General features: G+C 56.9%; 57 protein-coding genes and 1 pseudogene (2 of these 58 only partly in view). 25 read left to right on the top strand and 33 right to left on the bottom strand.

Features of this window, described 5'->3' with window-relative positions:
- The 4 genes in view from gspE to PI91_RS26005 are tightly spaced (at most 14 nt apart) and all read right to left on the bottom strand, a layout consistent with a single transcriptional unit that may run on beyond the window.
- Positions 1–293, bottom strand: the start of a protein-coding gene (gene gspE, locus PI91_RS09870; protein WP_039266056.1) for a type II secretion system ATPase GspE. The gene continues 1,186 nt to the left of window position 1, outside the view; only the first 293 of its 1,479 coding nucleotides appear in the window; it begins with the start codon at positions 291–293; the stop codon falls past the left edge of the window.
- Between the two features lie 14 nt (positions 294–307).
- A complete protein-coding gene (gene gspD, locus PI91_RS09865; RefSeq protein ID WP_023343662.1) occupies positions 308–2,230 on the bottom strand; it encodes a type II secretion system secretin GspD in 1,923 nt (640 codons plus the stop codon).
- 13 nt (positions 2,231–2,243) lie between these two features.
- Positions 2,244–2,975 (bottom strand): type II secretion system protein GspC, encoded by a 732-nt coding sequence (gspC, locus tag PI91_RS09860; RefSeq protein ID WP_039266055.1) that lies wholly within the window; start codon positions 2,973–2,975, stop codon positions 2,244–2,246.
- Positions 2,926–3,291, bottom strand: a complete 366-nt coding sequence (locus tag PI91_RS26005) for a hypothetical protein (protein ID WP_157841586.1) — start codon at positions 3,289–3,291, stop codon at positions 2,926–2,928. Before PI91_RS26005 ends, gspC begins: the two co-directional genes overlap by 50 nt.
- Here PI91_RS26005 and PI91_RS09855 point away from each other — a divergent pair.
- Both PI91_RS09855 and PI91_RS09850 read left to right on the top strand, forming a co-directional pair.
- Positions 3,277–4,842 carry an ExeA family protein gene (locus tag PI91_RS09855; RefSeq protein WP_039266054.1) on the top strand — a complete coding sequence of 522 codons (1,566 nt, stop codon included), beginning with the start codon at positions 3,277–3,279 and terminating at the stop codon, positions 4,840–4,842. The two genes, PI91_RS26005 and PI91_RS09855, sit on opposite strands and share 15 nt — an antisense overlap.
- Entirely contained in the window at positions 4,842–5,474 is a 633-nt protein-coding gene (locus tag PI91_RS09850; protein WP_032674442.1) for a hypothetical protein, read from the top strand. Before PI91_RS09855 ends, PI91_RS09850 begins: the two co-directional genes overlap by 1 nt.
- Here the strand turns inward: PI91_RS09850 and PI91_RS09845 are convergent, their stop codons facing one another.
- The 3 genes from PI91_RS09845 to PI91_RS09835 form a co-directional block, all read right to left on the bottom strand.
- Complete coding sequence (locus PI91_RS09845) at positions 5,475–6,098, bottom strand: helix-turn-helix domain-containing protein (RefSeq protein ID WP_023292914.1); 624 nt, start codon at positions 6,096–6,098, stop codon at positions 5,475–5,477.
- Positions 6,099–6,373: 275 nt separating this feature from the next.
- Positions 6,374–7,204 carry an N-acetylmuramoyl-L-alanine amidase gene (locus tag PI91_RS09840; protein ID WP_008500027.1) on the bottom strand — a complete coding sequence of 277 codons (831 nt, stop codon included), beginning with the start codon at positions 7,202–7,204 and terminating at the stop codon, positions 6,374–6,376.
- Positions 7,201–7,524, bottom strand: a complete 324-nt coding sequence (locus tag PI91_RS09835; protein WP_008500028.1) for a heavy metal-binding domain-containing protein — start codon at positions 7,522–7,524, stop codon at positions 7,201–7,203. The genes PI91_RS09840 and PI91_RS09835 overlap by 4 nt, the downstream gene beginning before the upstream one ends.
- A 97-nt stretch (positions 7,525–7,621) precedes the next feature.
- On the opposite strand from PI91_RS09835, the gene PI91_RS09830 reads away from it, so the two are divergent.
- From PI91_RS09830 to artJ, 6 genes are all read left to right on the top strand, one after another.
- Entirely contained in the window at positions 7,622–8,140 is a 519-nt protein-coding gene (locus PI91_RS09830; protein ID WP_039266053.1) for a lipoprotein, read from the top strand.
- A gap of 226 nt (positions 8,141–8,366) precedes the next feature.
- Entirely contained in the window at positions 8,367–9,095 is a 729-nt protein-coding gene (gene artP / locus PI91_RS09825) for an arginine ABC transporter ATP-binding protein ArtP (protein ID WP_008500030.1), read from the top strand.
- A 19-nt stretch (positions 9,096–9,114) separates the two neighbouring features.
- Positions 9,115–9,846 (top strand): arginine ABC transporter substrate-binding protein ArtI, encoded by a 732-nt coding sequence (gene artI, locus PI91_RS09820; RefSeq protein ID WP_008500032.1) that lies wholly within the window; start codon positions 9,115–9,117, stop codon positions 9,844–9,846.
- Between the two features lie 6 nt (positions 9,847–9,852).
- Complete coding sequence (gene artQ, locus PI91_RS09815; protein WP_008500033.1) at positions 9,853–10,569, top strand: arginine ABC transporter permease ArtQ; 717 nt, start codon at positions 9,853–9,855, stop codon at positions 10,567–10,569.
- Positions 10,569–11,237 (top strand): arginine ABC transporter permease ArtM, encoded by a 669-nt coding sequence (artM, locus tag PI91_RS09810; RefSeq protein ID WP_023343658.1) that lies wholly within the window; start codon positions 10,569–10,571, stop codon positions 11,235–11,237. The genes artQ and artM overlap by 1 nt, the downstream gene beginning before the upstream one ends.
- 173 nt (positions 11,238–11,410) lie before the next feature.
- Positions 11,411–12,142 (top strand): arginine ABC transporter substrate-binding protein ArtJ, encoded by a 732-nt coding sequence (gene artJ, locus PI91_RS09805; protein WP_015571008.1) that lies wholly within the window; start codon positions 11,411–11,413, stop codon positions 12,140–12,142.
- A gap of 86 nt (positions 12,143–12,228) precedes the next feature.
- Here artJ and PI91_RS09800 read toward each other — a convergent pair whose 3' ends face one another.
- From PI91_RS09800 to nfsA, 11 genes are all read right to left on the bottom strand, one after another.
- Positions 12,229–13,698: an ATP-binding protein gene (locus PI91_RS09800; protein WP_039266052.1), complete on the bottom strand. Its 1,470-nt coding sequence runs from the start codon at positions 13,696–13,698 to the stop codon at positions 12,229–12,231.
- On the bottom strand, positions 13,682–14,389 hold the full coding sequence (locus tag PI91_RS09795; RefSeq protein WP_021240925.1) for a response regulator transcription factor: 708 nt from the start codon (positions 14,387–14,389) through the stop codon (positions 13,682–13,684). Before PI91_RS09795 ends, PI91_RS09800 begins: the two co-directional genes overlap by 17 nt.
- A gap of 72 nt (positions 14,390–14,461) precedes the next feature.
- Positions 14,462–15,589, bottom strand: coding sequence for a 23S rRNA (uracil(747)-C(5))-methyltransferase RlmC (gene rlmC, locus PI91_RS09785; RefSeq protein ID WP_039266051.1), 1,128 nt, complete (start codon positions 15,587–15,589; stop codon positions 14,462–14,464).
- A gap of 40 nt (positions 15,590–15,629) precedes the next feature.
- Positions 15,630–16,103, bottom strand: a complete 474-nt coding sequence (locus tag PI91_RS09780) for a YbjO family protein (RefSeq protein WP_039266050.1) — start codon at positions 16,101–16,103, stop codon at positions 15,630–15,632.
- Positions 16,104–16,168: 65 nt separating this feature from the next.
- Positions 16,169–17,014 carry a putrescine ABC transporter permease PotI gene (gene potI, locus PI91_RS09775; protein WP_008503447.1) on the bottom strand — a complete coding sequence of 282 codons (846 nt, stop codon included), beginning with the start codon at positions 17,012–17,014 and terminating at the stop codon, positions 16,169–16,171.
- Entirely contained in the window at positions 17,011–17,964 is a 954-nt protein-coding gene (gene potH / locus PI91_RS09770; protein WP_021240928.1) for a putrescine ABC transporter permease PotH, read from the bottom strand. The genes potI and potH overlap by 4 nt, the downstream gene beginning before the upstream one ends.
- Before the next feature lie 10 nt (positions 17,965–17,974).
- Positions 17,975–19,108: a putrescine ABC transporter ATP-binding subunit PotG gene (gene potG, locus PI91_RS09765; RefSeq protein ID WP_021240929.1), complete on the bottom strand. Its 1,134-nt coding sequence runs from the start codon at positions 19,106–19,108 to the stop codon at positions 17,975–17,977.
- A gap of 98 nt (positions 19,109–19,206) precedes the next feature.
- Complete coding sequence (gene potF, locus PI91_RS09760; protein ID WP_008503444.1) at positions 19,207–20,319, bottom strand: spermidine/putrescine ABC transporter substrate-binding protein PotF; 1,113 nt, start codon at positions 20,317–20,319, stop codon at positions 19,207–19,209.
- Positions 20,320–20,670: 351 nt separating this feature from the next.
- Positions 20,671–21,147: a YbjN domain-containing protein gene (locus PI91_RS09755; protein WP_003858385.1), complete on the bottom strand. Its 477-nt coding sequence runs from the start codon at positions 21,145–21,147 to the stop codon at positions 20,671–20,673.
- A 63-nt stretch (positions 21,148–21,210) separates the two neighbouring features.
- Positions 21,211–22,113, bottom strand: a complete 903-nt coding sequence (gene rimK, locus PI91_RS09750) for a 30S ribosomal protein S6--L-glutamate ligase (RefSeq protein ID WP_021240931.1) — start codon at positions 22,111–22,113, stop codon at positions 21,211–21,213.
- 69 nt (positions 22,114–22,182) lie between these two features.
- Positions 22,183–22,905 carry a nitroreductase NfsA gene (gene nfsA / locus PI91_RS09745; RefSeq protein WP_008503442.1) on the bottom strand — a complete coding sequence of 241 codons (723 nt, stop codon included), beginning with the start codon at positions 22,903–22,905 and terminating at the stop codon, positions 22,183–22,185.
- A gap of 185 nt (positions 22,906–23,090) precedes the next feature.
- Here nfsA and PI91_RS09740 point away from each other — a divergent pair, with 185 nt between their 5' ends.
- Positions 23,091–23,360: a GrxA family glutaredoxin gene (locus tag PI91_RS09740; RefSeq protein ID WP_006809455.1), complete on the top strand. Its 270-nt coding sequence runs from the start codon at positions 23,091–23,093 to the stop codon at positions 23,358–23,360.
- A 35-nt stretch (positions 23,361–23,395) separates the two neighbouring features.
- Here the strand turns inward: PI91_RS09740 and PI91_RS09735 are convergent, their stop codons facing one another.
- Positions 23,396–23,764 carry an inner membrane protein YbjM gene (locus PI91_RS09735; protein ID WP_023326986.1) on the bottom strand — a complete coding sequence of 123 codons (369 nt, stop codon included), beginning with the start codon at positions 23,762–23,764 and terminating at the stop codon, positions 23,396–23,398.
- A 279-nt stretch (positions 23,765–24,043) separates the two neighbouring features.
- Here PI91_RS09735 and PI91_RS09730 point away from each other — a divergent pair, with 279 nt between their 5' ends.
- Positions 24,044–25,729, top strand: a complete 1,686-nt coding sequence (locus PI91_RS09730) for an aspartate:alanine antiporter (protein WP_008503440.1) — start codon at positions 24,044–24,046, stop codon at positions 25,727–25,729.
- A 335-nt stretch (positions 25,730–26,064) separates the two neighbouring features.
- Entirely contained in the window at positions 26,065–26,673 is a 609-nt protein-coding gene (locus tag PI91_RS26410; protein WP_063615847.1) for a GIY-YIG nuclease family protein, read from the top strand.
- Here the strand turns inward: PI91_RS26410 and PI91_RS26405 are convergent.
- Positions 26,673–26,886, bottom strand: a pseudogene (locus PI91_RS26405) (phage late control D family protein); the annotation flags it as partial. The gene PI91_RS26410 and the pseudogene PI91_RS26405 overlap by 1 nt on opposite strands.
- Positions 26,887–27,064: 178 nt before the next feature.
- On the bottom strand, positions 27,065–28,804 hold the full coding sequence (locus PI91_RS09715; protein WP_071580345.1) for a DUF262 domain-containing protein: 1,740 nt from the start codon (positions 28,802–28,804) through the stop codon (positions 27,065–27,067).
- A gap of 741 nt (positions 28,805–29,545) precedes the next feature.
- On the opposite strand from PI91_RS09715, the gene PI91_RS09710 reads away from it, so the two are divergent.
- The 3 genes from PI91_RS09710 to arsC are packed head-to-tail and all read left to right on the top strand — an operon-like array spanning position 29,546 to position 31,640.
- Positions 29,546–29,866, top strand: a complete 321-nt coding sequence (locus PI91_RS09710) for a metalloregulator ArsR/SmtB family transcription factor (protein ID WP_008503437.1) — start codon at positions 29,546–29,548, stop codon at positions 29,864–29,866.
- Positions 29,867–29,906: 40 nt separating this feature from the next.
- Positions 29,907–31,196: an arsenic transporter gene (locus tag PI91_RS09705; RefSeq protein WP_039266046.1), complete on the top strand. Its 1,290-nt coding sequence runs from the start codon at positions 29,907–29,909 to the stop codon at positions 31,194–31,196.
- Between the two features lie 12 nt (positions 31,197–31,208).
- Positions 31,209–31,640, top strand: coding sequence for a glutaredoxin-dependent arsenate reductase (gene arsC, locus PI91_RS09700; protein ID WP_023326983.1), 432 nt, complete (start codon positions 31,209–31,211; stop codon positions 31,638–31,640).
- A gap of 69 nt (positions 31,641–31,709) precedes the next feature.
- On the opposite strand, the gene PI91_RS09695 is transcribed toward arsC, so the two are convergent.
- Both PI91_RS09695 and PI91_RS09690 read right to left on the bottom strand, forming a co-directional pair.
- Positions 31,710–33,167 (bottom strand): GGDEF domain-containing protein, encoded by a 1,458-nt coding sequence (locus tag PI91_RS09695; RefSeq protein WP_232764396.1) that lies wholly within the window; start codon positions 33,165–33,167, stop codon positions 31,710–31,712.
- A 164-nt stretch (positions 33,168–33,331) separates the two neighbouring features.
- A complete protein-coding gene (locus tag PI91_RS09690; protein WP_039266044.1) occupies positions 33,332–33,895 on the bottom strand; it encodes a TetR/AcrR family transcriptional regulator in 564 nt (187 codons plus the stop codon).
- Positions 33,896–33,976: 81 nt separating this feature from the next.
- Between PI91_RS09690 and PI91_RS09685 the strand changes: the two genes are divergently transcribed.
- Together PI91_RS09685 and PI91_RS09680 are read left to right on the top strand one after the other, a co-directional pair.
- On the top strand, positions 33,977–35,191 hold the full coding sequence (locus PI91_RS09685; protein ID WP_039266042.1) for an MFS transporter: 1,215 nt from the start codon (positions 33,977–33,979) through the stop codon (positions 35,189–35,191).
- On the top strand, positions 35,181–35,993 hold the full coding sequence (locus PI91_RS09680; RefSeq protein WP_021240941.1) for a Cof-type HAD-IIB family hydrolase: 813 nt from the start codon (positions 35,181–35,183) through the stop codon (positions 35,991–35,993). Before PI91_RS09685 ends, PI91_RS09680 begins: the two co-directional genes overlap by 11 nt.
- 58 nt (positions 35,994–36,051) lie before the next feature.
- Here the strand turns inward: PI91_RS09680 and PI91_RS09675 are convergent, their stop codons facing one another.
- Positions 36,052–37,284, bottom strand: coding sequence for an MFS transporter (locus tag PI91_RS09675; RefSeq protein ID WP_021240942.1), 1,233 nt, complete (start codon positions 37,282–37,284; stop codon positions 36,052–36,054).
- Between the two features lie 168 nt (positions 37,285–37,452).
- Here PI91_RS09675 and PI91_RS09670 point away from each other — a divergent pair, with 168 nt between their 5' ends.
- The 3 genes from PI91_RS09670 (at position 37,453) to deoR (ending at position 39,623) form a co-directional block, all read left to right on the top strand.
- Positions 37,453–38,181: a phosphatase PAP2 family protein gene (locus PI91_RS09670; protein ID WP_023326979.1), complete on the top strand. Its 729-nt coding sequence runs from the start codon at positions 37,453–37,455 to the stop codon at positions 38,179–38,181.
- A gap of 7 nt (positions 38,182–38,188) precedes the next feature.
- Entirely contained in the window at positions 38,189–38,797 is a 609-nt protein-coding gene (gene ybjG, locus PI91_RS09665) for an undecaprenyl-diphosphate phosphatase (protein ID WP_021240944.1), read from the top strand.
- Positions 38,798–38,864: 67 nt separating this feature from the next.
- Positions 38,865–39,623 carry a DNA-binding transcriptional repressor DeoR gene (deoR, locus tag PI91_RS09660; RefSeq protein ID WP_023292922.1) on the top strand — a complete coding sequence of 253 codons (759 nt, stop codon included), beginning with the start codon at positions 38,865–38,867 and terminating at the stop codon, positions 39,621–39,623.
- 86 nt (positions 39,624–39,709) lie between these two features.
- On the opposite strand, the gene dacC is transcribed toward deoR, so the two are convergent.
- Positions 39,710–40,915 (bottom strand): serine-type D-Ala-D-Ala carboxypeptidase, encoded by a 1,206-nt coding sequence (dacC, locus tag PI91_RS09655; protein WP_008501207.1) that lies wholly within the window; start codon positions 40,913–40,915, stop codon positions 39,710–39,712.
- 241 nt (positions 40,916–41,156) lie between these two features.
- Between dacC and PI91_RS09650 the strand changes: the two genes are divergently transcribed.
- Positions 41,157–41,783 (top strand): glutathione S-transferase family protein, encoded by a 627-nt coding sequence (locus PI91_RS09650; RefSeq protein WP_008501206.1) that lies wholly within the window; start codon positions 41,157–41,159, stop codon positions 41,781–41,783.
- Here PI91_RS09650 and PI91_RS09645 read toward each other — a convergent pair whose 3' ends face one another.
- Together PI91_RS09645 and bssR are read right to left on the bottom strand one after the other, a co-directional pair.
- Entirely contained in the window at positions 41,784–42,902 is a 1,119-nt protein-coding gene (locus tag PI91_RS09645) for a PQQ-dependent sugar dehydrogenase (RefSeq protein WP_039266041.1), read from the bottom strand.
- A gap of 106 nt (positions 42,903–43,008) precedes the next feature.
- Positions 43,009–43,392: a biofilm formation regulator BssR gene (gene bssR / locus PI91_RS09640; protein ID WP_021240947.1), complete on the bottom strand. Its 384-nt coding sequence runs from the start codon at positions 43,390–43,392 to the stop codon at positions 43,009–43,011.
- A 216-nt stretch (positions 43,393–43,608) separates the two neighbouring features.
- On the opposite strand from bssR, the gene rimO reads away from it, so the two are divergent.
- Entirely contained in the window at positions 43,609–44,934 is a 1,326-nt protein-coding gene (gene rimO, locus PI91_RS09635) for a 30S ribosomal protein S12 methylthiotransferase RimO (protein WP_008501203.1), read from the top strand.
- Positions 44,935–44,998: 64 nt separating this feature from the next.
- Here rimO and gsiD read toward each other — a convergent pair whose 3' ends face one another.
- Genes gsiD through iaaA form a run of 5 tightly spaced genes read right to left on the bottom strand, consistent with a single transcriptional unit; the run spans position 44,999 to position 51,221 of the window.
- Positions 44,999–45,910 (bottom strand): glutathione ABC transporter permease GsiD, encoded by a 912-nt coding sequence (gsiD, locus tag PI91_RS09630; RefSeq protein WP_023292926.1) that lies wholly within the window; start codon positions 45,908–45,910, stop codon positions 44,999–45,001.
- Position 45,911: 1 nt separating this feature from the next.
- Positions 45,912–46,832: a glutathione ABC transporter permease GsiC gene (gene gsiC, locus PI91_RS09625; protein WP_039266038.1), complete on the bottom strand. Its 921-nt coding sequence runs from the start codon at positions 46,830–46,832 to the stop codon at positions 45,912–45,914.
- A 5-nt stretch (positions 46,833–46,837) separates the two neighbouring features.
- On the bottom strand, positions 46,838–48,376 hold the full coding sequence (gene gsiB, locus PI91_RS09620) for a glutathione ABC transporter substrate-binding protein GsiB (protein ID WP_023292928.1): 1,539 nt from the start codon (positions 48,374–48,376) through the stop codon (positions 46,838–46,840).
- 23 nt (positions 48,377–48,399) lie between these two features.
- The gene (gene gsiA / locus PI91_RS09615) at positions 48,400–50,271 is read right to left on the bottom strand and encodes a glutathione ABC transporter ATP-binding protein GsiA (RefSeq protein ID WP_039266037.1); all 1,872 of its coding nucleotides are present in this window, start codon (positions 50,269–50,271) and stop codon (positions 48,400–48,402) included.
- An 11-nt stretch (positions 50,272–50,282) separates the two neighbouring features.
- A complete protein-coding gene (gene iaaA, locus PI91_RS09610) occupies positions 50,283–51,221 on the bottom strand; it encodes a beta-aspartyl-peptidase (protein WP_025912889.1) in 939 nt (312 codons plus the stop codon).
- Positions 51,222–51,408: 187 nt separating this feature from the next.
- Here iaaA and moeA point away from each other — a divergent pair, with 187 nt between their 5' ends.
- Positions 51,409–52,641: a molybdopterin molybdotransferase MoeA gene (gene moeA, locus PI91_RS09605; RefSeq protein ID WP_039266035.1), complete on the top strand. Its 1,233-nt coding sequence runs from the start codon at positions 51,409–51,411 to the stop codon at positions 52,639–52,641.
- Between the two features lies 1 nt (position 52,642).
- On the top strand, positions 52,643–53,395 hold the full coding sequence (moeB, locus tag PI91_RS09600; protein WP_023343645.1) for a molybdopterin-synthase adenylyltransferase MoeB: 753 nt from the start codon (positions 52,643–52,645) through the stop codon (positions 53,393–53,395).
- Between the two features lie 85 nt (positions 53,396–53,480).
- Here moeB and fsa read toward each other — a convergent pair whose 3' ends face one another.
- Entirely contained in the window at positions 53,481–54,143 is a 663-nt protein-coding gene (fsa, locus tag PI91_RS09595) for a fructose-6-phosphate aldolase (RefSeq protein WP_008501195.1), read from the bottom strand.
- A 129-nt stretch (positions 54,144–54,272) separates the two neighbouring features.
- Between fsa and PI91_RS09590 the strand changes: the two genes are divergently transcribed.
- Together PI91_RS09590 and PI91_RS09585 are read left to right on the top strand one after the other, a co-directional pair.
- Positions 54,273–55,172, top strand: a complete 900-nt coding sequence (locus tag PI91_RS09590; RefSeq protein ID WP_039266034.1) for a glycyl-radical enzyme activating protein — start codon at positions 54,273–54,275, stop codon at positions 55,170–55,172.
- A 4-nt stretch (positions 55,173–55,176) separates the two neighbouring features.
- Positions 55,177–56,706: the 5' portion of a formate C-acetyltransferase/glycerol dehydratase family glycyl radical enzyme gene (locus PI91_RS09585; RefSeq protein ID WP_039266032.1), read on the top strand. 903 nt of this gene lie beyond the right edge of the window; the window shows 1,530 of its 2,433 coding nt (coding positions 1–1,530); the start codon lies at positions 55,177–55,179; the stop codon falls past the right edge of the window.

The raw sequence follows: 56,706 nt of genomic DNA, 5'->3' as shown, positions 1-56,706 counted from the left end.
TCTTCGTTATCCGGGATCTCCTCGGTTAACGCCATCAGGTCGATATCCGCATCCATGTCGTCCACCAGCTGCTGTGAAACGCCGCTGCTCTGCTGCCAGATTTTGGCCAGCATCTCGTCAAACGCTTCCGGCGTCACAGTAACCGGGACGAACGCGCGGCCCAACACCCGGCGCACTTCCAGCAGTGCTAACGCCGGGGTGTCCTCACGGATATAGACGTCATTGTTGTAAAGCAGAACGCCGTTATCTTTTGCGTAGCTACTGCTACACAGTGTTTTACTCAGTTCGTCCACGTTGCCCCTCCGCCTTACTCTTTAAACGGATTGCGTGTCGCGCGGGTTTTCACCGGTGCGGCGTGAGGGCTTGCTGAAGGAAACGCGGGCAGGACGGCATTGTCGCTCGGCTCAACAATACCGAGCTTTTTCTCTTCCACGCGCTGCATCTGGCGCACCCGGATCTGGTCATATTTCTCTTTCGAGGCCGCGCTGTAGTTGTCGTCGTCACGCAGAACGGTGGTATGAATGAACACCATCAGGTTGCGCTTGGAGGTATCCTGGGAGGTGTAGCGGAACAGCTGACCGACCAGCGGGATATCGCCGAGCAGCGGCACTTTGGACACGGACTGTTTGGTCACATTTTCCATCAGACCGCCAAGCACCACCGTCTGGCCACTGTGGACCATCACTTCGTTATTGATCGTGCGCGTATTGAAGGTTGGGCCGAGGCTGGAGTCTTCCGTCGCGCTGTTGTCGACGCTGGAGACTTCCTGCTCAATCTTCAGATGGATCATGTCGCCATCGTTAATCTGCGGCACAATTTTCAGCTTGGTACCGACCGTCTTACGCTCAACGGAGTTAAAGACGTTGTCGCCACTGGTGGTTTGCGAACCGGAAAGTACCGGCACATCCTGGCCCACGTTGAACGACGCTTCTTTGTTATCCAGCGTGACCACGCTTGGCGTGGAGAGGATGTCATTTTTGCCGTCGGTGGAAAGCGCAGTCACCAGCGCACCAAAATCACCGTTAAAGAAGCCGGTCGCCAGGCCAGTGAAGCTCGCCCCTTTCATAGTGCCATTTTTAATCTGGCTGATTGGCAGGCCGGTGGAGCCGAACTGCACGCCGCCGTGCTTGCTGGTCCACTGCACGCCGAGATCCAGGCCGTTCCCGTCCTGCACTTCCGCGATGATGGCTTCCACCAGCACCTGCGGACGACGGATGTCGAGCTTGTCGATCACCTTCTCAAGGGAGTTCATCACGTTAGGCTGGGCGGTAATCACCAGCGAGTTGGTTGCTTCGTCGGCGGTAATGTTCAGATCGCTGGACGCTGGCGCGGTTTTCGACTTCGGCGCGCCGGCCTTGTCCTTCAGCTGCTCGCCGATGCCGGTGAGTACCGGCACCACCTTGGTGGCGCTGGCATACTTGAGATAGAAGACGCGGGTATTCCCCTCGTTGTTCTGCTCGCGATCCAGCTGATGGATCAGGGAGCGGGTCCGCGCGCGCGCATCTTCCGAACCGCTGATCACCAGGCTGTTGGTTTCGTCATCGGCCACCACTTTGGTCGCCAGCTGCGGCGCGTTCTGCCCTTTCTGCTCTTCGTTGTTGAGGTTATTCAACATCTCCGAGAGCTCTTTGGCGGACGCAAAGCGCAGCGGCACGATTTCACGACGCTGAATACCGTCTTTGTCCACGCGCTGGACCAGATCCACCAGGCGGTTCACCACCGAGGCTTTACCGGTAAGCAGCAGGACGTTGGACGGCTCAAAGTGGACCACGTTACCGATGCCGGTGGCATCGTTGAGCTGACGCAGCAGCGGCGCCAGCTCGCGAACAGGCACGTTTTCCATGCGCACAACGCGGGTGATGATCTCGTCGCCTTTGCCCGGATTTTTACCGTCGGCCAGCGGCGCACCGGCGGTGCGGGCAATGCTCGAGCGCACCACTTTAACCATGCCGTTATCCATCGGGATCACCGACAGGCCGTACAGGTCCAGCACGCTCAGGAAAAACTGGTAATATTCGTCTTCCGTCAACACGTTATAGGTTCTGACCGACACCGTGCCCTGAACGGACGGGTCGACCAGAATGGTTTTGTTCAGATTGCGGCCTACCGTATCAATAAATTCGCGGATATCGGTGTTTTTAAAGCTGGCGCTAAAGTTAGCTGCGAGCAGCGAACTGGAATATAACGACAATGCGGTCAGCGCCACGCACGCCCAAGGAAATTTCTTCATGTCTGTACACTTGTTAATTGTTTAGAACATTGACCCGAATATTTTCAAGGTGAGCGTGACGTCTGACGACGACCTCCGCTTCTTTCATTTTCGACCAGTTGGCAATAATATCTTTTGCCTTTTTTGCATCGGTCATATCGACAGAATTGACTTTTACCGCCACATCACCTTTTTCCAGACCGGCATGACTGTAGAAGTCAGAGGCATTCCTTGGATTAATGTTGTAGCCTTCCAGCTGGCCCTTTTCGATAAGTGGCTTTAACACCAGATAATCATCCAGATGCACGCTTTCAGCACCAGCATCTTTCGTCGATTGGGTTATCGGGCCGCTGTCAACGCCGCCCTTAAAATAGTCAGGTTTATTTAACGCCAGTACCTGCGTAGCACCTTCGTAATTAACCACCACATTGTCTTTGTTTATTTCCTGAATAAAGGCATCGTTAAAACCGGTCAGCGCTTCGCCTTCGCGATAGCTCTTTTGACCACCCGGCGTTTTGATCACGGCGAAGGACAACCAGGCATCGTCGCTGCGGACGATCCCCTCAATTTCGGCAGCGAGCGGGGCTTTTCCGGCTGCTGGCAGGTTGTCCTGACGCACGGCGGCGGTGAAAAGTGAAAATGTCTTTTCTTCCTGACGTTTTCTTTGCGGTTTCGCCGCTGCGTTCGCGAGTTTATTCGTCACTTTTTTATAATCTTTAAAAATGACGTAGCCTTGCTGACCGCAAAAAATCAGCAATACAAACATAATACAGGGCGTTATCCACCGTGAAAAAAGTGAGAGCCTCATTATTCATCTGGCCTTTAGCAAAGCGGAAATAAGCAGCGTCATGCTGCGCCAATATGTGACATAAATAGTAATTAGCGGCCTGACAATCGACCACCTGCTTCGCCGTTAACTTTGATAAAGAAAAAGATTGACCGCCAAAAAAACCAGTGTTAGAAGAAGCCGACAGGTTATTTTTACCCTGCCCGTAAATTGACCATGACGCACCCTTGCCGTACTTTTCTGGACCATTGCTATTCATGCCCAGAGACGGTAAGTCGTTATGTATCAGAGTCATTTTAAATTTAATCACCCGCCTTTTCGAAAAATTACCCGCGCCTCGGGCGATTTCTTCGTGCCGTATCACCAGGATATTTTCAACCTGCTGAAAGAGAAAACCCAACAGGCGGGGATTATTGGGCTCTTTGCAGACGATGCCCCGCTGCTGGGCCAGTTCAGCGACGCCCTGAAATCCGCAACCCCTGACGTTATTGCCATCAACGCGTTTCCAAAACTGAGTGCCAGTAGCCTGCTGTATAAACTCAACCCGGGAACGAAAGAGAGCAAAAACCGGCTTCAGGCGGTGGATGCCATCCTGCACCAGTGGCAGGGGGGAAAAAGCAGGACGAAAGTGCTGGTGATTAGCCATACCGATGCCATGAAAGAGACCTGTCGGGAGGTGCTGGCTCTGCTGCTGACGCGCGCGCAGGAGCTGGAGTTTCGTCTGTCCGTCGTACTGATGGGTGCAGCGGATCGGGAAGCCGTTCTGATGCAGCAGTCTGAACTGCGTGAATATGCGCATACCTGCCACACTCTGCGACCCCTTACCTGCCGCGAGTTTCTCAGCTACGTTCAGGCGCAGTGTGAAACGCACGGGTGTGAGCACTCGCCGTTGACCCCGGCGCGCGTACGTAAAATGCATGCGCTGACCAAAGGGAATATCAGCAAGCTGAACGAGCTGGCGCACCTGTCGATGCTCGCCGCCTGGGCCGAACGCGCAGAACAGGTTAGCCCGCGTCATCTGCGCCTGGCGGCCGGCGAGATCCTGCCTGCGAAAAAACACGGTATGCGCCTGGCTACCGTGGGGCTGTTCGCCTCCGTGCTGTTCGCTGCCTGCGGCTGGTATTTGACCTCCTCGATCGGAGCAAGACTTCCGATTCAACTGCCGGTGCCCGCGAGCTGGAAACAGCAGACGCCCATCGAGCAGGCGCCGGTGGTGCCGGCTATCGACAACGAGGTGGTTAATCAGCCGGATGCGATGCATCAGCTCTATCTGATGTGGGGGTATGACGCCTCGGCGGACGATGCCCTGTGCCAGAACGCCGCGAAGGTGAACCTGATGTGTAAGCAGGGAAATGCCTCACCGGACGCGCTGGCCCAGGAAGGGTATCCGTGGGTGAGTGAACTGAAAACCGGCAACCACCTTAACTATGCCGTGGTCGCCCGCGTCGGGGATAACTCACTCGACCTGCTGATGAATAACCGCACCTGGCAGGTAAGCCGTCACTGGTTTAACCAGCATGCCACCGGCAATTATACCCAGCTCCACCGCCTGACGCCGGAAGGCAAAGACGCCATCAGCGCCACCAGCGATGCGAAGGACATGGGGTGGCTGGATCAGCAGCTGAGCCAGGCCCTTGCCGAGCCGGAAACCCACGCTCAAACCTGGACGACGGAGATGATGAAACGCACCCGCGAGTTCCAGCAAAAAATGCATCTGCGCGTCGACGGTATCCCGGGTGAAGAGACGCTGATGCAGTTGATGCGCGACACTAACACCACGCCGAGCGTGCTGCTTCAGCCCCCCCATGCCGCACCGGACGCGAAAACGCAGGAGAAGCATTCCTAATGTCTACCATCTGTCTTGCGGCTCAGCGCAGCTACGTTTCCGGGGAGGCGGTCTGGTTTTCGTACCGCATTCCCCGCCTGAGAAAAATCGCTTCTAACGCCTTTTTAGGAATAGTAAGCCTCTGCGTCATGCTGATGGCGGGGCTGTACGCCCACGTATACTGGCAACTGCGCCACCCTGCGCCGGAGCCGGTAAAAAAAGTGAACGTGGCGAAGCCCGAGACGCAGCTTACCGATATGCACTACGTGTACGTGAGCAAGCCGTTCCCGCATCCGCACCCGAAACCCGTCCCGGTGCAGGCCGACGTCCCTGCCATGCAGGATCTGCCAATTAACAGCGACGACGCCGACTGGCAGCAGATGCCTGACGGCACGGTGCCGCACGATACCTCGCGGGATACCCTCCCCGGAACGGAAGCGCACGACGATGCCGTCTCCCCCCGCACGGAGGGTGACGACGCATCATTAACCGAACTGTTTAAGCAGGCGTTAAAAGAACAAGAGCAGGATTATTCGCAAGGGAAAATACCCGCACCGCCGGTTGACGAAACGCAGGATAATACTCAGGCGGACGCATTACATAAAGAAAGTTCCCGGTCTCCATTAAGTAAAAAAGGAGACCGGCTGGAATAGTTAATATTTTTCAGGCAGGTTGGTGATATTAAGGAGTCGACCCTTTTCCACCACAATGTATTGACCTTTTTTCAGATCGGAGAGGATTTTTATAATCGTACTGCGTGCCAGGCTGGTGTATTCCTGAATATAATCATAAACATTAATATCGCGTTGATGATGTACAATCAGTTCATTAATTTCCAGCAAAAATTCGCGCACGACAGAATAGGCGCTGCGGGCAACCAGCACGTCATCGCGCTTGCTCAGGAGACAGATATACCAGGCCAGCACCTTGGTGAGTTCAGGCCACAAGCCTTTCTCGGTCATCAGTTGAGAGAAAACGCTTTTCGGAATCGAGCGCACCACGGTATTCGAGCGGACCAGGCCATACATATGGGACGAATGATAAAAAATGGAAGAGAGTCCAAAAATGCACTGCCCCTGCAGGGTGAACAAGCAGAGCTCGTCGGATTCGCGGCGGAATTCCACTTCACCGCTGACGATAATATGAATAAATTCATTATCGACGGTGGAAATTTTTTGCCATTTCTTTAACGATTTTTCTTCAAATCCTTCCGTTGCGGAAATGATTTTTTCTATTTCATGATGAGGACGTAATTTTCTGCCGTAAATGCTTAACATTGTTATACCCGAATTAAGATGTAAATTTTAGATAAAAAATGGCCACGGTGGAACCACCGAAACTATTCGTATAATCCTGATAAAAAACTTCAAGGAGAAGTGATAATAAAAATCACTGTGCAGGTGTTATTTTTTATAAATACTTAGCAAGCTATACGTCTATCTTAAATGAGGGTACTTTTAAGTCAATTAACTAAAAATGAATTGAGAATGTACTTAAGATTAATCTCAAGAAAACTAAGGTAATACGGCCTGGTCAGGGGCAGCCCTGAGGACTACCCTTGCCCGTACTTCTCTAAAAGCGCCTCGGCGATGGCCAGGGTTTCTACATCAGCCACGCCGTTCCACAGCGCGGGGCGGAAGTGCATTTGAAACGCACTGATCACCCTCTTCTGCTGCTGTTCCGTGGCGTTGTCCGGCACCTCGTAGCCATAGCGTTTCAGCACATCAAGCAGCGCACCGCGCTCGACCTCCTGATAGCGCGGCCGCCCGTTAAGATAGAACGCCACGCGCGCGGGATCGGGCCAGGCTCCTATCCCCTGCTGCGCCAGCTGCTGCCACGGAAACAGCGGGCCGGGATCGTCTTTACGCTGCGGAGCAATGTCGGCATGGGCAACCACGTTCTGCGGCTGAATGTCATAGCGGGCAATAATGTCCCTGGCAAGCGGGATCAGCGCTGCAATCTGCGCAGGCGCAAACGGGGTAAAGGTTTTCACGCCGCCACGCGTTTGCCAGCCGCGGTTCTCGAGCTCAATCCCCACGGACGTATCATTTATCCGGTTGGTACCGCGCCAGAAGCTAATGCCCGCATGCCAGGCCAGCTCGCTCTCGGGAACCAGCTGCCAGATGCGCGGCTTGCCGTCCGGCGCCGGGGGGTTGGCGGGGATCAAATAGTGAGAGCTAACGTTTTTATCCGTCAGCGTGGCAAGCGAGCTGTCAAAATCATCCGCGGTGTAGTGGATCACCAGCACCTTGATGCGCGGGTAAGCCGCCTGCGCCTGATGACGTGTATCCAGCTCGTAGGCACCTTTATCGATAATCCCCTTTTCCGTAACGCATCCTGCCAGCAGCAGCGCCAGCAGGAGCGTGGCAAACGCACGCCTCATCGCAGGGTTTTCACCGCCGTACCGCTTACGCTCACCATCAGCATGCTGCCGTCTTTCCCGACCGTTTCGTAGTCAATATCGATTCCCACGACCGCATCCGCGCCGAGGGCTTCCGCCTGCTCGCCGAGCTCTTTAAAGGCGATTTCGCGTGCTTTGCGCAGCTCTTTTTCGTATGCGCCAGAGCGGCCACCCACGATATCGCGGATACCGGCAAAAAAGTCACGGAAGATATTGGCGCCGAGAATCGCTTCGCCGGTGACCACGCCGCAGTACTCGGTTATTGTCTGTCCTTCCAGGGTTGGCGTTGTTGAAAACTGCATGGTTTCTCTCCTTCTTTAGCGTTCAATGCCTTAGGCACAGCATTATCGGTTCGTTACGCTATGATTGAAAGGATAGTTAATAAATAAGGAAATCAACATGCGCTATTCAGCTTTAACACTTTTAGTGCCCTGCGCGCTGGTGCTCAGCGCCTGTACCACCACGGTCACGCCAGCCTTTAAGGATATCGGTACCCGCAGCGGCCCCTGCATTGAGGGCGGCCCGGACACCGTGGCGCAGCAGTTCTATGATTACCGCATTCAGCACCGCAGCAACGACCTCACCGGCCTGCGCCCGTATCTGAGCGATGGTCTGGCAAAACTGCTTAACGATGCCTCCCGCGATCCGCAGCACAACGCGCTGCTGAAATCCGACCCGTTCTCCAGCCGCACCACGCTGCCGGACAGCGCAGAAGTGGCCAGCGCGTCAACCATCCCGAACACGGATGCCCGTAATATTCCGCTGCGCGTGAAGCTGACGCAGGGCAGCCAAACCTGGCAGGACGAAGTGCTGATGATCCGTGAAGGCCAGTGCTGGGCGGTGGACGACGTACGCTACGTGGGCGGCAGCGTGCATGCCCCGGCCGGCACGCTGCGCCAGTCGATTGAGAACCGCTAATTCATCAGTGATAAAAATGTTACCCCCGTAAAATGTCCGGCATTTCTCGCGGAATGCCGACATTTATACTCGCCGCCTTTGCCCTTCGCTATTTTGTGCTATGTTTAAGAGGAAATACGGGTTATATTTAACTTTTAACGCAGAAATATTGCATAACTATTCTGTCAACGGTACTATCTGCGGCCTCAATTGCTATAGATTGCCTGGATGAGTAAAGACTGCCCCGATGAGTATTAAACTAAACGGCATTAACTGCTTCTACGGCGCACACCAGGCGCTGTTTGACATCACGCTGAACTGCCCGGAAGGCGAAACGCTGGTTTTGCTTGGCCCAAGCGGTGCAGGCAAAAGTTCCCTTCTGCGCGTCCTTAATCTGCTTGAAATGCCTCGTTCAGGTACGCTGGCAATTGCCGGTAACCATTTTGATTTCGCAAAGACGCCGTCTGATAAAGCGATTCGCGAGCTGCGTCAAAACGTCGGCATGGTCTTCCAGCAATACAATCTCTGGCCGCACCTGACGGTGCTGCAAAACCTGATTGAAGCCCCGTGCCGCGTGCTGGGGTTAAGCAAAGATCAGGCCATCGCGCGTGCCGAAAAGCTGCTGGAGCGTCTGCGCCTCAAGCCCTACAGCGACCGCTACCCGCTGCACCTGTCCGGTGGTCAGCAGCAGCGCGTGGCCATTGCCCGTGCGCTGATGATGGAACCTGCGGTACTGCTGTTTGATGAACCCACCGCCGCGCTGGACCCGGAAATCACCGCCCAGATCGTCAGCATTATTCGCGAGCTGGCGGAAACCAACATTACGCAGGTTATCGTTACCCACGAAGTGGAAGTGGCGCGTAAAACCGCCAGCCGTGTGGTGTACATGGAAAACGGGTATATCGTTGAGCAAGGTGATGCGAGCTGCTTCGCTAACCCGCAAACCGATGCCTTCAAAAACTATTTATCTCATTGATTGTGTCAGGGGAAATATAATGAAAAAAGTATTACTTGCCGTGCTGCTTGCTGGCGTTACCCTTTCCGCTACCGCAGCTCAGACCATTCGTTTCGCCACGGAAGCCTCTTACCCTCCGTTTGAATCCATTGATGCGAACAACAAAATTGTTGGCTTCGACGTGGACCTGGCTAACGCCCTGTGTAAAGAGATCGATGCGACCTGCACCTTCAGCAACCAGGCGTTCGACAGCCTGATCCCAAGCCTGAAGTTCCGCCGTATTGACGCCGTAATGGCCGGTATGGACATCACCCCGGAGCGTGAAAAGCAGGTGCTGTTCACCACCCCTTACTACGATAACTCTGCCCTGTTCATTGGTCAGAAAGGCAAATTCACCTCTGTCGATCAGCTGAAAGGCAAAAAAGTGGGCGTGCAGAACGGTACCACGCACCAGAAATTCATCATGGATAAGCATCCGGAAATCACCACCGTGCCATATGACAGCTACCAGAACGCGAAGCTGGATCTGCAGAATGGCCGTATCGACGGCGTATTTGGCGATACCGCTGTCGTGACCGAGTGGCTGAAAGCCAACGATAAACTGGCGCCAGTGGGCGACAAAGTGACCGATAAGGATTACTTCGGTACCGGTCTGGGGATTGCCGTTCGTCAGGGCAACACTGAGCTGCAGCAGAAATTCAACGCTGCGCTGGAAAAAGTGAAGAAAGACGGCACCTACGAAACCATCTATAAAAAATGGTTCCAGAAGTAATTCCTGATGAATGAAATTTTTCCTTTAGCAAGCGCCGCCGGGATGACCGTCGGCCTTGCCGTTTGCGCACTGATTATCGGCCTGGTGCTGGCGATGTTCTTTGCGGTGTGGGAATCCGCGAAATGGTTCCCCGTCGCCTGGACAGGCTCCGCGCTGGTCACCGTGCTGCGTGGGCTACCGGAAATTCTGGTGGTCCTGTTCATCTATTTCGGTTCCTCGCAGCTGCTGCTCACGCTGTCGGACGGCTTCACGATTAATCTCGGCTTTGCGCAGATCCCGGTGCAGATGCAGATCGACAACTTCGACGTCAGCCCGTTCCTGTGCGGCGTCATTGCGCTCTCCCTCCTCTACTCCGCGTACGCGTCGCAAACCCTGCGCGGTGCGCTGAAGGCCGTGCCGCAGGGACAGTGGGAGTCGGGTCAGGCGTTAGGGTTGTCAAAATCCGCCATCTTCTTCCGTCTGGTGATGCCGCAGATGTGGCGTCATGCCCTGCCGGGCCTCGGCAACCAGTGGCTGGTGCTGCTGAAAGATACCGCGCTGGTGAGCCTGATAAGCGTTAACGATCTGATGCTGCAAACCAAAAGCATCGCCACCCGTACCCAGGAGCCGTTTACCTGGTACATTGTGGCGGCGGCAATCTACCTGGTGATCACGTTGCTCAGTCAGTACATCCTCAAGCGTATTGACCTGCGAGCGACGCGCTTTGAACGGAGACCAGGCTGATGCTTGAATACTTTCCCGAGTTGATGAAAGGGCTGCACACCAGCCTGACGCTGACCGTGGCGTCCATTATCGTGGCGCTGATCCTGGCGCTCATCTTCACCATCATCCTGACGCTGAAAACGCCGGTGCTGGTGTGGATTGTGCGCGGGTACATCACCCTGTTTACCGGTACGCCGCTGCTGGTGCAGATCTTCCTGATTTACTACGGCCCGGGCCAGTTCCCGTCGCTGCAGGCGTATCCGGTTATCTGGCATCTGCTCTCTGAGCCATGGTTGTGTGCCCTGATTGCCCTTTCGCTGAACAGCGCGGCCTATACCACCCAGCTGTTCTTTGGTGCGATCCGCGCCATTCCTGAAGGCCAGTGGCAGTCCTGCGGGGCGCTGGGCATGAGCAAGAAGGACACGCTGGCGATCCTGCTGCCGTACGCCTTTAAGCGCGCGCTCTCCTCCTACTCCAACGAAGTGGTGCTGGTGTTCAAGAGTACCTCTCTGGCCTATACCATCACCCTGATGGAAGTGATGGGCCACGGGCAGCTGCTGTACGGGCGCACCTATGACGTGATGGTGTTCGGTGCGGCGGGCGTGGTCTATCTGGTGGTGAACGGTCTGCTAACGCTGATGATGCGCCTTATTGAGCGTAAAGCGCTGGCGTTTGAGCGCAGGAATTAACCGCGCAAGTGCATAAAACGGTATTCATGGAGCGGGTAACCTGATGGGTTATCCGCTTTTTTTTGTGATTAACATAATACTTAATCATTTTTATTGCATATAAATTCATTAACTGGCATTGTACATCCAGGCCGCAGACACGGCGCATCAATAAGACAGACGGGAGCATTACAATGAAAAAGTTAGTTCTGGCCGCATTACTTGCCACCTTCGCCGCTGGCGCATCCGCTGCGGATAAAATCAATTTCGGCGTGTCCGCCACCTATCCGCCGTTTGAGTCGCTGGATGCCAGCAACCAGATCGTCGGTTTTGATATCGATCTGGCGAAAGCGCTGTGCAAACAGATGCAGGCCGACTGCACCTTTACTAACCATGCTTTTGACAGCCTGATCCCGTCGCTGAAGTTCAAAAAATACGACGCGGTGATCTCCGGGATGGACATCACGCCTGAGCGCAGCAAGCAGGTCGCGTTCACCGACCCGTACTACGCCAACTCGGCGGTGGTGATTGCGAAGAAAGGGGCGTACAAATCCTTCGACGAGCTGAAAGGCAAACGCATCGGGATGGAAAACGGCACCACGCACCAGAAATACCTGCAGGACAAACATCCTGAAGTGAAGACCGTGGCCTATGACAGCTACCAGAATGCGATTATCGACCTGAAAAATGGCCGTATCGACGGCGTCTTCGGCGATACCGCCGTGGTGAACGAATGGCTGAAAACCAACCCGCAGCTGGGCACCGCAACGGAAAAAGTGACCGACCCGCAGTACTTCGGCACGGGCCTCGGCATCGCGGTACGTCCGGATAACAAAGCCCTGCTGGAAAAACTGAACGGCGCGCTGAAAGCGATTAAAGCAGACGGTACGTACCAGAAAATTAGCGAGCAGTGGTTCCCGCAGTAATGTCTTTTGCCGGGTGGCGGCTTCGCCTTACCCGGCCTACGGGGGGAGTTGTAGGCCGGGTAAGCGCAGCGCCACCCGGCACTCTCTCACAGCGGCACAAAGAACCTGAACCGTGCCCCTCTCGCCGACTCCATCAGCCTGATCCCGCCGCCGTGCAGCTCCAGCATCCGTTTCACGATTAACAGCCCTAACCCGCCGCGATTCTCTCTTGACGCTTGGGTGTTGAGCGCCGACGGCCGCTGGAACAGATCGTCGCGCAGCGAGGCATCCACGCCCGTTCCGCTGTCGGACACTTCGACCTGCAGCTGTTCATTTTCCTGCCACACCGCCAGGCGAATTTCTCCGCCGCCAGGCGTATGGCGCATCGCGTTATCCAGCAGGTTGGTCACCACGCGTTCAATCATCGACACATCGGCGTTTACCATCGGCAGCGGCCCCGGCACGTCAATATGCAGATTGACCTCTCGCGTGCGGGCCGTGAGCTCAAACTTCTGCGCCACGTCGGAAATCAGCTCCGCCATTGCGAACCGCTCGCGCTGGGGTTTGATGCCGCCGTGCTCAAGGCGCGCCAGCTCAAACAGCTGCTGAGAAAGATGACGGACTTTTTGCCCCTGACGCAGGGCGGTGGCGAGATACTGCTGGTGCTCCTGCGGCGTCAGGGTGGCGGATTTGAGCGACAGGGTTTCGAGATAGCCCAGCAGCGAGGTGAGCGGCGTGCGGAGGTCGTGCGAAATATTGGCGATAAACTCCCGGCGCTGGCGATCGCTGTCGGCCAGCCGATCCCACTGCTGGGTGATTTTGCGCGCCAGCTCGATAAAGCTGTTGCGCAGGATCGCCACTTCATCTTTTGCCGCCGCGTCCGGCGTCTGTGCCGCCAGCAGCCTGATTGCGCTCATGCTGTCCTGCTCCAGCCCGGCGACCTCCACCGTCAGCTGGTTAACCGGGCGCGTGACCCAGTACCAGACCAACAGCCCTGCCAGCAGCCCAAACAGCGCGACCCACAGCAGCGACCACAGGACGGTACTCCACAGCGCCTTGTGCCAGGCCATTTCCGCCAGGGCGTTTGACTCCTCGCCCTGCAAAATGATGTACAGGTAGCCCTTAAGCTCGCCGTCCTGCCGTAGCGGCGTGGCGCTAAAGACTTTTTGATTTTGACTCCGCGGATCGTCGCCCAGTACCGGCATGGCCGTGCCGCTCAGGAAGCTCTGCACCGGCGCCAGGTCGATTTTTTGCCGCTGAATATGGCCCGGCGGGGCAGCGTCGGCGAGGATATCGCCGTCCGGGGAGACAACGTAGAGCTCAACGCTCGGATTAAAGGTCATCAGCCGGCCAAACAGCGGTTTCAGCGCGCTGCGGTCGACCCTGCCCTGCGCGTCCAGAATCGGTTCGCGCTGGACGATCTGCTGCGCCAGCCCGCCCGATAACCGCTGCACCATCGCATTACCGTACTGCATGCTGCTGTAGAGCTGTACCGCGCAGGCGACGGCGGCGCAGAGCATCATCAGCAGGATGAAGAGCAGCGTCAGGCGCTGGCTCAGGCTAAAGCGACGCATCATGCTGCGGCTCCGCAAATTTGTAGCCCTTGCCCCAGACGGTGCGAATGATCTCCGGCTCGGCGGCGTCCTTCTCTATCTTGATGCGCAGGCGGTTGATATGGGTGTTGACGGTGTGTTCGTAGCCTTCGTGCTGGTAGCCCCAGACCTGCTCCAGCAGCGCCAGACGGGAGAACACCTCGCCGGGATGACGGGCAAAGAAGTAGAGCAGCTCGAACTCGCGCGGGGTGAGATCCACCACCTGGCCGTGAAGCAGCACGCTGCGCGCCAGCGGATCGATGGTCAGCCCGTGCGCCTGAATGTGTCCGTCGGTTTGCGCCTGCCCCATCGCCTGCTGGCGACGAAACAGCGCTTTGATCCGCGCAATCAGCTCCTGCACGGAGAACGGTTTTGCCAGATAGTCATCGGCGCCGGTTTCCAGCCCGGTAATGCGGTCGGTTTCGCTGCTGCGGGCGCTGATGATGATCACCGGCAGGTAGCGCGTCATCTGACGGATGCGGCGGCAAATCTCCAGACCGTCAACGTTGGGCAGCATCAGGTCGAGGATCACCGCATCCCACGTCTGGGCGTCAAGACGCTGTAAGGCGTTGCCCCCGTCGGGCTCGTGGGTGATGGCGTAGCCTTCGTCTTCTAAATTGAGTCGCAGAAGCGCCGCGATATCGTGGTCGTCTTCTACCAGCAGGATCTGCTTCATGGGTAAGCCTATATTCATGTCTTATGACGTAAGCTTACCTGATTTCGCCGGGATGAAGAGTTCACATTTTGTTTAAGATTTTACGAGCAACGTCAACACTTCATAATGCGCGGTGTGCGGGAACATATCGAAAAGCTGAACGCGTTCAATGCGATAGCCCGGCAGTTGAGCGATGTCTTTCGCCATGGTCTGCGCGTTGCAGCTGGAATAGATGATGTATTCCGGCGCCATCTGGCTCAGGTAGTCGCACAGCGCATTCCCGATGCCGCGGCGCGGCGGGTTAACCAGCACCAGTTCCGGCACGTTGCCCTGGCCGGTGGCGAACTGCGTGGAGTCGAGCGCCTGGAAGCGCAGATTCGTTAACCCCAGCTCAGAGGCAGACTGCTTCGCGCAGGCAATCGCTTCGGCAGAGATCTCAATCCCGGTGAGCTGCATCTCCGGCGTGGCGCAGTGCAGGCCAAACCCGCCCACGCCGCAGAACAGATCCCACATATGGTGAACGTTCAACGCACGCACCCAGTCGCGGGCGGTGGCGTACAGGCTGCTTGCCACGGTCGGGTTGGTCTGGAAGAAGCTTTGCGGGCGGATCCACAGCGGCACGCCGTTGAAGCGCTCCGCCAGCGCGTGCTGGTCGGTGAAGAAAATCTCTTTCTCCCCTTCCATGATGGCCATATGCACCGGCTGAATGTTCGCCGTAATGACCTTCAGCTGCGGAAGCTGCGCCTGCAGCCAAGGCAGGGCCGCGCGCAGCTGCTCAAGCTTAGTTTCAGAGCGCAGCACGAAGCGCAGCATCATGCCGCCGTCGATCTGGCTTTCGGTCAGCAGAAGGTATTTCAGCTCGCCGCGCTTGCGGGCCACGTTATAGGGCGTTAACCCCGCCCGGGCAATAAACGGCTTAAGCGCGGCAAAGACCGGTGCAAAGGAGTCGGGATACAGCGGGCAGTCGGTTAAGTCTTCCGGCGTGCCGTCGCGGTGCAGCATTCCCAGCAGCGGTTTTTCTACGCTGCCGCTGACCACCATTTTGGCTTTGTTGCGAAAACCCTGTTCCGGGCCGCTGACGGGTGCGCACCACTCGCCCACCGCGTGTGCTGCCAGCAGCTGTTGCAGGTCGGCCATTTTGGCGGTGAGTTGTTGAGAGACCGGCTGTTCTATCCACTGACAGGAGCGGCAGCGTCCGGCGTCATAGAGTGCGCACTGCATATCAAAACCTTAAGAATCACGAGGGCTGCGATTATACACATTATTGCAGGCGGAAGAACCGCCGACTGGAGGCCGGAACGAAGAGGAGACAGAGCACCAGCATATCCGGCAGCTTTTGCATAAACAGCGCGTGGAAGATTTCGCGTTTGGATCCGCCGGCAATGCTGAACAGTTCCGGGTAGCCGTATCCCAGCGAAGCCGCCCACAGATAGCTCGCCGCGGTAATCTGCGTCAGCAGATAGACCCAGCGCGCCCAGTTGCGCCCTTTGACCAGCGAAAACGCGCAGTAAATCTCGATAAACACCAGCACCAGGCTGCTCAAAAAGACCAGCGTCAGATTCCACGTCTGCACGCTGCGGTGAATGAATTCACCGATGCCGCGCACGCCCAGGGTGTTTAAAATCATCAGCACGTCCAGGCAGCGGATCATAATAATGGCGAGCGCCGCCACCTGAACCAGTGCAGGTACGTTAGGACGCGCGTGCGTAATACGTGATTTTTTTAATAATCCCAATGTTTTACTTCCCTGAAAAACAGTGCCGCGTCATGCGCGGCACATCACTGGAAATTTTAAATCCTTCAGCCGCGTCTTGCACGCTGGATATCGCGCACGCGCTGTTTTTCCGCGCGCGCCATCAAATACCAGGCGATAAATCCGACAATTCCGACCACGCCGAGGATGATAGAGGCCAGGGCGTTGATCTCCGGGTTGACCCCCATGCGCACGCTGGAGAAGACCAGCATCGGCAGCGTCGTCGCGCCCGGGCCGGAAACAAAGCTGGCGATCACCAGATCGTCGAGCGACAGGGTAAACGCCAGCAGCCAGCCAGAGATCACCGCCGGCATAATCATCGGCAGCGTGATGATGAAAAAGACCTTCAGCGGCGTCGCGCCGAGATCCATCGCCGCCTCTTCAATGGAGCGATCCAGCTCGCGCAGGCGCGAGGCGATCACCACCGCGACATAGGCGGTACAGAAGGTGACGTGCGCCAGCCAGATGGTGAGCATCCCGCGATCCGCCGGCCAGCCGATGGCATGCGCCAGGGCCACGAACAGCAGCAGCAGCGCGAGACCGGTGATCACGTCCGGCATAACCAGCGGGGCGGTGATCATAAAGGCGAAGCCGTTCGAACCGCGAAAACGCCCGAAGCGCACCATCACCAGCGCGGCGATCGTGCCCAGCACGGACGCCATGGTCGCCGCCAGCGCCGCAATGGTCAGGCTCAGCCCCACCGCGCTCATCATCGCATCATCGTGGAACAGCTCGCTGTACCAGCGCGTCGACCAGCCTGCCCAGACCGTCACCAGTTTGGAGCTGTTAAACGAGTAGATCACCAGCATCAGCATCGGCGCATACAGGAAGGTAAAGCCGATGACCAGGATCGCAATTCGCCACGGGGAGCGCACTACCGGTAAGTTGTTCATCCGCGATCTCCCATCTGTTTCTGCTGATGCTTGTGGAACCACATGATCGGCACGATCAGCAGCAGCAGCATGACAATCGCCACCGCCGACGCCACCGGCCAGTCGCGGTTATTGAAGAACTCCTGCCACAGCACGCGGCCAATCATGATGCTGTCTGGCCCGCCGAGCAGTTCCGGGATCACAAACTCCCCCACCGCCGGGATAAAGACCAGCATCGACCCGGCGATAATGCCGCCTTTGGTCAGCGGGACAATGACGCTGAAGAAAGTTTTTAACGGACGGGCACCGAGATCGAGCGACGCTTCTACCAGCGAGTAGTCAATACGCGTCAGCGCCGTGTAGATCGGCAGCACCATAAACGGCAGATAGGCGTACACAATGCCAATATAGACCGCGAGGTTGGTGTGCAGGATCGTCAGTGGCTGATCGATAACGCCTAACCACATCAGAAAATTGTTCAGCACGCCGTTGTTTTTCAGGATGCCCATCCAGGCGTAAACGCGGATCAGGAACGAGGTCCACGACGGCAGGATCACCAGCAGCAGCAGAATGTTTCGCGTCGACGGCTTGCTGTGCGCCACCGCCCACGCCAGCGGATAGCCCATCACCAGACAGCAGAGCGTCGAGATCGCCGCCACCTGCAGCGACTGCAGATAGGCTTCGAAATAGAGCGGATCGTCGGTGAGCTGCAGGAAGTTACCCAGGTTTAAGGTCAGCGTCAGCTGCCCGTCGGCCCAGTCCAGCAGGTTGGTGTAAGGCGGGATCGCCCGCGCCATTTCCGCCAGGCTTATCTTGAAAACAATCAGGAACGGCAGCAGGAACAGCAGGATCAGCCACACGTACGGCATGGCGATCACCAGCTTGCGGCCGTGCTTCATCTGCATGCGCGTCAGCCAGTGGGCAAAGCCGCCCGGCTTTTCGACGCGGGCTGGAGGTTCAAGTGTACTCATTGGCCGCTCCTTATACCGTCAGCACAACGCAACTGTCTGCATCCCAACACAGGCGCACTTCGTCGCCCCAGGTCGGCTGCCCCTTGCGGTAGCGATGTTCGTTCTGTAACTGCGCGCTGAGCATCTGCCCGCTTTTCAGGCGCACGTGGTAGATGGAGAGATCGCCCAGATAGGCAATGTGCACCACTTCGCCCACGGCAAAGTTATAGCCATCGGCAGGCGGATCCTCACAAAGCATGATCTTCTCCGGACGCAGCGCGACGTAAACCGGCACGTTATCCACCACCGAGTTATCCGGATCGACCTTAAGCGGATGCTGCAGCCCCGGCGATTCGATGACCAGGCCATCTTCCTGACGATCTTTCAGCAGCCCTTCGAAGACGTTAACCGAGCCGATGAACTCCGCGCTGTAGCGGGTGGTCGGATGCTCATAAATCTCTTCCGGCTCGCCAATCTGCACGAACTTCCCGCGGTTCATGATGGCGATACGTCCGGCCATGGTCATGGCCTCTTCCTGGTCGTGGGTGACCATCACGCAGGTCACGCCCACGCGCTCGAGGATATCGACCACTTCAAGCTGCATACGGTCGCGCAGCTTTTTATCCAGCGCGCCCATCGGCTCATCAAGCAGCAGCAGTTTCGGGCGTTTTGCCAGGCTGCGGGCCAGGGCCACGCGCTGGCGCTGGCCGCCGGAGAGCTGGTGCGGCTTACGCTTGGCGAACTCCTGCATGTGCACCAGGCTCAGCATCTCGGCCACGCGCGCGGTAATTTCAGCCTTCGGCAGCTTGTCCTGCTTCAGGCCAAAGGCGATGTTCTGCTCCACCGTCATATGCGGGAACAGCGCGTAGGACTGGAACATCATGTTGATCGGGCGCTGATACGGCGGCACGCTGGAGAGATCCACGCCGTCGAGCACGATCTGCCCGGCGGTGGGCTGTTCAAAACCGGCCAGCATACGCAGCAGGGTCGATTTACCACAGCCAGAGGCCCCCAGAAGGGCAAAAATTTCGCCTTTATAGATCGTCAGGCTGACGTCGTCCACGGCATGCTGGCCATCGAAAGATTTGGTGAGGTTACGAATTTCAAGCAGCGGGGTCAGCGCTTTACGGACTTTCGCCTGCGGGCGGGGGATCGCGTCATTCACGGGGTGTTCTCCGGTAGAGATCAAATCATGGTGCAGGCGCACCAGAACGGTGCACCTGTTGCCGGGGGCGCTTCGCTTGCCCGGCCTGTGACAAAGGGTTATTTACCGCTTTTCACCTTGGTCCACGCGCGGGTACGCACGCGGTCAATTTTTGGATCCTGGACTTTCAGGGTGAAGAGCTTGGCGAACACATCCGCTGGCGGATAGATAGCCGGGTTATTACGGATCTCTTCGCTCACCAACGGCACGGAGGCCTTGTTACCGTTCGCGTAGTAAACGTGGTCGCTGATGTGGGCGATAACCTCAGGACGCATCAGGTAGTTGAGGAACTGATACGCTTCGTCTTTGTTTTTGGCGTCAGCCGGCATCGCGAAGACGTCGAAGAAGGCCAGCGCCCCCTCTTTCGGAATGAAGTAGGAGACGTTCACGCCGTTTTTCGCCTCTTTCGCGCGGTTTGCCGCCTGCCATACGTCCCCTGCCCAGCCGATCGCGACGCAGATGTCGCCGTTCGCCAGGTCGTTAATGTACTGGGACGAGTGGAAGTAACGAATGTTTGGACGCAGCTTCAGCAGCAGATCGGTCGCCGGGCCGGTGTAATCATCGGCCTTATTGCTGTTCGGATCTTTGCCCAGGTAGTTCAGCACGGTCGCGAAAATCTCTTCCGGGGCATCGAGGAAGGAGACGCCGCAGCTTTTCAGCTTCTCAAGGTTTTCCGGCTTCAGCACCACGTCCCAGCTGTCCAGCTTCACGTCCGGGCCCAGCGCGGCTTTGACTTTATCCACGTTGTAGCCGATACCGGTGGTCGCCCACAGGTAAGGCATCGCGTATTTGTTGTCCGGGTCGTGCTTAGCCACCAGCTTCAGCACTTCCGGATCGAGATTTTTCCAGTTCGGTAATTTGCTCTTATCCAGCGGCTGGAAGACGCCTGCCGTCAGCTGGCGCTCCAGGAAGCTTGCGGAAGGCACCACGAGGTCAAACCCGGTGCTGCCCGCCATCAGCTTTCCTTCCAGCACTTCATTGGAATCGAACACGTCGTAGACGACTTTAATGCCGGTCTCTTTTTCAAAATTTGCCACCGTGTCCGGCGCAATATAGTCAGACCAGTTATAAACGTGCAGCGTTTTTTGTTCCGCAGCGAGCGTGCCGGCAGAGACGGCCATCAGAGCACCCGCAACCAGACCCGATAACCATTTTTTATTCAAGGCGATCATAGTGTTATTCCTTCTGAAAGCTCGTTAACAAACGAACTAAAACTGTGCAATCAGGATATATGCAAAAATCATGCATAGTTTGTCGCTCTGCTCAAAATAAAAAGAAACCTCTTTACCCGGCAGCTTCCGCTCGCTTTTTTAAGCATCGCAAGAATAACTGTAGCCCGTGTCCCCGGCTATAGCCCAGACGAAAAAACGCCTTTTATCAATTTTTTATGCAGGTTAAGTCTACGTGATAAGCCGAAACGGCCTTCAGGGAGGTGAATAATTCTTTAAAGAAAGGTTAAAAGCAGCAGAAAAAATGGCCTTCTGCAGCCGCTATGGCAGCGACTGCGCAAAAGTCAGACAGGCTTAGTGAAGAAAATTGGGAGATGCATCATTATTCTCTGCATCATCTTCCGCGCTATACAGCAGATGGTGTGCATTGGCTTCCATCATAACCATGGAAATTTGCTCTTCGCTCAAGCGCATAAACCAGGCGAACTGCTTGAACGACAGCCCTGCCCCGGAGAATAAAGACTGGCAAACGACCAGTTTTGGCAGATTATCATCCTGTATGTCGAGAAATGCCTTCACCGTCAAAGAACTGGCATTGATTGCCGACAGGTCGGAAGCCAGCGCCAGCAGCGCGGAGGGCTTCACTTCAGCCAGCGCGGAGAAAAGGATCACGTCGTTAATCAGATCGATTTTGGCATCGAAAATGCCGTCGAAATTCTGCATATGAGGCAGATGCAGCGCCTGGCAGGAATCACATTCGAAGAACGTAATTCCGGCATCATCAAGCCATTGACGTAACGTATCCAGTGTAGGTACGACCTGTAAATCCATCGCGATGCAGCCTCTTTAATAAAAACTTCGCATAGGGTACTTAAAAAGCGCGCGGTAATCCATTTAACCACCCGTTTTCAGACAGTAGCCCGGCGTCGCATGACGCTCGATCCATAAGATCATTTTACCCGCAATATCGACCCCTGTGGTTTTTTCCACACCTTCCAGCCCCGGCGAGGCGTTCACCTCCATGACCAGCGGCCCGCGCGTCGCGCGCAGAAGATCTACACCCGCCACGTCCAGCCCCAGGGTTTGCGCCGCTTTCACGGCAATTTCCCGTTCGCGATCGCTGATATCGGCGATTCTGGCAATGCCGCCGCGGTGAAGATTAGAGCGGAAATCGCCCTCTTTGGCCTGCCGCTCGATCGCCGCCACGACCTCGTTACCCACCACAAAACAGCGAATATCGCGCCCTTTCGCCTCTTCGATATACTCCTGCACCAGAATGTGGGCATTGAGGCCCCGGAAGGCATCAATCACGCTCTCCGCCGCCTGACGGGTCTCCGCCAGCACCACGCCAATGCCCTGCGTGCCTTCCACCAGCTTGATCACCAAAGGCGCGCCGCCCACCATGTCGATCAGATCGCTGGTGTCGTCCGGGGAATGGGCAATCCCGGTGACGGGAAGATCGATCCCCTGACGGGCAAGAAGCTGCAGCGAGCGCAGCTTGTCGCGGGCGCGGGAAATGGCGACGGATTCGTTGAGCGGGTAGCTGCCCAGCATCTCGAACTGGCGCAGCGCGGCGGTGCCGTAGTAGGTAATCTGGGAGCCGATGCGGGGGATCACCGCATCAAAGTGCGGCAGCTTGCGGCCTTTGTAGTGAATCGACGAGGCGGCCGGATCGATGTTCATATAGCAGGACATCGGGTCGAGGATTTCAACCTGATGCCCGCGTTTCGCCGCCGCTTCTCGCAGGCGCTTACATGAATAGAGCGTTCCATCCCGGGACAATATGGCAATTTTCACCCTGCACCTCTCTGAAGACATGGAAAAAGCCTGCGTATCATATACGCAGGCAGGCGCAGGATAAATGGACTATCGCGTCGCCCAGCCCTGTTTGTGCAGGTAATCAAGAATAAACGGGCGATTTTCTTTAATGATGGTGCGGCGAATATGGTCAGTCCAGGTGTCGCGGCGGTTATTGCTGCCGCGCGTCATGTAGTAATTCGCCAGCTCTTCATCGTAGTGATTCAGAACATCCTGATCGACCGGCTGGTAGTGGTTTTCATGCACCAGCATCGCCGCAGGAATGCGCGGCTTGAGATCCGGGTTGTCCGCCGGCCAGCCAAGGCACAGGCCAAACAGCGGCAGCACGTGTTTTGGCAGCTTCAGCAGGTCGGTCACGCTTTGAATGTTGTTACGCAGGCCGCCAATGTAGACGCCGCCTAACCCCAGCGACTCCGCCGCCGTAAAGGCGTTTTGCGCCATCAGCGCGGTATCCACCACGCCCAGCAGCAGCTGTTCGGCCAGGCCCAGCTCGGCCTCAGGGCAGATCTGCAGGTGGCGGTTAAAGTCGGCGCAGAATACCCAGAACTCGGCTGCCTGAGCCACATGCTTCTGCCCGCCGGTCAGCGTCACCAGCTGTTCACGCATCGCCGGGTCGGTAATGCGGATAATGGAGCTGCACTGCAGGAAGCTGGAGCTGGAGGTCGCCCTTGCGCTGTTAATAATCGCTTCGCGCTGCGCATCGGTAATCGGCTCATCGGTGAAGTGGCGAATGGAACGATGGGAAAGGAGCAGGTCTATGGTTGGCGTCATCTTGTCTCTCTTTGTCTTGCTTAAACCGTATGGCAGCCAGTATAGGCAATGATATGCGCGGTGTAATTGGCGAAACATAGCTCATAGATATTATAACGACAGGCGAAACCTTCTTTAATGACGACAGGTTATGGGGCACTATACGTGTCATTCGCCGTCAGGCTTGTTTTTTTGAGGAGAGAGAAATGTTTGCAGTTATTTTTGGTCGTCCAGGGTGCCCTTACTGTGTGCGCGCGAAAGAGCTGGCTGAGAAACTGACCGAAGAGCGCGATGACTTCAACTTCCGCTATGTGGACATCCACGCGGAAGGCATCACCAAAGCCGATCTGGAAAAAACTGTCGGTAAGCCGGTTGAAACCGTACCGCAGATCTTCCTCGATCAGAAACACATTGGCGGCTGCACCGACTTTGAAGCTTACGCCAAAGAGCACCTGGGCCTGTTTGCTGCCCAGTAATGAAATGAAAGGACGCCCTCACCGAGAGGGCGTTTTTATTTGTGGTGTCGTCGGTTATGAAACAGACTGCGCACAAATAAGTAGCAGAGCGCGCCAAGAGCGCACCAGAAAACAGCGCTCATCAACCACGCCAGCTCCTGCCAGAAACTCCGCGTAGAGATATACAGCAAGCGCATCATCAGCAAACAGAGCGGCGCGGCCAGCATGGCGCCCAGCAGCGGCTTCACCACCTCCCCTTTACGGGAGAGAAAACTGGCAGCTGCCCCCGGCAGGGTAAAAAAGAGCAACCCGAGCTCCGGATGACCCGACGCCCTGAATGCCCCTTTCACGTTAAAAGCAAGCGACATGCATACGACCGTGAACAGCAAAAAGCAGCTGATCACCCCCGCCCAGTTTCGTTTCATATTCAACCTATCCTCCTGACTTATCTCTATCAAATACACTTTCGTCGGGTAGACGCCCAGTCAGATAAAGCAATGCGGCAATCCTTGCCAAAGTACGCACAGGGTGATGCGATAATCAGTAGCTGTCAGTAGCTAATGCGATTAAACTACACGCCAGCTAATGTTTTAGGGAATAAAGCAGGAAACAGGGAGCGTTAACGCTTTTCCCTGACCCAAAAAACAGTAGCCCAAAAAGTCCTTTCATTCAACAACTTACTGGTAAACAAGAAGTTAGCCTCCGTGAATATAAACGTCGCAGACTTGTTAAATGGGAATTACATCCTGTTATTATTTGTGGTACTGGCGCTGGGTCTTTGCCTGGGTAAATTGCGCCTGGGTTCGGTTCAACTCGGTAATTCCATTGGCGTTTTAGTCGTCTCCTTATTATTAGGCCAGCAGCACTTCAGCATTAACACGGACGCGCTCAACTTAGGTTTTATGCTGTTTATTTTTTGTGTTGGCGTGGAAGCGGGACCTAACTTTTTTTCCATTTTCTTCCGCGACGGCAAAAATTATCTGATGCTGGCGCTGGTGATGGTCGGCAGCGCGCTGCTGATCGCGTTAGGGCTGGGTAAACTGTTTGGCTGGGATATCGGGCTAACGGCCGGTATGCTGGCAGGCTCGATGACCTCCACTCCGGTGCTGGTGGGTGCCGGTGATACCCTGCGCCACTCCGGGATGGCCGGGGAACAGCTCTCCACCGCCCTCGACCACCTGAGCCTGGGCTATGCCCTGACCTATCTGATTGGTCTGGTGAGCCTGATCGTTGGCGCACGCTACCTCCCAAAACTGCAGCATCAGGATCTGCAGACCAGCGCCCAGCAAATCGCCCGCGAGCGCGGTCTCGATACCGATTCCAAACGTAAAGTCTATCTCCCGGTGATCCGCGCCTACCGCGTCGGGCCGGAGCTGGTGGCATGGGCAGACGGTAAAAACCTGCGCGAGCTGGGGATTTACCGCCAGACGGGCTGCTACATCGAACGTATCCGCCGCAACGGTATTCTGGCGAACCCGGACGGCGACGCGGTGCTGCAGATGGGCGACGACATTGCGCTGGTGGGTTACCCGGACGCCCACGCCCGTCTCGACCCGAGCTTCCGTAACGGCAAAGAGGTGTTCGACCGCGACCTGCTCGACATGCGCATCGTCACCGAAGAGATCGTGGTGAAAAACCATAACGCCGTGGGCCGCCGCCTGGCGCAGCTGAAGCTGACCGACCACGGCTGCTTCCTCAACCGCGTGATCCGCAGCCAGATTGAGATGCCAATCGACGACAACGTGGTGCTCAACAAAGGCGACGTTCTGCAGGTCAGCGGCGACGCGCGACGCGTAAAAACCGTGGCCGACCGCATCGGTTTTATCTCCATTCACAGCCAGGTCACCGACCTGCTGGCCTTCTGCGCCTTCTTTATCGTTGGCCTGATGATCGGGATGATCACCTTCCAGTTCAGCAACTTTAGCTTCGGCATCGGTAACGCCGCCGGGCTGCTGTTCGCCGGGATCATGCTGGGCTTCCTGCGAGCGAACCACCCTACCTTCGGCTACATTCCGCAGGGCGCGCTGAACATGGTGAAAGAGTTCGGTCTGATGGTCTTTATGGCGGGCGTGGGCTTAAGCGCGGGCAGCGGCATTGGCCACAGCCTGGGTGCCGTTGGCTGGCAGATGTTGGTTTCCGGACTAATCGTCAGCCTGGTGCCGGTGGTGATCTGCTTCCTGTTCGGCGCCTACGTGCTGCGCATGAACCGCGCCCTGCTCTTCGGGGCGATGATGGGAGCGCGTACCTGTGCCCCAGCGATGGAAATCATCAGCGACACCGCGCGCAGCAACATTCCGGCGCTGGGCTATGCGGGCACCTATGCTATCGCTAACGTACTGCTCACGCTGGCGGGTACGCTGATCATCATCATCTGGCCGGGGCTCGGATAACTCCTAAGAATGCGCGTGGCGGAAAATATTTTCGTTACGCGCAGAACTTTTTTAGCAGGGGGTAGTCATAACTAGTGCCACTGCTTTTCTTTGATGTCCCCAATTTGTGGAGCCCATCAACCCCGCCGTTTTGGTTCAAGGTTGATGGGTTTTTTGTTGCCTGAAATTCCCTCACTCACAGAATCAATCGCTTACAGCCACGCTTTCTGATGTTGGGCGTCAGCTCCGGACAAAAAAACACTATCTCCTTACTTTTTCCTTCCAGGCTTCATAAAACTATCGCTCCCTGACAGCAAAAGAATAAAATCAGGGAAAACGTCAGCAAGGAAAGCCGCATGTTCGATTTTTATCCCGAGAAAACCTACAGCAGAACGGAAGTGATGAGCAGGCCAACACCAGTTCCTGCAGTAAACGGTGTCTACTTCTGGTGGTTTAAGGAAATCCCTCCAGGCGTGCCGACCGAGGGCTGCATTACCTCAGACGGCTACACGCTGCTATACGTTGGTATTTCACCCGACCAGAGGGGGAAACCTAACAGCCGTTCGAACTTAAGGAAACGAATCAAAACGCATTACAGCGGCAATGCGGCTGGATCAACACTCAGGCGCACGCTGGGTGTGTTATTGAGTGGTTTAAGTGGCTTTCCCCTGCGGCGCGTAGGTTCAGGATCCAGAATGACATTTACTCACCCTGGCGAGCAGTGGCTTGACGCCTGGATGGAAGAGAATGCCAAAGTTCACTGGCATCCTGTCGAAGCGCCCTGGGAACTTGAAGACACGCTGATCGCATCGACTCCCCTACCATTAAATATTCAGGGTAATCTTCACACCTTTAAATCCAAACTTTCGGAAATGCGTAGTCAAGCTGCTGCGGAGGCAAGAATGATGGAAATTGCTGATGAACGGTGTTTTAAAAGGCGTTTAGCAGCTCAGTGCTCAATCTAGTCTATGGTAAATCCCTCTTTGGGAACAGCTACTGACCTTTCCAGCCCAGCGTTTGTTGAATCCCCGACGCGGCAGCACAATCATCACGTCCGTTTCGTCCAGCTCCAAAACGAGCTGGTCCGCTTCAAAATCCCGGTTTTCTGTCAGCGTCAGACTCATCCGTTGCCCGTACATCACCATCGTCACATCTTTGCCTTCGGTGGTTATGCGGATGCAATGCTAGGGTGTTGTGGGAAGGAGAAAATGTGTTTGTAAGAAATGAATTAAATCCACTACAAGTAACTATCGAGCCAAATAATATTTGGTTCGATGAGGAAGTAATTAAATTTAGGAGTTACTCAATTGATTAATCCCTCTCCAAGCAAACCTGTTAACCTGGAGAGGGTGTAATTTAGTGATTCCAAAGACTAGTATATGCCTCTCCAGCGAGTCTATCCGTTCTATTTATGATATTATCGGAGTTCCACTCCCCACCATAAATAGTCTGTAGCTCATGAACAAATTCCTCTGTAAGGATAAACTCAGACTGCTCATAGATAGAAATCTTGCGTTCCAACGGCTTATCGCCAGCTTGCTCATTTAGTTCTTTAGATAACGGGATAAGGTTACCAATCATACCAATTTCCTTCCCCCCACCATTACTCTGGGGCAAAACATGCTCTAAGGTTATTGAATGCGGCCTATATTCATTACCAGCATGCCGAGACATTTCAAACTTACTCAAAATATATTGAATGAGTTTCTTTTGCTTATTTTTTTCATCAGTAAATGTCAGATCTCTGAAGTTTTCAGTGAAGACTGTCAACTCTGGCTTACGATTACTTAGTAGTGTGCATAATTGCTCAATAACCTCACCATTTGTGACTTTCGTCGATTGGGGAGCATTTATTGCTCTCGCAGCCTTCGAATAAGCACCTTCGATCCCTGATGGGCGTAAAGAGCAAACAGCATTAAAAACAAAATGGAAGTTTTCAATTGTATGCAAAGCTCTAAGCAAATCACGTTGCCTGAGTTTACCCGCACGTTTCGCTTTCATTAATGCCAATAAAAAAGGCTTGCACTGAGTAACACTAAAAAGTCGTAATGCGTTTAGTGACTGATAAAGAGGTTTATCTTCCTGCTGCGGAAAATCGCTATCAAGCGGTGAGGATATTAATACATATAATCTTGCATCATCTTTTAGCTCTTGAATAAATGCAGCTGGGTCTATATCTCCTTTTCGCCACTTTGTTATAAATGATTTATATAGATTCTCATTGCTGACATATGCATATTTAGAAACCCACCAATGCCTCATAAAACTTTCAATGGTACCCACACCATTCCTATCTGTTAGAATAGTACGAATCGATTTCCAATTATCTTTTGCATCATCATTTGGATGTTCATCAGTCAAAGCTTTAAACAATTTATTCTTAATCAAATCAACAAAACTTAAATTCATACCTCGAGCATTAAGCGTTTCAAATATAGTATACGCCTCATCTTCCTCATTTACTGTAATAAAAATAATCTTTAAATATCTTAAGATTTGATCACGAACACACTTCAAAATAACTGCATAGCTTTCATCGTTAGTTAGATCGGTGGAAAAGTATCTACCCAGCCTTTCCCTTGACGCAAGACTTGATATTTCTTTATAGGCAGCTAAAAGATTCCTTTCTTCTTGTGATTGAGGCTGTTCCTCTGCTTTATCGATATGTTGAATATTTTTCTGAAAGAAAGGCTTTGGTGTTTCATTAATTAACTTAAAAAATTTCCTCCCTTCATCATCTCTACCTTCGATGTAATTCTCAAATAATGCTTCCGCCAACCCACGCTGATCAATACTTATGAAACACTCACATAAAACTGATAAGAATATTGTTAAGGTCGTCAATCTTTGTTGACCGTCGACTATTTGCATCTCCCGACCAGTTTCATCGCCAACAAGAACTAGCGAACCTATAAAATATTCATTATTAACGTATGCGTTCTTAGTATTAGGCTTTATATTAGATATAACGTCATACCAGAGCTCATTTATTTGCTCCCGAGCCCATGAATATTCTCTCTGAAATCTTGGGACAACATATTTTCTGTTTACGGACAATAATTCTGAAATAGTTCGTGTATAAGCATGTAGTTCCATTTTGCACCTATCGCTCTGAATATGTGAGGATACATTACATCAATCTAATGAAGTGTAAAGCGTGAACGCTCGCTCGTCCCCCTCCACACTTGGCCGCTTCATGTTGTGGTTTTCATGCAGGTTTATAATGGGCCGGAAAGAGCGCCAGTCCTGACGGTCGCAACCAATCGAGATCCTTTTTGGATCATGTTAATCTACGCACCACAGACATGCACTGCTTTCTTAAACCGCGGGATGCCATATGGAAGAGAGTTTCCCATGGAGCAAAGTCACTGATGCGCACACTCATCGTGCCTTACTCCATATTTATTCAGCTTAGTAATAAGGTCCCTAGTCAGATCTCACATCCACAAAAGCGCAATTTCCTTCTCGTCATCGATACAATCTGAACTAGAGACCAGCTGGGCCATAAGTTCTATCCACTACAAAGTAAGTAACTCCATAAACAAATCGTTCACAATTCCCTACCAATGCTACTGTTCATATGCAAAGTTAACCATATGTTTTTAAAAATTAAATAGTTTTCTACTCAGCTAACACAACGATTAATAGCTATGCCATCTCCCTGCACCACTGACACCAAATTTCATACTTTTCCAGACGCTAGTTTTCTAGGTTATACGCAACCCGGCTCCAAACGGCGAACTTCCATCATTCAGCATCAGATCTACTTCCGCTTCTATCTTGCAATCAAAACATATATGATTAAACACATATAAAATCACACCTGCAGGAACCCCCATGCTCCACCCACTCCACCTCTTCAAAACCCTCTCCGACGAAACGCGGCTCGCCATCGTCATGCTGCTCCGCGAAGCGGGCGAGCTGTGCGTCTGCGATCTCTGCGCCGCCACCGCCGAATCTCAGCCGAAGGTTTCCCGCCATATGGCGCTGCTGCGCGAGTCCGGGCTGGTGATCGACCGTCGCGAGGGTAAGTGGGTCCATTACCGTCTCTCTCCCAACATGCCTGCATGGGCGGCAGCCGTTATCGACACCAGCTGGAACTGCCTGCGGGAAGAGACGCGTATGAAGCTGAAAAACCGGCTTCCGGGTTCGTGCTAATCAAAACACATTCACAAAAACAGATATAACGGAGTAAGCGATGTTTCTGGCAGGGGCAATTTTTCTGTTTACGCTGGTGCTGGTCATCTGGCAGCCCAAAGGACTGAGTATCGGCTGGAGCGCGACTATTGGCGCCGTGCTGGCGCTGGCCAGCGGCGTAATTCACATTAACGATATTCCGGTAGTCTGGAATATCGTCTGGAACGCCACGGCAACGTTTATCGCCGTTATCATTATTAGTCTGCTGCTGGATGAGTCCGGCTTTTTCGAGTGGGCAGCGCTGCACGTCGCTCGCTGGGGGAAAGGTCGAGGGCGATTGCTGTTTACCTGGATTATCCTGCTGGGCGCAGCCGTCGCAGCGCTGTTTGCTAATGACGGCGCGGCGCTGATCCTCACGCCTATCGTCATCGCCATGCTGCTGGCGCTGGGGTTCAGCAAACAGGCCACGCTGGCGTTTGTGATGGCGGCAGGTTTTATCGCCGATACCGCCAGCCTGCCGCTGATTGTCTCCAACCTGGTCAACATCGTCTCGGCAGACTTCTTCGCGCTGGGGTTCAGCGAGTACGCTTCGGTGATGATCCCGGTGGATATCGCCGCGATTGCCGCAACGCTGGTGATGCTGCACCTGTTCTTTCGCAAGGAAATTCCTCCAGAATATGACCTGGCGAAACTCCAGGAGCCTGCGCGGGCCATTCACGACCTCCCGACGTTCAGAACGGGCTGGATCGTCCTCCTCCTTCTGCTCGTCGGTTTCTTCGTGCTTGAACCTCTCGGCATTCCGGTCAGCGCCATTGCGACCGTCGGCGCGCTGATTTTATTCGCTGTCGCAAAACGCGGACATGCGATAAATACCGGAAAAGTGCTGCGCGGCGCGCCGTGGCAGATCGTCATCTTCTCGCTGGGGATGTATCTGGTGGTGTATGGCCTGCGCAATGCCGGGCTGACGGATTATCTCACCGGCGTGCTGAATAGCCTGGCCGGACACGGACTGTGGGCCACCACGCTGGGAACCGGGTTCATCACCGCGTTTCTGTCATCCATAATGAACAATATGCCCACGGTGCTGATTGGCGCGCTCTCCATTGACGGCAGCACGGCAACAGGATTGATAAAGGACGCGATGATTTACGCCAACGTGATTGGCTGCGATCTGGGGCCAAAAATCACGCCTATTGGTAGTCTCGCCACCCTGCTCTGGCTTCACGTGCTGGCGCAGAAAAACATGACGATTACCTGGGGCGGCTATTTCCGGACGGGCATCATCATGACGCTGCCGGTCCTGTTTGTGACGCTCGCCGCCCTGGCGCTACGTCTCTCCTTCACACTGTAATGAGCCACTGATATGAGCCACATCACCATTTACCACAACCCCGCCTGCGGCACCTCGCGCAACACGCTGGAGATGATCCGCAACAGCGGCGCGGAGCCAGAGATTATTCTCTATCTGGAAACCCCGCCGTCGCGCGATACGCTGACCGCCCTGATTGCCGATATGGGCATTTCGGTGCGCGATTTGCTGCGTAAAAACGTAGAGCCCTATGAACGGCTCGGCCTGGCCGAAGACAGCTTCACCGACGACCAGCTTATCGATTTTATGCTGCAACACCCGATCCTGATTAACCGTCCGATCGTGGTGACGCCGCTGGGCACCCGCCTGTGCCGCCCGTCTGAAGTCGTCCTCGACATTCTGCCGGACGCGCAGAAAGGGGCGTTTACGAAAGAAGATGGCGAAGCGGTGGTGGACGCCAGCGGGAAGAATATCCTGAAAAAATAATCCATCGTCAGGTGGACGACAGGGCCAGCGCCCGGCGGGCCCTGAACGCCTGGAGAAAACAACCGCCCGCTAGCTCGCCACGCAGACCCGGTTGCGCCCCTCACGTTTTGCACGATAAAGCTCACGATCGGCTCGCGCCAGGGCTGACTGCACGCCATGTTCAATCTCCAGTTCATCCGGCGTCATGCATACGAGCCCCATGCTGGCGGTGAAGCGGATCGTCTGCCCATTGAAGTCGACGTTCTGGCTGGCAAGGCTCATCCGTACGCGCTCGGCGATCTCAGCGGCCGTCTCCATAGAGGTCTGCGGCATTGCCACGACAAACTCTTCCCCGCCGAAGCGGGCGACAATGTCGCTTCCTCTCACCAGTGCCGGAAGCGCGTTGCCAATATGCTTCAGCACCGCATCGCCGCCGTCATGGCCCCAGGTGTCGTTAATACGCTTGAAGAAATCCAGATCCATGCTCATCAGGCACAGGGGTTGCTGATGCCGACGGGCAAGATTGCAGGCCCGCAAAGACCACTCATCAAACTGGCGACGGTTTGCCAGCCCGGTGAGCGGATCGAGCCGCGCCTCCTGCTGGAAACGCGCCCGCTGCAGGGCGTTGACGTGGATGTAATGCATCAGAAACCACTGCGTAATGGAGATAACCAGAATCGCCAGCGCCGTCCACAGAGCCTGATAATACCAGCCGTGCAGCACGTCTTTTCTGGCCAGCCCGACGGCCAGCACCCATTTGCGTTCGTTGAGGTTAAGAAATACTCCCATACGTTCAACGCCATCAATCGGAGAGGTATATCGTTGGACCTGTGCGGTATCGCTTGCGTATTCCAGCAGCTTCGCGAGGCGCGGGTCGGAGGTGTTCAATTGCGAACCGTCATTCGCCCCCATACGGGCAAGCTGCACCGCATTGTCACGATCAAGGACCGCCATCGCCCCACCCTGACCTAAATCGAAGCCCTGCGCTTCCATTTTGCGAAACATATCGTTCATGGTGTTACCATTGAAGAAACCCAACGCACCACCAAGAAAGCGACCATGTGCGTCGCGCACTGCACGGAACATCACGAAGCCCAACATGTTTTTATCCGTGCCGTTGCTCTGCCAGTAAAACAAACTTTCGGTAACTTCATCCCGGCGAAAATCGGTAAACAGAGGGTGCTGCCGAAAGCTGGCCTGCGCAAGCGTAGAGGCGTCCAGAGCGCGCTCAAAAGGAAATAGCGCGCGGCTGCTGAGAAAATCACCGTCTTCATCAAAGACGACAACGCCATCCAGCCAGGCGCGCTTGAGCTCCCCTTGCAGGAATGGCTGCGCGTTTTCAGGCGTGACCGTATGGTTGAGCAGAAAGGCATTTCCGATAAAGCGCATCTGGTAGCGCATCGCGTTAAGGCTGGTATCAAACTGCTGGGACTGGAGTATGGCCGTATTGCGAAGGATACGTGCAGCGTTATCCTCCACATAGCCGCGCTGGTAGAGCAGATGCCCAATCAGCAGACTTGCCTGAACCAAAATCAACAGTACTAACAACGCTCTCTTTTTTGCCAGACTGACCTGCACGAACCAGGTACTTACTTTTTCACCCAACGCCAACCTCAACCACTGAACAGTAAATAACCACCGCGGTGGATAGTCACGTGTTAGGACCGGATTGTCAATATGGAGAAAAATCGTAATACATTGAAAAATATGAACTAATTTTCTTTATTTAACGGTGTAATACCCGCAATCCTCCCCACCATCGCCCGAATCTCCTCCCGGCTTAACGGCGCCCGGTCGGTGACATAGTGCAGCGTCATCCCTTCGATAAACGCGTCCAGCGCGCGGGTGGTGACCGGGTCGAACCACTGCTCCAGCGTGGTCTGGCTCATCTTCATCCAGTCCTGCATCACCGTTTTCAGCGCCGCACTGCGGTGCATAAAGGCGTAAAGCTGATACATCTGCGCCATGTTGTGCGGCGTGGTCACCTGCGAACTGTGGATCAGGGTGGTGATGGATTCGCACGCCATTTCCGGCCCGGTGACGCCCGCGAAGAAATCCCGGTACTGCTGCGACATCTGGCGGGTAAACCACGTGAAGGCCTCCTCCAGCAGCGGCTCCATGCCGTCGAAATAGTAGGTCATCGACCCCAGCGGCACGCCCGCGCAGGTGGCGATTTTACGGTGCGTGACGGCGTGAATACCGTGTTCAGCAATGGTGTCGAGCGTCGCCTGCAGGATCTTCTCCCGGCGATGCGGATCGTTGGGTGGTCTGCTCATCAATTCCTCACCTGGTTTGTGTACAAATGTACACAAACTTGCTAGTGTTGTCGCTATTGTTGTACTTCTGGTGCTACCCCAATGACGCTGACCTCTCCCCGCAAAGCCCTGCAGCTCCGCATGTGGGCGCTGTTTATGTTCTTCTTCATTCCCGGTCTGCTGATGGCCTCCTGGGCCACGCGCACCCCCGCCATTCGCGACATTTTGTCCGTCTCTACCGCAGAAATGGGCATCGTGCTGTTCGGCCTGTCGATAGGCTCCATGAGCGGCATTCTCTGCTCCGCATGGCTGGTGAAGCGCTTCGGTACGCGGGCGGTGATCCGCACCACCATGTGCTTCGCGGTGTTCGGGATGATGGTGCTGAGCGCGGCGCTGTGGTTTGCCTCACCGGTGCTGTTTGCGCTGGGGTTGACGGTGTTTGGCGGCAGCTTCGGCTCGGCGGAAGTGGCGATAAATGTGGAAGGGGCAGCGGTCGAGCGCGAGATGAACAAAACCGTGCTGCCAATGATGCACGGCTTCTATAGCCTCGGCACGCTGGCCGGTGCGGGCGTGGGGATGGCGCTGACGGCCACTGGCGTGAGCGCGAATCTGCATATTCTGCTGGCGGCGCTGGTGTGCATCATTCCCATTCTGACCGGCATCCGGGCCATCCCGGACGGCACCGGTAAAAACTCCGCGGACGAACAGCATTCTGCCGAAAAAGGGCTGCCCTTCTACCGCGATTTCCAGCTGATGCTGATCGGCGTGGTGGTGCTGGCGATGGCGTTCGCGGAGGGGTCCGCCAACGACTGGCTGCCCCTGCTGATGGTGGACGGTCACGGCTTTAGCCCGACCTCCGGCTCGCTGATTTACGCCGGGTTTACGCTGGGGATGACCGTCGGGCGCTTCACCGGCGGCTGGTTTATCGACCGCTACAGCCGCGTGGCGGTAGTGCGCGCCAGCGCCCTGCTCGGCGGGCTGGGTATCGCGATGATCATCTTTGTGGACGTGGACTGGATTGCCGGCGTCTCGGTGATCCTCTGGGGGCTGGGTGCATCCCTCGGCTTCCCGCTGACCATCTCTGCCGCCAGCGATACCGGCCCGGATGCCCCGACGCGCGTCAGCGTGGTGGCAACCACGGGCTATCTCGCCTTCCTGGTCGGGCCGCCGCTGCTCGGCTTCCTCGGGGAGCACTACGGGCTGCGCAGCGCCATGCTGGTGGTGTTAGGGTTGGTCATCATCGCGGCGCTGGTGGCGCGCGCGGTGGCAAAGCCGGAAACGAATCAAACGACACTGGAGAAGGGATATGAGCGTTAAACTGATCGCCGTCGACATGGATGGCACATTCCTGAGCGATGCCAAGACCTACAATCGCCCGCGCTTTCTGGCGCAGTACGCGCGCATGAAGGCGCAAGGCATTCGTTTCGTGGTCGCCAGCGGCAACCAGTACTACCAGCTCATCTCCTTTTTCCCGGAGATTGCGCATGAAATTTCATTCGTCGCCGAAAACGGCGGCTGGGTCGTGAGCGAAGGTGAAGACGTCTTTAACGGTGAACTGTCGAAAGCCCATTTCGAGACCGTCGCAAGCGTCTTAAACGACGTGCCGGGCATTGAGATTATCGCCTGCGGAAAGAGCAGCGCCTACACTCTCAAGTGCTATGACGAGGGCTTTAAGGCCATCGCGGCGAAGTACTATCACCGTCTGGAAATGGTCAGCGATTTCGACAACCTGAACGATATTTTCTTCAAATTCGGACTCAACGTGTCCGATGATGAAATTCCGCGTATTCAGGCGCTGCTGCATGAAAAGCTCAGCGACATCATGGTGCCCGTCACCACCGGTCACGGCAGTATCGACCTCATTATCCCCGGCGTGCATAAAGCCAACGGCCTGCGGATCCTGCAACAGCGCTGGGGCATAGAGAACAGCGACGTGGTGGCCTTCGGCGACAGCGGCAACGACGTGGAGATGCTGCGCCAGTCCGGGTTCAGCTTTGCGATGGCGAATGCCAGACCGCATATCAAAGCGGCGGCGCGCTTTGAAGCGCCGCACAATAACGAGGAAGGCGTGCTGGATGTGATTGAGAAGGTGTTGAATGGGGAGGCACCGTTTAATTGACCGCGTGCGGTCTGGTGCCCTCACCCTAGCCCTCTCCCACAGGGAGAGGGCATAAGAATTAAGGTTGCAGAGCGTTTCCGACGCGCTTGTCTTTCAGGAATACCACCATCAGGCCAACCCACAGCACGCCATTGGCGAGGTTAAACAGGCTGAACAGCCCGTTACCGCCCATCGCGTAGGCATGCTTGCTCACCTCGATACCGACGGTAAAAATCAGCATCTGTAGCATCCCCATCGCCGCGGAGACCGTGCCCTTACTCATCTCGCTGGCAAACAGCGTCAGGCGCACCAGCCCGGCGTTCGCCACGCCAATCCCGAAGGCGTAGATACTCAGCCCCGCCGTCATCCACAAATAAGCGTGAGATGACGCGACGGTTGCCACCGCCGCCAGAATCAGCCCTGCCGCAATCGGCCAGCCGCCCATGATAATCAGCGAACGCACGGTGCGGCGTGACGTCAGACGAGCCAGCACCAGGTTACCGATAATCAGCGCACCAAAGATCGGCACCTGCAGCAGGCCGTACTCGTAGCTGCTGAGCTTTTCGCCGCTGATGATAATGACCGGAGACTGGGCAATCCACGCCAGCAGCGGCAGGCTAACAAACCCGGTCGCCAGCGCGCCCGCTACAAAGCGGCCGTTTTTCAGCACCTCTTTGTAATCCCGACCCAGCTCTTTCAGCGAAAGTTTCTCGCCGATGCGGGTGGCGGTTTCCGGCATCGCACGGTGCAGGCCAAAGAACGCGATGGCGGCGAGAACCGCAAACAGCACAAACATCCCTTCCCAGGGGGCCATATGCACCCATGCGGCGCCCACCAGCGGCCCGAGTAAGGGAGCGATCAGCGCCACGTTCGCCATCAGCGCGGTGATTTTGATACACACCGCCTCTTCAAACGACTCCTGAATGGCCGCATACCCCACGGCGCCGATAAAGCACAGGCTCACCCCCTGCAGGAAACGCAGCAGAGTAAATTGTTCAATATTTTGCGCCAGCAGCGTGGCAAGGCAGGTGACGATGAACCACACCACGCCCGTCAGCATCACCGGGCGACGGCCAATACGATCCGACAGTGGGCCTAACAGCCACTGCAAAAACATGCCGCCGGCCAGATAGGCGGTCATGGAGGTCGGTACCCACTCAATTCCGGCGTTGTACTGCGCCACCACGGCCAGCATACCGGGCTGGATCATATCGTTGCCGATATAGGTAGAAAATTCGTAGAGCACCAGACACAGGGGGAAAAGCAACGCCTGACGACCCAGACGTGAACCTGAAGAAGAACGGTTTAACATGCAATCTCTTTATAATGACAAAATCGCGACGAGTGTAATGAAATGCCGCAGCCCGAGATAGTGATTTATCGAGGATAAACAGAAATAAAGCACATATCGTCTTCGTTTAAGGTTTCCTTAATTTGACAGATTTATGATAGCCCCATTACTCGTCAACGACCCCAAATTATGTCACTCACCTCCAGCCGTTCAGAATTGTCTAAGTTACAGACAAATAAGACAAAACGCCTTTACCGCTTGCCGGCCCGCTTTTATGGTTATCAGCTTTTCATACTGATAGTCCTTGCCGTGGTGTTTACGTGGCTATCGCGCAATGAAGCGCTCGACAGATGGATCACCGGCTTCTGGTATGACGCGGCGACGCAGAGCTTCCCGCTGCAGAAAGACCACCTGCTGGATCTGCTCAACCATCGTCTGGCGAAGTACATTGCCATCGCTTTAGGCGCCGTGGCGCTGTTTTACGGCGCGTACAAGCGTAACGCGAGGCTGGTTACGGCGGCGCTGCTGATGGGGCTTGGCGCGCTGGTCGTGGGCGTGCTGAAAAGCATGAGCCATCACAGCTGCCCGTGGGACCTGGTGGAATATGGCGGTAAGGCGATGTCCTATCCCCTGTTCAGCGCCGTCCCGGCGGACAGCGGCCCGGGGCGCTGCTTCCCCGGCGGCCATTCTTCCAGCGGCTTTATGGTGATGGGACTGTTTTTTGCCTTCTGGCGCGAGCGGCCGCGTCTGGCCTGGAGCTTTGTCGTTCTCGGCATTTTGCTGGGTCTGGCGATGGGCTTCGGTCAGGTCATGCGCGGGGCGCATTTTTTCTCTCACAACCTGTGGGCCGGGTGGTGGGTCTGGTTTTCCCAGGTGGCAGTCTACGGGCTGGTTTCCACCCGGTTTGCTAAAGAGTGATAACGCTATGCTAGAGAATCTGAATTATCAGCTGTTTTATCTGATCAACGCCACCCCGGCCTCGCCCGAGTGGATGATCGACTTCGCCACCTTTCTGGCAAAAGATCTGATCAGTATCGTGCCCGCGCTGGCAGCCATCCTCTGGCTGTGGGGACCTCGTAGCCAGGTGAAAGCGCAGCGCAAGCTTGTAATCAAAGTGGCGATGGCTCTCGGCGTAAGCGTCCTGGCGAGTTACATTCTGGGCCATGCGTTCCCGCACGATCGTCCGTTTGTCGATCACGTCGGCTATACCTTCCTGCACCATGCGCCGGATGACTCTTTCCCGAGCGATCACGGTACGGTGATCTTCACCTTCGCACTGGCCTTCCTGTTCTGGCATCGCCTGTGGTCGGGTGCGGTGCTGATGGTGGTCGCTGTGGCCATCGCCTGGTCTCGCGTGTATCTGGGCGTCCACTGGCCGCTGGATATGGTGGGTGGCTTCCTGGTGGGGCTGATTGGCTGCGTGAGCGCGGCTATCCTGTGGAGCCTCATCGGGGAAGCGCTCTACCGTGCGCTTTCTTCACTCTATCGCGCCATTTTCGCCATCCCGATCCGCAAAGGCTGGATACGTGACTAACCCCGACCTGACAGGTTACACTTGAACCCCCGCCCTGCGGGGGTTCATTTTTTTATGCCGAGGAACTATGGAAACACGTCGCGATGACCGCATTGCTCAGCTGCTACAGGCGCTGAAGCGCAGCGATAAGCTGCATCTTAAGGAAGCCGCCAACCTCCTCGGCGTCTCGGAGATGACCATTCGTCGGGATCTGAACAGCGAGAGCGCACCCGTCGTGCTGCTGGGCGGATACATTGTGCTTGAGCCGCGTAGCGCCAGCCATTATCTGATCAGCGACCAGAAGACGCGCCTGGTGGAAGAGAAACGCAAAGCCGCGCGGCTTGCGGCTTCCCTGGTACAGCCGCACCAGACGCTGTTTTTTGACTGCGGTACCACCACGCCGTGGATTATCGAAGCCATCGACAGCAGCATTCCGTTTACCGCCGTCTGTTATTCCCTGAACACCTTTCTGGCGCTTCAGGAGAAACCCGAGTGCCGGGTGATCCTCTGCGGCGGTGAGTTTCACGCCAGCAACGCGATCTTTAAGCCGCTCAACCTGCAGGACACGCTCAGCAACCTCTGCCCGGACATCGCGTTTTATTCCGCCGCGGGCGTCAATGTGCGTCAGGGGGCAACCTGCTTTAATCTGGAAGAATTACCGGTCAAGCACTGGGCGTTGAGCGCCGCGCAGTACCATGTGCTGGTGGTCGATCACAGTAAGTTTGGTAAGGTGCGTCCGGCAAGAATGGGCGAGCTGGCGCAGTTCGATGCCATCGTCAGCGATTGCCGCCCGGACGACGAGATTGTGGCCCACGCGAAAGCGCAGCAGGTGAAGTTGATGTATTGAGGTTATGCCGGGTGGCGGCTTCGCCTTACCCGGCCTACAACGGCTCGAACGTAGGCCGGGTAAGCGCAGCGCCACCCGGCAAAAACTTAGCTAAACCAGCTGCCGAACCACCCGTGGAATTTCATCATCACGAAATCCCACATCCGGCTGAAGAAGCCGCCCTCTTCCACTGCTTCCATCACAATCAGCGGACGCTGTTCAATCGACTTACCGTTAAGCTGGAAATCAATCGTCCCAACCACCTGGCCTTTTTTCAGCGGGGCGGTGAGCTGCGGGTCGGTCAGAGTGTAGCTGGCCTTCAGGTTTTTCAGCTGGCCGCGCGGAATGGTTACCGAGCCCGCCTCACCCGCGCCCAGGTTCACCTCGCTCTTGTCACCAAACCAGACGCGCTGGCTGACGAACGTGGCATCCGGTTTAATCGGCGTCACGGTTTCATAAAAGCGGAAGCCCCAGGTCAGCAGTTTTTCTGATTCGTTAAAGCGAATGCGGTCGGTTTTGGTGCCCAGCACTACCGAAATCAGGCGCATGTCGCCCTGGGTCGCGGAGGCCACCAGGTTATAGCCTGCACCCGCCGTGGTGCCGGTTTTCATCCCGTCCACGTTGACGTTGCTGCTCCACAGCAGGCGGTTGCGGTTCGGCTGGCGAATTTTGTTGAAGGTAAACTCTTTCTCTTTGTGGATGGCGTATTCATCCGGCACGTCGTGGATCAGCGCTTTCCCCAGCAGCGCCATGTCGCGCGCGGTGCTGAACTGGCCCGGCGCATCCAGGCCGTGAACCGTTTTGAACGTGGTGTTGGTTAAGCCCAGCTTCTGCGCGTAACCATTCATCAAGCCAATGAAAGAATCCTGGCTGCCGGCAACGTAGTCGGCCAGCGCGATGCACGCATCATTTCCTGACTGAATAATCACCCCTTTATTCAGATCGGAAACGGAGACCTGATCCCCTGGCTTCAGGAACATCACGGAAGATCCGCGCAGGGCCGGGTTGCCGGTCGCCCAGGCGTCTTTCCCGATGGTCACCATATCGTCCAGCTTGATCTTGCCCGCTTTCAGCGCCTGGCCTACCACATAGCTGGTCATGATTTTGGTCAGGCTTGCCGGATCGAGTTTCTCATCCGCATTCCCTTCCGCCAGCACTTTACCGCTGGCGTAGTCCATCAGGATCCAGGCGCGCGCATCCACAGGCGGCGCTTCGGGCGCAGCCTGTTCAGCTGCGTAGAGCGTTGGTGCAAACAGGAAAAGAAGCGCAGAGCCTGCCGCCAGGCTGCGCAGAGAAGTCATTTTACGCGTCATAAATGCCACCCGAGTGTCCATTCAAAAATTACGTCACATCACCGTGTCGCAAGAAGCGATGAGTAATAGCGCACTAAAACCGTTAAAGAAACCCAACGAGGGTAAAGTTATTAAAGTTTATGCAATAACATTCAGATACGCTTTGATTAAGGCGATTTTTTTGTCTTCTGTTGCGTAATTGTTAGGTTTATCTCACCATGGCGAAAAGCTGATTCGGATTCACATCTCATCGGGAGTAAATATGATTACGCTGTGGGGCAGGAATAATTCGACCAACGTTAAGAAAGTGCTCTGGACGCTGGAAGAGCTGGATTTACCGTTCAATCAAATCATGGCAGGCATGGCGTTCGGCGTGAACAAGGAGGCCGACTATCTGGCCATGAACCCGAATGGCCTGGTGCCGCTGCTGCGCGATGATGAAACGGACGCGACGCTTTGGGAGTCCAACACGATTGTGCGTTACCTCGCCGCCCAGTACGGTCAGGGCCGCCTGTGGGTAGAAAACCCGGCCCGCCGCGCCCAGGGCGAAAAGTGGATGGACTGGGCGAACCAGACGCTGTCCCCAACCCACCGCGTGATCCTGATGGGGCTTATCCGCACGCCGGAAGCGGAACGCGATTATCCCGCGATTCACGCCGCGCAGGATGCCTGCGAAAATCTGTTTGCGATGATGGATGACGAGCTGGCGAAGCACGCCTGGTTCTCCGGCGAGACGTTCGGCACCGGCGATATCGCCGTGGCGCCGTTCGTCTGGAACCTGACCAACATGGGCCTGAAGTGGACGCCGCGCCCGCACCTGGAGCGCTGGCTTAAACAGCTGAGCGATCGTCCGGCGTACCGTAACGTCGTGATGATCCCGGTAACCTGATTACGCGCCGGACGGGCTGACTTTCAACAGCTGCCCGTCCGTCTCGTCGGTCAGGACATACAGATACCCATCCGGCCCCACCCGCACATCGCGAATACGCTGATCCCGGTCGCCCAGAATGCGCCCGTCCTTTGTCACCTTGTTACCCTCCACGCTCAGCACGATCACGTCCTTCTCCTTCAGCGCGCCGATAAACAGCTTGTTTTTCCACTGCGGGAAGACGTCGCTGTTGTAGAACGCCATGCCGCTTACCGCGGGTGAGACTTTCCAGACGAACAGCGGCTTCTCGGTGCCCTCAACGTGCTCGCCTTTGGCTTCCGGGATTTTCAGACCGCTGTAGTTAATGCCGTGCGTTGCCAGCGGCCAGCCGTAGTTCTTACCCTTCTCCGGGATATTGATCTCATCCCCGCCGCGCGGGCCGTGCTCGTTCAGCCACAGCGTGTCGCTCCAGGGGTTCATCGCCATCCCCTGCGGGTTGCGGATGCCGTAAGACCAGATTTCAGGTCGCGCACCGGGGGTATTCACAAAGGGGTTATCCGGCGGGACTTTTCCGTCTTCGGTGAGGCGCACCACTTTGCCCTGCAATTTATCCAGATCCTGCGCCGTGGGACGCTGGTTATTCTCGCCGAGTCCGATAAAGAGGGAGCCTCTGCCGTCGAACACCAGCCGTCCGCCGAAATGGTTACCGGTTGAGAGTTTCGGCATCTGGCGGAACGCCACCTGGAATCCCTCGATGCGGGAATAGTCGTCGCTCAGGCGGCCAAAGCCCACCGCCGTTCCGGCTTTGCCGTCATGCCCGGCCTCGGCGTAGCTCAGCCAGACGCGGCGCGACGTTTCAAAATCCGGCGCCAGCACCACATCCAGCAATCCTCCCTGGCCGTTTGCCCAGACTTTCGGTACGCCGACAATCGGATCGGAGAGCCCTTTTCCGGCCTGCCAGCGTTTGAGTTGGCCGCCCTTCAGGGTCACCAGCAGCCCGTTATTATCCGGCAGGAATGCCAGGGACCAGGGGTGATCGAGTCTGTTTTGCAGCACCTCGACCTTCACCGCCTCTGGCGCAGCAAGAAGTGAAAACGGAATGAATAACGCAGGCAGGGAAATCAGCGAGGATCGAGGCATAATGCGCTCCTTTATCGGCATATGGCATAAAGATTAGCCACTGTGTCCGGGCGCGTTACCACTTTTACAAAAGCTTAATCAGAAGGGGGAGTTGCCTCCCCCGGGATCAGTGCTGTTCGAGCTGTTTGTGCTCGTTCAGGCACATGATGCATAGAGAGAGCGTTGTCAGGCAGTTTTCAAGCTTCTCCGCGTTTACGGCGATAAAATTCGGGCAGTCGTGGCGTCCGTTCATCAGACACACCCCTGCAATGGAGAGCACCTCGGCGGCGCGGCGCAGCGCGACTTCTTCACTTTCGCCGTAGTTCGCCTGCAGGGCCGGTGCTTTTTCACGCATGAAATTGCAAAGTTCAAACAGGTTATCACGCAGATGTTCGCTTTCGCTGACTGACATATACCCTTTTGCCTTCCTCAACTGCAGGTACGCGGCCAGGTCGATTCGGGCGTTGATCAGCTTGTTCAGCAGATCGCGTTTTAGTCTGTCAACGGTCATGCTCTTTCCTCCTCTGTCAGCCATTGTGCCTAGTCAGGATAAGTACATTTTTTGTACAGTTTAATGCCTGGGATCAATTTTTATTAACTGATTAACATTATTTACAATGTTACAACCTCTGCCCGGCGCATCCACCTTGCAAAGAGTGTATAAATCCCCCGCGATACGCTGTAAAATCCCGCCCTGATAACTCCATAATTGATGAATTTTTAACCTATGAGCAATGTTACGCACCAGCCGAAAATCGGCTTCGTCTCCCTGGGCTGCCCGAAAAACCTGGTGGATTCAGAACGCATCCTGACCGAACTGCGCACCGAGGGCTATGACGTGGTGCCAAGCTACGACAACGCCGATATGGTGATCGTTAACACCTGCGGGTTTATCGACAGCGCGGTCCAGGAGTCACTGGAAGCCATCGGTGAAGCGCTGACCGAAAACGGCAAAGTGATCGTGACCGGCTGTCTGGGCGCGAAAGAAGACCAGATCCGCGAAGTGCACCCGAAGGTGCTGGAGATTACCGGCCCGCACAGCTACGAGCAGGTGCTGCAACATGTTCATCACTACGTGCCAAAACCCAAGCACAACCCGTTCCTGAGCCTGGTGCCGGAACAGGGCGTGAAGCTGACGCCGCGCCACTACGCGTACCTGAAAATTTCCGAAGGCTGCAACCACCGCTGCACCTTCTGCATCATCCCGTCCATGCGTGGCGATCTGGTGAGCCGTCCAATCGGCGAAGTGCTGGCGGAAGCCAAACGTCTGGCCGATGCGGGCGTGAAGGAACTGCTGGTCATCTCCCAGGACACCTCAGCTTATGGCGTGGACGTTAAGCACCGCTCCGGCTTCCACAACGGCGAGCCGGTGAAAACCAGCATGGTCGGCCTGTGCGAGCAGCTATCCAAACTCGGTATCTGGACGCGTCTGCACTACGTTTACCCGTACCCGCACGTTGACGACGTGATCCCACTGATGGCGGAAGGCAAGATTCTGCCGTACCTGGACATCCCGCTGCAGCACGCGAGCCCGCGTATCCTGAAGCTGATGAAACGTCCTGGCTCCGTTGACCGTCAGCTGGCGCGCATCAAACAGTGGCGTGAGATCTGCCCGGACCTGACCCTGCGCTCCACCTTCATCGTCGGCTTCCCGGGTGAAACCGAAGAAGACTTCCAGATGCTGCTCGACTTCCTGAAGGAAGCGCGCCTGGACCGCGTCGGCTGCTTCAAGTACAGCCCGGTGGAAGGCGCAACCGCTAACGAGCTGGCGGATCAGGTGCCGGAAGAGGTGAAAGAGGAGCGCTGGAACCGCTTCATGCAGCTTCAGCAGCAGATTTCTGCCGAGCGTCTGCAGGAGAAAGTGGGCCGCGAGATCATGGTTATCATCGACGAAGTGGACGAAGAAGGCGCGATTGGCCGCAGCATGGCGGACGCCCCTGAAATCGACGGTGCGGTGTACCTGAATGGCGAAACCAACGTTAAGCCGGGTGATATTATTCGCGTGAAGGTTGAAAACGCGGACGAGTATGACCTGTGGGGTAGCCGGGTTTAATTCCCCCCACTCCGCTTTTGTAGGCCGGGTAAGGCGAAGCCGCCACCCGGCACATTTCACTGCACTACCCCTTTATCCTCGGATCCAGCGCGTCTCGCAGCCCATCCCCCAGCAGGTTAAACGCCAGCACGGTCAGGAAAATCGCCAGACTCGGGAAGATCGCCACGTGTGGCGCAATCACCATATCGGCCCTCGCCTCGTTCAGCATCGCGCCCCACTCCGGTGTCGGAGGCTGTGCCCCCAGCCCCAGAAACGACAGGCTGGCCGCCGAGATTATCGACACGCCGATACGCATGGTGAAGTAGACCACGATAGACGACACCGTCCCCGGCAGAATATGGCTGAAGAGAATGGTGGCGTCGCTGGCCCCCATACTGCGGGCCGACTCGATAAAGGTCTGCTGTTTCAGCACCAGCGTGTTGCCGCGCACCAGGCGGGCAAAGGCCGGAATCGAAAACACCGCGACCGCAATGATGACGTTGGCCATGCCGCTGCCCATGATCGCCACCACGGCAATCGCCAGCAGAATGCCGGGGAAGGCAAACAGCACGTCGCAGATGCGCATGATGATGCGGTCCCACCAGCCTTCGTAATAGCCGGCGACCAGCCCCAGCACGATCCCAATGGTCGCGCCGATCAGCACCGCAAACACCCCGGCGGCGAGCGAGATCTGCGCCCCCACCAGCACCCGGCTAAAGATATCCCGCCCGAGAGAGTCCACGCCGAACCAGTGGAGCATTGAGGGCCCGTCGTTCAGGCGGTCGTAGTCAAAATAGTTTTCCGCATCAAACGGCGCCACCCACGGCGCCACGATCGCCACCACGATCAGCAGCAGCACGAACAGCCCCGCGGTCATCGCGACCGGCTGACGGCGAAAGCGCCGCCAGAATTCAGACCACGGGGTGCGGATGTGGTCCGGTTTTAGCCCCGGCATGGCGTTTAATACGGCCTGACGCCGCCAGTTCAATAATCGCATCTTACTTATACCTGATGGCCGGGTTAATGGCGGCGTAGAGCACGTCCACCACGAGGTTGATAAGAATAAACTCCAGCGAGAAAAGCAGGACTTCCGCCTGAATCACCGGATAGTCGCGCATCTCGACGGAATCGACCAGCAGACGTCCCAGCCCCGGCCAGTTGAAGACCTTTTCCACCACGATAGAGCCGCCCAGCAGGAAGCCAAACTGCAGCCCCATCATCGTCACCACCGGGATCATCGCATTGCGGAACCCGTGCTTGAGGATGACCCACTTCTCGCTGACCCCTTTCGCCCGCGCGGTGCGAATATAATCTTCGCTCAGCACGTCAACGAACGAGGCGCGGGTAAAGCGGGCCATCACCGACGACACGGCAGCCCCCAGCGTCATTGAGGGCAGAATGTAATGCTTCCAGGTATCGGCCCCGACGGTGGGCAGCCAGCCCAGCTCAACGGAGAAGATCTGCATCAGCAGCATCCCCAGCGCGAACGCCGGGAAGGAGATGCCGGTCACCGCCAGCGCCATGCCGAGCTTGTCCGGCCAGCGGTTACGCCAGACGGACGCCACAATCCCGGCGCCAAGTCCGAACACCACGGCCCAGCTCATGCTGGCTATCGTTAACCAGAACGTGGGCATAAAGCGAGTGGCGATCTCTTCCGACACCGGACGACGCGACACCATCGAGATACCAAAGTCACCCTGCAGAACGTTGCCAATATAGTGCAGAAACTGCATATACAGAGGCTGGTCAAGACCCAGCTGTTTACGCACCAGCTCAATGACCGTGGCATCCGCTTCGGGCCCGGCAACCAGACGCGCCGGATCGCCCGGCAGCATATGGACAAACAAAAACACCAGCACCGCCACAATCAGCAGCGTCGGGATAAGCCCCAGCAGGCGTTTACAAACATAGTTCAGCATGGGCGTTATTTTAAATCCGCATCGTCAAAGCTAAAGCCCGTATCCGGCATGATGTAGAACCCGGTCAACGCTTTGTTATGGGCTGACACCAGTTTCTCCACCACCAGCGGCACCCACGGCGACTCTTTCCAGATGATGTCCTGCGCGTCCTTGTAGAGGCGTGCTTTCTCCTCCGGTTTGGTGGTTTTCAGCGCATCGGCCAGGTCTTTGTCCACCTGCGGGTTGCTGTAGAACGCGGTATTGAACAGGGTTGGCGGCCAGTTCTGTGAGGCAAACAGCGGCGACAGCGCCCAGTCGGCTTCACCCGTCGAGGCCGACCAGCCGGTGTAGAACATCCTCACCCCGCTCTCTTTCTGCCCTTTCCCCTCGACCTCTGCCGCACGCTGTCCGGCATCCATGGCGGTAACCTGCGCCTTAATCCCCACCTGCGCCAGCTGCTGCTGGGTAAACTGCAGCACCTTCTGGGCGGTACTGTGGTTATGCGACGACCACAGCGTGGTGCTAAAGCCGTTCGGATAGCCCGCCTCTTTCAGCAGCTCGCGCGCTTTGGCCGGATCGTACGGCCACGGCTGATAGCTTTGCGCATACGCGATAGCCGGCGGCAGCACGCCGGTGGCCGGGGTGGCATAGCCCGCAAAAGCGACCTTCACCAGCGCCTGACGGTTAATGGCATAGTTAATGGCTTCGCGCACCTTCGGATTATCGAACGGCTTTTGCGTGACGTTCATGCTGATGTAGCGCTGCATGATCGACGGGCTGGCGACCAGCTCCAGCTTGCTGTTTTTCTCCAGAATGGCGGCCTGCTCGTACGGGACCGGGAAGGCAAACTGCGCCTCGCCGGTTTGCAGCATCGCCGCACGGGTGTTGTTATCCACTACCGGACGCCAGGTGATGGTGTCCAGCTTCGGCAGCCCTTTCTGCCAGTATCCCGCGTATTTCTTCACCTTCACAAAATCGGTCTGATTCCAGGTGACCAGCTCGTACGGACCGGTACCGACCGGGTGGAAGCCGATCTCCTTGCCGTATTTCTTCAGCGCGGCAGGGGAGATCATCGCCGTCGCCGGGTGCGCCAGAATATTGATAAACGCGGAGAACGGCTCTTTCAGGGTGATTTTTACCGTCGCCGGGTCGACCACCTCGGTTTTGGCGATGTTTTTATAGAGGTTATAACGCTTGAGGCTGTTCTCAGGATTGCTGGCGCGATCCAGGTTTACCTTCACCGCGTCCGCATTAAAGTCGGTGCCGTCCTGGAACTTCACCCCGGTTTTGAGCTTAATGGTGTACACCAGCCCGTCATCCGAAACGGTGTACCCCTCCGCCAGCACGTTTTTAAGCTTCATCTCTTTATCCAGGCCAAACAGGCCTTGGTAGAACGATTTCGCCACCGCCTGGGAGAGCGTGTCGTTAGCGTCATACGGATCCAGCGTGGTGAAATTAGAGCCGACGGCGACCACCACATCTTTGGCAGCGAACGCGGGGGCAGCGGCCAGGGCTGCCGTCACGCTCGCGGCTAACAACCATCTACGCGCTACAAATGTAACCATTATGTTCTCCTGCCTGTTGAAAGTTATAACCGCGAAAAGGCATTGTCCTGACGCGGGGGAGCCACGAAATGACCCGGACCGACCTCACGCAGCGCCACGCGCTCCACGGCCTCGCCGCGTTTACGAATATTGCTCGGCATTTCATCCTGCAACAGCACGCGCTGGCCGTGACGATGCGCCGGATCGGCGACCGGGACCGCCGCGATGAGCTTGCGGGTGTACGGGTGCTGCGGGTTCTCAAATACCGCCCTTCGCGGCCCGATTTCCACGATTTGCCCCATAAACATCACCGCCACGCGATGGCTGATGCGCTCAACCACCGCCATGTCGTGCGAGATAAACAGGAAGGCGATCCCCATATCCCGCTGTAAATCCAGCAGCAGATTGATGATTTGCGCCCGGATAGAGACATCCAGCGCCGAGACGGATTCATCCGCAATCACCACTTTTGGGTTCAGCGCCAGCGCGCGGGCGATGCAGATACGCTGCCGCTGCCCGCCGGAAAACTCGTGCGGATAACGCCAGGCGTGTTCCGGCTTCAGGCCAACGCGCTCCAGCAGCCAGGCCACGCGACGCTGCGCCGCCTCGCCGTCGAGCAGGTTATGCACCCGCAGCGGCTCCATGATCGAATACCCCACCGTATGTCGCGGATCGAGGGAGGCATACGGATCTTGAAAAATAAACTGAATATCCCGCCGCACCGCCTGCAGCCTGCTGTCAGGAAGGGTATCAATGCGCTCGCCGTTAAAGGTAATGCTCCCCTCCTGCGCGTCCACCAGACGGAGCAACGCGCGCCCGGTCGTGGATTTACCGCAGCCGGACTCCCCTACCAGCGCCAGCGTTTCGCCCGGCCAGAGGTCGAAGCTGACGTTTTCCACCGCGTGCACTTCGCGCTTTACGCGGTTCAGTACGCCGCTGCGCAGCGGAAAACGCGTGACCAGATTGCGCACTTCCAGAATGGGCTTGCCCGGCACCACGGTGTCCTGCTCGCGTTCCTCCTCCTGCGGCTCAGACGCCTCCAGGGAAATCAACGGAAAACGACGCGGCAGATAGCTGCCGTTCATCGCCCCCAGGCGCGGAACCGCCGCCAGCAGCGCTTTGGTGTAAGGATGCGCGGGCGCGTGAAAAATCTGCTCGACCGGGCCGGTTTCCACCGCGCTGCCCTTGTGCATCACCAGCACCCGATCGGCGATATCGGCGACCACGCCCATATCGTGGGTGATGAAAATCACCCCCATCTCCATCTCCTGCTGCAGCACCTTGATGAGCTGCAGGATCTGCGCCTGAATCGTCACGTCCAGCGCCGTCGTCGGTTCATCGGCAATCAGCACGGCTGGACGGCAGGAGAGCGCCATGGCAATCATCACCCGCTGGCGCATGCCGCCGGAAAGCTGATGCGGGTAGCGGCCCAGGATGGCCTGCGCCTCCGGAATGCGCACCAGCTCCAGCATGCGTCTGGCCTCCCTGAGCGCCTCATCGCCGCTTAGCCCCTGATGCAGGCGGATGGACTCGGCAATTTGTTCCCCGACCGGGAACACCGGGTTCAGGGAGGTCATCGGCTCCTGAAAGATCATCGCAATGTCCGCCCCGCGCACGCCCTGCATCTGCGCGCCGCTCAGCTCGTTTAAATCAATGACCTGACGGTTACGGCGGCGCAGCAGCATTTTCTCGCTGCTGATTTGCCCGCCCGTCTGTTCCAGCAGGCGCATCAGCGCCAGCGCGGTGACCGATTTCCCGGAGCCGGATTCGCCAACAATCGCCAGCGTCTCGCCGCGCCTGAGCGAAAACGATAAATTCTGTACTGCGGGGATGAACTGCCGCTCTTCCTGAAACGCAATATTCAGCTGATGGACAGCCAGCACTTCGCGGTTGTCCAGCTCTTCACTGTGCGGCACGCGCTGCCCCCTTATTCACGATAGATCCCCGTGCTCGGCTCATCGCCGGCATAGCCCCAGGCGCGGTACATGCCTTCACTGTTGAACGGCAGGGCCACGTTGCCCTCACGATCCACAGCAATGAGTCCGCCGACGCCGCCCAGGGCAGGCAGTTTCTCCATCACCACGCGCTCGCAGGCTTCGCTGAGGCTTAAACCGCCGTAATCCATCAGCGCGGTGATGTCGTAGGCCGCAAGGGCACGAATAAAGACTTCCCCGGTGCCGGTACACGACACCGCCGCCGTCGCGTTATTGGCATAGCAGCCGGCGCCCGGCAGCGGGCTGTCGCCCACGCGTCCGGGGAGCTTGTTGGTCATCCCGCCCGTGGAGGTTGCCGCCGCGAGGTTGCCCGCTTTGTCGAGCGCCACCGCGCCGACCGTGCCCATTTTGCTGCGCTCATCCAGCGGCGCAGTATGGTCAAGCTGCGTCATGCCCGCCGAACGGGCGTCCAGCAGCTGCTGATAGCGCGCCTCTGTGGAAAACAGATCGGGCGATACCGGCTCCATTCCGTGTTCGAAGGCAAACCTCTCCGCCCCCGCGCCCGTCAGCAGCACGTGCGGGCTCTCTTCCATCACCAGACGCGCGGCCAGCACCGGGTTACGCAGGTGGCTGACGCCTGCCACGGCCCCCGCTTTCAGGGAGATACCGTCCATGACGCAGGCATCCAGCTCGTGGGTTTCATCCCGGGTAAAGACCGAACCGATCCCCGCATTAAATAACGGGCACTCCTCCAGCAGGCGTACCGCCTCGGTGACCACGTCCAGCGCGCTCTCGCCCGCTTCCAGCATTTTCTGGCCCGTTTCGACAATGGCGTACAGCGCGTCGATGTAGCGCTTTTCCTGCTCAGGAGTGAGCTGTGCACGGGTGATTGCCCCGGCCCCGCCATGAATTGCGATTACCGCCTTAACCATTCGCATCACCCGTTAGCCTGTTTTGCGGCTTTTTCTATAAATATCATTATCGTCGACGAAACTTCAGATGATTTTTGAATATAGAAAGACGTAACAGTGATGTAAAGCGTACACCCTCCGGTCATACAGTTAGCCGCACTTTTCTGCCATAATGGACGCTTTCGTTGTTACTCCGCAGGAGCCCACCATGGATTTTACCGCCGGACTGATGCCGCTTGAGACGGCACTCACGCAGATGCTTGACCGAGTTTCCCCGCTGCATGACGTTGAGACGCTGCCCCTCGTGCGCTGTTTTGGCCGTATTGCCGCACGCGATATCGTCTCCCCGCTCAACGTGCCGGGGTTTGATAACTCCGCGATGGACGGTTACGCGGTACGCCTGGCGGATCTCCAGACGGGTAACGCCCTGCCAGTGGCGGGTAAAGCCTTTGCGGGTCAGCCGTTTAGCGGCGAATGGCCTGCGGGCACCTGCGTGCGCATCATGACCGGCGCGCCAGTTCCGGCTGGCTGCGACGCTGTCGTCATGCAGGAAGAGACCGAACAGACCGACGACGGCGTGCGTTTTACCGCCAGCGTCAAAGCGGGCCAGAACATCCGCCGCACGGGCGAAGACATCACCCTCGGCGCGACCGTTTTTGCCGCCGGGCAAAGGCTGACGGTGGCGGAGCTGCCGGTGCTGGCCTCGCTCGGCATCGCGGAAGTTGACGTTATCCGCAAAGTGCGCGTCGCCGTTTTCTCCACGGGAGACGAACTGCAGCTTCCGGGCCAGCCGCTGCAGGACGGCCAGATTTACGACACCAACCGCCTGGCGGTGCACCTGATGCTGGAGCAGCTGGGCTGCGACGTGATTAACCTCGGCATTATTCCAGACGACCCGGAACAACTGCGCGCGGCGTTTATCGAGGCGGATAAATCCGCCGACGTGGTCATCAGCTCCGGCGGCGTCTCCGTGGGCGAAGCGGATTACACCAAAACCCTGCTTGAAGAGCTGGGCGAAATCGCCTTCTGGAAGCTGGCGATCAAGCCGGGCAAACCGTTCGCGTTTGGCAAGCTTCCACACAGCTGGTTCTGCGGCCTGCCGGGTAACCCGGTCTCCGCCGCGCTGACCTTCTACCAGCTGGCGATCCCGCTGCTGGCGAAGCTTTCCGGCAACAAGGCCAGCCCGCTGCCGGAGCGCCTGCGCGTGCGTGCCGCCACGCGGCTGAAAAAATCGCCGGGCCGCCTCGATTTCCAGCGCGGCATTCTGGCGCGCGGTGCGGACGGCGAGCTCGAAGTGAGCACCACCGGACATCAGGGCTCGCACATTTTCAGCTCCTTCAGTCTGGGCAACTGCTTCATCGTGCTGGAGCGCGAGCGCGGCAACGTGGAAGCCGGCGAATGGGTTGAGGTCGAGCGCTTTAACCACCTGTTCGGAGGCTGACATGACGGTGGAGCTGAGCGACCCGGAGATGATGCGCTACAACCGCCAGATTGTGCTGCGCGGGTTTGATTTCGAAGGTCAGGAAGCGCTCAAGGCGGCCAGCGTGCTGGTCGTCGGGCTGGGCGGGCTGGGCTGCGCCGCCGCGCAGTACCTTGCCGCGGCGGGCGTAGGAAGCATGACGCTGCTGGATTTCGATACCGTATCGGTGTCCAACCTGCAGCGCCAGACGCTGCACAGCGACGCGACGGTGGGCCAGCCGAAAGTGGAATCCGCCAGAGCGGCGCTGGCGCGTATCAACCCCCACGTTCAGTTCACGCTGATTGACGCAATGCTGGATGACGACGCGCTCTCCGCGCAGATTGCCCGGCACGATCTGGTCCTGGACTGCACCGATAACGTCACCGTCCGTAATCAGCTCAACGCGGGCTGTTTTGCTCATAAAACGCCGCTGGTTTCCGGGGCGGCGATCCGCATGGAGGGGCAAATCAGCGTCTTCACGTACGCCGAGGGTGAACCCTGCTACCGCTGCCTGAGCCGTCTGTTTGGCGAGAATGCGCTGACCTGCGTTGAGGCGGGCGTGATGGCGCCGCTCGTCGGCGTGATTGGTTCACTGCAGGCAATGGAAGCGATCAAGGTGCTGACGAATTACGGCACGCCCGCCGCGGGGAAAATCGTGATGTATGACGCGATGACCTGCCAGTTCCGCGAGATGAAGCTGATGCGTAACCCGGGGTGTGAGGTGTGTAGTCAGTAAAAAGTCGGGTGGCGGCGTCGCCTTACCCGACCTACGACGGCTCGAACGTAGGCCGGGTAAGCGTTAGCGCCACCCGGCAACCGCGTCAGATGGACGTCCGTCCAAACGCCCCCTGCCAGTCCTGCTCAAACTTCACAATCGCTGCGTCTACCGCCGGAGAGGTAATAAACTGCTGCGCCACGTCCAGCGGCAGCGTGATGGACTCGCAGCCTGCCAGCAGGCAGTCCAGCGCCTGACGCGGGGTTTTAAAGCTCGCGGCCAGCACCTTTGACTGCGGCGCGTGCAGCGTCAGCAGCTGTTGCAGCTCAATTACGGTCTGAATCCCGTCCCCGCCCTGCGCGTCCACGCGGTTAACGTAAGGGGCCACATACTCCGCCCCCGCCAGCGCGGACAGCATCCCCTGCGCGGCACCGTAGACCGCCGTGCCCAGGGTCGGGATCCCTTCCGCCTTCAGCATCTTGATCGCCGCAAGCCCTTCTGCGGTCACCGGCACTTTCACCACCAGATCGTTAATGATGGCGCGCAGCTTACGCGCGTCTTCCACCATCCCTTCGGCGGTGGTTGCCATTACCTGCGCAAACAGACGGCCCTTGCCGCCCAGCGCGTCGTGCAGCGCGGGCAGCAGTTCGTCGAGCGGCGTTTTACCGGCCGCCACAATGCTTGGGTTGGTGGTCACGCCAGCCAGCGGGAAGATACGCGCCAGCTTTTTGACTGCCGCAACGTCAGATGTGTCGAGATAAAGTTCCATGATGTCACCCTCAAAATTAGCCTGCACTTACCCTATCACGACAAAACCTGCTCAAGAGTTGACCTGCATCAAGATAACTTTCATTCGAAAGTAATTTAATCTTCATATGCAAGATGAGAGGCGAAAAACATGATCTTCAATATTCAGCGTTACTCTACCCACGACGGCCCCGGTATACGTACCGTGGTGTTCCTGAAAGGCTGCTCGCTGGGCTGTCGCTGGTGCCAGAACCCGGAAAGCCGCTCCCGCAGCCGGGACGTGCTGTTTGATGCGCGTCTGTGCCTGGACGGCTGCGACCTGTGCCAGCAGGCGGCACCGGGCTGCATCGAACGCGCGCTGAATGGCCTGGTCATCCACCGCGAAAAGCTGAGTGAAGAGACGCTTGATGCCCTCACCGACTGCTGCCCGACGCAGGCGCTGACCGTTTGCGGCGAAGAACAGCAGGTCGAGGAGATCATGGCGACCGTACTGCGCGATAAACCCTTTTACGACCGCAGCGGCGGCGGGATCATCCTCTCCGGCGGCGAACCGTTTATGAACCCGGAGCTGGCGCACGCGCTGTTTAAAGCCAGCCATGACCAGGGTATCCACACCGCCGTCGAAACCTGCCTTCACGTGCCGTGGCACTATATCGAGCCGTCATTACCGTACGTCGATCTGTTCCTCGCCGACCTGAAGCATGTCGACGGAGACGTTTTCAAGCAGTGGACGGACGGTTCGGCTAAGCGCATCCTGGACAACCTGAAGCGCCTGGCCGCCGCCGGGAAAACGATCACCATCCGCGTGCCGCTGATCCAGGGCTTCAACGCGGATGAAGCCTCCATCACCGCCATTACCAACTTCGCTGCCGATGAACTCGGCGTCGACGATATTCATTTTCTGCCGTATCACACGCTGGGCATGAACAAATACACCCTGCTCGGCCAACCCTACTCTGCCCCTGACAAACCGCTGGATAACCCTGCCCTGCTGGACTTCGCGCAGCAGTACGCCTGCCAGAAAGGGTTAACCGCGACCTTACGAGGATAAACCTATGACCACCCTGAATCTCAACACCCTCAGCGAGCGCATTAAGGCGCACAAAACGGCCCTGGTGCATATCGTGAAGCCGCCGGTCTGCACCGAGCGCGCACAGCATTACACCGAAATGTACCAGCAGCACATGGACAAGCCGATCCCGGTGCGCCGCGCCCTGGCGCTGGCGCATCACCTGGCCAAGCGTACCATCTGGATCAAGCACGACGAGCTGATCATCGGGAACCAGGCAAGCGAAGTGCGCGCCGCGCCGATCTTCCCGGAATACACCGTCTCCTGGATTGAGAAAGAGATCGACGATCTGGCGGACCGTCCGGGCGCGGGCTTTGCGGTGAGCGAAGAGAACAAGCGCGTGCTGCATGAGATCTGCCCATGGTGGCGCGGCCAGACGGTGCAGGATCGCTGCTACGGCATGTTCACCGACGAGCAGAAAGGCCTGCTGGAAACCGGCATCATCAAAGCCGAAGGCAACATGACCTCCGGCGACGCGCACCTGGCGGTGAACTTCCCCCTGGTGCTGGAGAAAGGTCTCGACGGCCTGCGCGCCAAAGTGGCCGAGCGCCGCTCGCGCATCAACCTGACGGTGCTGGAAGACCTGCACGGCGACCAGTTCCTGAAGGCGATCGATATCGTGCTGGAAGCGGTGAGCCTGCACATCAAACGCTTTGCCGAACTGGCGCGTGAAATGGCCTCCACCGAAACCCGCGTAAGCCGCCGCGACGAGCTGCTGGCAATGGCGGAAAACTGCGACGTGATTGCCCACGAGCCGGCAAAAACCTTCTGGCAGGCGCTGCAGCTGTGCTACTTCATTCAGCTGATCCTGCAGATTGAGTCCAACGGCCACTCCGTCTCCTTCGCGCGTATGGACCAGTATCTCTATCCGTACTACCGCCGCGACGTGGAGCTGAACCAGAGCCTGGACCGCGAGCACGCCATCGAGCTGCTGCACAGCTGCTGGCTGAAATTGCTGGAAGTGAACAAGATCCGCTCCGGCTCGCACTCGAAGGCTTCCGCCGGTAGCCCGCTGTACCAGAACGTCACCATCGGCGGCCAGAAGCTGGTTAACGGTGAGCCGATGGACGCGGTGAACCCGCTCTCCTACGCGATTCTGGAATCCTGCGGTCGCCTGCGCTCCACCCAGCCGAACCTGAGCGTGCGCTACCACGCGGGGATGAGCAACGACTTCCTCGACGCCTGCGTGCAGGTGATCCGCTGCGGCTTCGGGATGCCTGCCTTTAACAACGACGAAATCGTCATTCCGGAATTCATCAAGCTCGGCGTTGAGCGCGACGACGCCTACGACTACGCGGCGATTGGCTGCATCGAAACCGCGGTAGGCGGCAAGTGGGGCTATCGCTGCACCGGCATGAGCTTCATCAATTTCGCCCGCGTGATGCTGGCCGCGCTGGAAGGCGGCCGCGACGCCACCAGCGGCAAGGTGTTCCTGCCGCAGGAGAAAGCCCTCTCTGCCGGTAACTTCGATAACTTCGAGGAGGTGATGGCGGCGTGGGATACCCAGATCCGCTAC

Source organism: Enterobacter sp. FB (assembly GCF_000805795.1).
In the GTDB taxonomy this organism is placed as follows: Bacteria; Pseudomonadota; Gammaproteobacteria; order Enterobacterales; family Enterobacteriaceae; genus Enterobacter; species Enterobacter roggenkampii.
Note: the sequence above shows the minus strand (reverse complement) of the source record. Positions and strands in the feature narration are given on the sequence as shown.

Bases quoted from the DNA above. Each gene is read 5' to 3' on its own strand.
- moeA (WP_039266035.1), top strand. From the start codon at position 51,409: ATGGATTTTACCGCCGGACTGATGCCGCTTGAGACGGCACTCACGCAG.
- PI91_RS09690 (WP_039266044.1), bottom strand. From the start codon at position 33,895: ATGAGCAGACCACCCAACGATCCGCATCGCCGGGAGAAGATCCTGCAG.
- ybjG (WP_021240944.1), top strand. From the start codon at position 38,189: ATGCTAGAGAATCTGAATTATCAGCTGTTTTATCTGATCAACGCCACC.
- artI (WP_008500032.1), top strand. From the start codon at position 9,115: ATGAAAAAAGTATTACTTGCCGTGCTGCTTGCTGGCGTTACCCTTTCC.
- potF (WP_008503444.1), bottom strand. From the start codon at position 20,319: ATGATCGCCTTGAATAAAAAATGGTTATCGGGTCTGGTTGCGGGTGCT.
- bssR (WP_021240947.1), bottom strand. From the start codon at position 43,392: ATGACCGTTGACAGACTAAAACGCGATCTGCTGAACAAGCTGATCAAC.
- PI91_RS09710 (WP_008503437.1), top strand. From the start codon at position 29,546: ATGCTCCACCCACTCCACCTCTTCAAAACCCTCTCCGACGAAACGCGG.
- artJ (WP_015571008.1), top strand. From the start codon at position 11,411: ATGAAAAAGTTAGTTCTGGCCGCATTACTTGCCACCTTCGCCGCTGGC.
- nfsA (WP_008503442.1), bottom strand. From the start codon at position 22,905: ATGACGCCAACCATAGACCTGCTCCTTTCCCATCGTTCCATTCGCCAC.
- gsiB (WP_023292928.1), bottom strand. From the start codon at position 48,376: ATGGTTACATTTGTAGCGCGTAGATGGTTGTTAGCCGCGAGCGTGACG.
- PI91_RS09675 (WP_021240942.1), bottom strand. From the start codon at position 37,284: ATGTTAAACCGTTCTTCTTCAGGTTCACGTCTGGGTCGTCAGGCGTTG.
- PI91_RS26005 (WP_157841586.1), bottom strand. From the start codon at position 3,291: ATGACTCTGATACATAACGACTTACCGTCTCTGGGCATGAATAGCAAT.
- artQ (WP_008500033.1), top strand. From the start codon at position 9,853: ATGAATGAAATTTTTCCTTTAGCAAGCGCCGCCGGGATGACCGTCGGC.
- PI91_RS09850 (WP_032674442.1), top strand. From the start codon at position 4,842: ATGTCTACCATCTGTCTTGCGGCTCAGCGCAGCTACGTTTCCGGGGAG.
- PI91_RS09650 (WP_008501206.1), top strand. From the start codon at position 41,157: ATGATTACGCTGTGGGGCAGGAATAATTCGACCAACGTTAAGAAAGTG.
- gsiD (WP_023292926.1), bottom strand. From the start codon at position 45,910: ATGCGATTATTGAACTGGCGGCGTCAGGCCGTATTAAACGCCATGCCG.
- gspD (WP_023343662.1), bottom strand. From the start codon at position 2,230: ATGAAGAAATTTCCTTGGGCGTGCGTGGCGCTGACCGCATTGTCGTTA.
- iaaA (WP_025912889.1), bottom strand. From the start codon at position 51,221: ATGGTTAAGGCGGTAATCGCAATTCATGGCGGGGCCGGGGCAATCACC.
- PI91_RS09685 (WP_039266042.1), top strand. From the start codon at position 33,977: ATGACGCTGACCTCTCCCCGCAAAGCCCTGCAGCTCCGCATGTGGGCG.
- PI91_RS09855 (WP_039266054.1), top strand. From the start codon at position 3,277: ATGTATCAGAGTCATTTTAAATTTAATCACCCGCCTTTTCGAAAAATT.
- PI91_RS09755 (WP_003858385.1), bottom strand. From the start codon at position 21,147: ATGGATTTACAGGTCGTACCTACACTGGATACGTTACGTCAATGGCTT.
- PI91_RS09735 (WP_023326986.1), bottom strand. From the start codon at position 23,764: ATGAAACGAAACTGGGCGGGGGTGATCAGCTGCTTTTTGCTGTTCACG.
- PI91_RS09800 (WP_039266052.1), bottom strand. From the start codon at position 13,698: ATGATGCGTCGCTTTAGCCTGAGCCAGCGCCTGACGCTGCTCTTCATC.
- fsa (WP_008501195.1), bottom strand. From the start codon at position 54,143: ATGGAACTTTATCTCGACACATCTGACGTTGCGGCAGTCAAAAAGCTG.
- PI91_RS09840 (WP_008500027.1), bottom strand. From the start codon at position 7,204: ATGAGGCGTGCGTTTGCCACGCTCCTGCTGGCGCTGCTGCTGGCAGGA.
- PI91_RS09680 (WP_021240941.1), top strand. From the start codon at position 35,181: ATGAGCGTTAAACTGATCGCCGTCGACATGGATGGCACATTCCTGAGC.
- moeB (WP_023343645.1), top strand. From the start codon at position 52,643: ATGACGGTGGAGCTGAGCGACCCGGAGATGATGCGCTACAACCGCCAG.
- rlmC (WP_039266051.1), bottom strand. From the start codon at position 15,589: ATGCAGTGCGCACTCTATGACGCCGGACGCTGCCGCTCCTGTCAGTGG.
- PI91_RS09835 (WP_008500028.1), bottom strand. From the start codon at position 7,524: ATGCAGTTTTCAACAACGCCAACCCTGGAAGGACAGACAATAACCGAG.
- potI (WP_008503447.1), bottom strand. From the start codon at position 17,014: ATGAACAACTTACCGGTAGTGCGCTCCCCGTGGCGAATTGCGATCCTG.
- arsC (WP_023326983.1), top strand. From the start codon at position 31,209: ATGAGCCACATCACCATTTACCACAACCCCGCCTGCGGCACCTCGCGC.
- PI91_RS09645 (WP_039266041.1), bottom strand. From the start codon at position 42,902: ATGCCTCGATCCTCGCTGATTTCCCTGCCTGCGTTATTCATTCCGTTT.
- rimO (WP_008501203.1), top strand. From the start codon at position 43,609: ATGAGCAATGTTACGCACCAGCCGAAAATCGGCTTCGTCTCCCTGGGC.
- deoR (WP_023292922.1), top strand. From the start codon at position 38,865: ATGGAAACACGTCGCGATGACCGCATTGCTCAGCTGCTACAGGCGCTG.
- PI91_RS09715 (WP_071580345.1), bottom strand. From the start codon at position 28,804: ATGGAACTACATGCTTATACACGAACTATTTCAGAATTATTGTCCGTA.
- PI91_RS09795 (WP_021240925.1), bottom strand. From the start codon at position 14,389: ATGAAGCAGATCCTGCTGGTAGAAGACGACCACGATATCGCGGCGCTT.
- gsiC (WP_039266038.1), bottom strand. From the start codon at position 46,832: ATGCTGAACTATGTTTGTAAACGCCTGCTGGGGCTTATCCCGACGCTG.
- PI91_RS09670 (WP_023326979.1), top strand. From the start codon at position 37,453: ATGTCACTCACCTCCAGCCGTTCAGAATTGTCTAAGTTACAGACAAAT.
- potH (WP_021240928.1), bottom strand. From the start codon at position 17,964: ATGAGTACACTTGAACCTCCAGCCCGCGTCGAAAAGCCGGGCGGCTTT.
- PI91_RS09590 (WP_039266034.1), top strand. From the start codon at position 54,273: ATGATCTTCAATATTCAGCGTTACTCTACCCACGACGGCCCCGGTATA.
- dacC (WP_008501207.1), bottom strand. From the start codon at position 40,915: ATGACGCGTAAAATGACTTCTCTGCGCAGCCTGGCGGCAGGCTCTGCG.
- PI91_RS09740 (WP_006809455.1), top strand. From the start codon at position 23,091: ATGTTTGCAGTTATTTTTGGTCGTCCAGGGTGCCCTTACTGTGTGCGC.
- PI91_RS09705 (WP_039266046.1), top strand. From the start codon at position 29,907: ATGTTTCTGGCAGGGGCAATTTTTCTGTTTACGCTGGTGCTGGTCATC.
- PI91_RS26410 (WP_063615847.1), top strand. From the start codon at position 26,065: ATGTTCGATTTTTATCCCGAGAAAACCTACAGCAGAACGGAAGTGATG.
- artP (WP_008500030.1), top strand. From the start codon at position 8,367: ATGAGTATTAAACTAAACGGCATTAACTGCTTCTACGGCGCACACCAG.
- PI91_RS09845 (WP_023292914.1), bottom strand. From the start codon at position 6,098: ATGTTAAGCATTTACGGCAGAAAATTACGTCCTCATCATGAAATAGAA.
- gspC (WP_039266055.1), bottom strand. From the start codon at position 2,975: ATGTTTGTATTGCTGATTTTTTGCGGTCAGCAAGGCTACGTCATTTTT.
- PI91_RS09830 (WP_039266053.1), top strand. From the start codon at position 7,622: ATGCGCTATTCAGCTTTAACACTTTTAGTGCCCTGCGCGCTGGTGCTC.
- artM (WP_023343658.1), top strand. From the start codon at position 10,569: ATGCTTGAATACTTTCCCGAGTTGATGAAAGGGCTGCACACCAGCCTG.